Origin of the sequence: Caldanaerobacter subterraneus subsp. tengcongensis MB4 (assembly GCF_000007085.1) — a bacterium.
GTDB classification, from domain to species: Bacteria; Bacillota; Thermoanaerobacteria; order Thermoanaerobacterales; family Thermoanaerobacteraceae; genus Thermoanaerobacter; species Thermoanaerobacter subterraneus.
This window is the reverse complement of sequence record NC_003869.1, coordinates 664,214-721,884: the sequence shown is the minus strand read 5'-3', so window position 1 is coordinate 721,884 and position 57,671 is coordinate 664,214. Positions and strand designations below refer to the sequence as shown.

Below are 57,671 nucleotides of genomic sequence, written 5' to 3'. Positions count from 1 at the left end.
GTTGAAGGCTGGATTATGACATCAGGGCATTTTGCTTTAATCGCTTCAATCACTTCTCTGAATCTTTCTTTGTCCTGTGTAGGGGTACCATCATCATACCTTACGTGCAAGTGAATTATGCTAGCTCCTGCGTTATATGCAGATAAAGCCTCTCTCACCATCTCCTCAACAGTATAAGGCACATTAGGATTATGCTTCTTTGTGACCTCAGCTCCGCATATAGCCGCAGTAATTATCAATTTCTCCACCCTTCACTCACCTACCCTTCTTTTTTGTACCTCTGCTTTTCTTTTGGCACAACACAGGTGCCACTCGCCCTGCACACTACAATAGGTTCTTCCAGCACTTCTGCCGCAGAATCACTGATATCAGGCCTTGCTGCTATCACCTTTTTCGCCTCAAAGACCATCTTTCTCGACGTATTTCCAACCTCCACTATTTCTCCTGTGGCTTCTATAAAATCCCCCGCATACACTGGCGCCAAAAATTCTACACTGTCATAAGCTCTAAAAAGCCCCTCATCTCCATCGTGCCTTATCAAAAGCTCTGTCGCCACATCCCCAAAAAGCTGTAAAATTCTCGCTCCATCTACTAAATTTCCTCCATAGTGAGCATCATGAAGGCTCATCCTGACTCTTATTGTGGCTTTCAACATGTATCCCCTCCCTTCTCAAATTCCTTGAAAACCTCTTCTCAAACTTTTATGCAAAATCCATACCAAGCATTGAGTAAAAAGAAAAAAGGCCATTTTTCGGCCTTTTCCTATAAAAGATTCACAGCTCGTTCTGATAAAAACCCATCTTATGCTGAAAATTAAGCATTAGGCGCAAAATTAAATATTTATTTTTAACATTTTTATTTTGTATTGTAAAGTCTGTCTCGGAATACCCAAAATTTCTGCTGCTCTACTTATATTCCCATTTGTCTTTTTTAAAGTTTTAGTAATAAGCTCATATTCAACTTTTGCTAGAAAGCTTCTGAGATCCCCTTCTATCCCGATAGTATCTACTGCTATCTCTTTTTCTCCCTCTATAAAGGCATTTCTTAAAATGTGGTCAGGAAGGTCATGCAACTGAATTATTTCACCTTCGCAAAAATTAGCCGCATACTCTATAACTCCCTTTAATTCCCGCACATTTCCCGGCCAGGACAAACTCATCAGCGCTCTTTCCACCTCTTCGCTTATCCCTTTTATATCCTTCCCCAATTGCCAATTAAATTCCTTGATAAAGTGCTTAACTAAAAGAGGAATATCACTTTTTCTCTCCCTAAGAGGTGGCACATACAAGACAATGGTACTTAATCGATAAAAAAGGTCAGGTCTTAAAATTTTCTTCTCTAAAGCTTCATAAGGAGAAATGTTAGAAGCAGCAATAACTCTCACATCTACTTTTCGAACCTTACTATCTCCTATTCTCCTTATATACCCTTCCTGCAAAAAGCGTAAAAGCTTTGCCTGAAGGTCAAAACTTAAAGAAGTAATCTCATCCAAAAATAATGTCCCTCCGTCAGCCAGCTCTACCAGACCAGGGCGATTTTCTGCACCAGTAAAGCTTCCCTTTACTGTTCCAAAAAGTATTGACTCCATCAAATTTTCAGGAAGGGCTGCGCAATTTTGAGCAATAAAAGGTCCATTCTTCCTTGGACTAGCATTATGAATTGCCTGTACTAAAAGCTCTTTGCCCGTACCTGTCTCACCATATACAAACACTGGCGAATTGCTTTTTGCAATTTTTTGAGCCTTGCACTTTAGTTCTGTAATTACTTTGGATTCTCCAATAATATCATCAAAAGTATAATAAGCTTCCTCGTTTTCTTTTACAGCACTTTTCTTTCTGTTATTTCGCACTTCTTCTCGCAAATCAATCACTTTTGTCATAAGATTTTTTATTTCAGAGAGGTTTTTAGAAATATCAATAGCCCCGCATATTTCTCCATCGATTACAATGGGGAGAGTAATAGTAAAAAGGCTGACTTTTTGTCCATAGCAATTTGTAATTTCCTGCTCATGTCCGACAACAGGTTCCCCTGTCCTTAAAACTTTTAAAATTGTACTTTCTCTATTAGAAAGGGATGGAAACATAGCTAAAACGTGCTTTCCAATCGCTTCATCTATAGGAATTCCATCAATTTGAGAAGAAGCTTTATTATAATAAATTGTATAACCCTCTTTATCAGTGATTTGTACACCCCAATCAATGTTTTCTAATAATATCTCCAGCGCTTTTTGGTAAAATTCCTGAGGTAATCCTTTTAACCTCAAATCCATCTTACTCCCCCTTTGAGAGTAAAATTAAAAGCAAAAACACCGAAAATATTTTCGACATGTAAGTATTTCTTCATTTCTAACAAAAAAGCGCTATTTATGCAATGAAAATATTTTCACTGCATAAATAGCGCTTCATGGGAGGTCCCATGACAGTGGTAAACTTTGTGTTTACCACCAAGGATGAGCTCAAGAACAAGCTCACCCTTTCGGCAGCCAAACCTTCTTCAGCGAGTATTGGAGGTTCTTCTCCTTAACACCTCGCCAAATACATGCTTGGCAGCTCCTCTATTTATGCGCTATTAAAATATCTATTTTTGATGTAAAGCTTATCAAAGTGCAATTATATTATATCACATTTTGAAAGCGGGAGCAATAAGCCCTTAAATATAAAAAAAGAATGCCCGGAAGCATTCTCAATCCAAAAGTTCCCTATAAAGCTTCATAAGGCTTTCATTTATATTGTCTATCTCAAGCATTATGCCGGTTAAATCTTTTCCATCTTTCTTGTCTAGTATCTCCTGAAGTTTGTTAAACGCCTTTTCACTTCTCAATTTCATCTCTTCTAATTTATTGTTAAGCTCCAGTTTAAACTTTTCTTTATCCTCAACCTCTCCTTTTATAAGCTCTTCCTTATCAAAATCGTAAACATCGTACCTTGATGGAATCAAAGTCTCTATGCCAAATTGTGCTTCTATCTTATCAGCCAGTTCTTCCTGAGCTTCGTCTTCTCCGTGCACAATGAATATCTTCTTGGGCTTTTTCTCAAAATTAGAAATCCATTCCAGTATACCTCTTTGGTCGGCATGACCTGAAAAACTCTCAATATATTCAATTTCAGCCTTAACGTGTATATCCTCTCCAAGTATCTTCACATCTTTTTCTCCATCTAAAAGTTTCCTCCCTAAAGTGCCTTTTGCCTGATACCCAACAAAAAGGACTGTGCACTCCGGCCTCCATAAATTGTGCTTTAGGTGGTGCTTTATCCTACCTGCCTCACACATGCCGCTAGCTGAGATAATTATCATGGGCGTCTTAATCTCATTCAAAGCCTTAGACTCTTCCGCACTGTGGGTAAAGTGCAAATTGGGAAAATCTAAAGGCAATTCTCCTTTTTTGATGTATTCCCTCGCTTCATCATCCAAGCACTCTGGATGCTTTGCAAACACATCTGTTATTGAGGTGGCAAGAGGACTGTCTACATACACAGGGATGTTGTTCAAAAATTCTATCTCATCTTTGTACAAATCCCTTTCCCTGTGAAGCTCATATAATATCTCTTGAGTCCTTCCAACGGCAAAAGAAGGAATAATAACATTTCCCCCTCTTTTAATAGTGCGTGTTATAATCTCCATCAACCTTTTCGCCCTATCAGAGACCTCCTCATGAATCCTATTGCCGTATGTAGACTCACAGAGAACATAATCAGCCTCATTTATAGGAGTTACATCTCTCAAAAGAGGCACCTTTTTATTCCCTAGATCTCCTGAAAACACTATTTTAGTCTCTTTTCCCTTTTCATTTACCCACACCTCAATTATAGACGAGCCAAGTATATGCCCAGCATCATTAAATCTCACTTTTATATGAGGTGCAGGCTCTATCACTTCCCCGTAGTCAACACCATAAAATATGCTTATAGATTCTTCTGCCTCTTCAGCCGTATAAAGTGGATCCCTCAAAGGCTTTCCAGCCCTTTTCCTCTTTCTGTTCTTCCACTCGCTTTCCATTTCCTGGATGTGCCCGCTATCCGGCAGCATGTACCTGCACAGGTCAACTGTAGCATGAGTTGCGTAAATCCTCTTTCTGTAGCCCCTTTTGTAAAGCACAGGAATTCTGCCACTGTGGTCTATATGAGCATGGGTTAAAAGTACGAAATCGATATCTTTTATATCAAAAATAAATTCTTGATAGTTTAGCTCGTCTTCTACTTCTCCACCCTGAAACATGCCACAGTCCACTAAAAACCTGGCATTTTCCGTCTCCACAAGGTAGCATGAACCTGTAACTTCCTTAGCAGCTCCCAAAAAAGTTATTTTCACAGTAAATCCCCTTTCATTTTAGAAATTATAGTTATCTTCAAGCCATTTGCTTAGGTTATGAATAGTGTTTAAAGTATTAAAAACTATTCAAAATTTTATTAAACACTATTCTTTGTTAGGCTATATTCAGCCTAACTGGGTGTAACCCCACACCCTCTATCCCCTCTGCAAATGCTTCGGGGAATACTTTTCTTACGATATTATAAGCACTATTAACATCAGCATTTATTAAAATTCCTTTATTACTCCTAAACAAACCCCTTTTTATTCTCCTTTGTGGATTGTAGTTTGTTTTGTTAATTTCTTCCCCATCTAAAAAACTACAGCCACTGGTGTAACTTTCTTCTACAAGCACAAAGTTTATACCTTCTTCCTTGCATTTATACTCAAGCATGTTTATGAAATCACTAAAAGGAATGTTAACAAAATTTTGATTATTTACCTTTCCTAATTCTATTTCCTGCTTCCATCCAGAATTGTATCCTATTACAATTGTGTCTATGTCATGTTGTTTGCACCAGTTGACTATAAATCTACTTATTTTATGCATAAGGTCTTTTATTTTGTTATTCCTTTTTAGAGTTAGTTTTTCAATCCTATTGCTGGTACCTCTGTCTCCTACATAACTCATTAACTCTGCCTTTTTCTTGTTGTAATATTGATTTATTGACTTAATAACTTTGCCATTAATAACAATAGGCTTTATGCCTATGTTATTTACCAAAGTTACAAAGTTATTAAGCCCTAAATCTATGCCCGCTATTCTTTTTGAGGGCTTCTTTGTTTCAACTACTTCTTTTTCATAGACTATTTCAATAACATAAACACTTCCTTTTGGGATTATCCTGACTTCTTTTAATTTGCCTGTTATTCTTGTTTTTAGCTTTAAATTTGTTTTTGGGAAACTCAAATGCCCATCTTTAATTTTACACTGTTGATTTGTAAATATAGCAACGCTTCTTCCATTTTTCTTTTTGTATTTTGGTAAATTAGGTCTGCCATTAAACTTTTCTTTATCTTCGTCCCATTCTTTCATTGCTCTAAAAAATGACTTCCAGTTTCTATCGAGAAGTCTTAAGGTTTGTTGTGCTGTTTGTGCTGGTAAGTTTTTGTATGTTTCGTGTTCTTTTAACATCTTATTGAGTTTCCTGTACCTTATCCATTTTTTGTTGTTTATAAATTCCTGCCTTGTAATGTAGTTGGCGTAATTGTATAAGTTTTTTGCTGCAAAGCATATTTCATCACAATAAGGCCATAATTCATGATTCTTATTTATCTGTATCTGTTCTACTCTCTTGACTATTATCTTCAAACACCTCGTTTTCTAAAAACTTTCTTATTTTTTGAATTTTTCCTTTGCTGTAGAATTTCATACTGTAACAGTGCAGCAAACTTATAATTTCTTCAATTATTTCCTGAGAATCAAGCTTCTCATTACCAACTTCTGATACAACAACTATTTCAGTATTAAACTTTCTAAATAAATGTTTAAACAATTCAAATCCTGCTCTGCTTAACCTGTCTTTGTAAGCTATAATAACCATCTCTACTTTACCCGCAAGAACATCATCAAGCATTTTAAAAAATTCATTTCTTTTTTCAAAGCTAATTCCACTTGCTATGTCAGAAAATACTCCATGTATTTTATAGCCATTATTAAAACAAAACTGTTTTAATAATTCAATTTGATTTTCTAAATCCCTCTTTTGTTTTGGGGTTGAAACCCTTGCATAAATATATGTTTTTCTTTCAACGCCTTTCATAAAAATTTTGTATACGTCTTCTTCATTATAATCATAAAATCCATTTGGCATAACTGTTACTCTTATTTTTCCTTCTTTTACATATTTGGTTAGCGTTGGCCTTGATATTTTTAATAATTCCAGAACCTCTTTTGCTTTCATATTTGCATCACCATAAATATTATAGTATAACCCACAAAGCAAATATATTTTATTAAAAACTTTAATATGTTTAAAACCCTTTAATTATTTTTTGTCACTATATAAGATATATACATTACAAAATCTTCCAGTCGGTTTTTCAGTATGTCTACAATTACTCTTTCTTCAATTTTGAATCCCCCCCTCTAGCCCCCAATACCTTAGCATATCTTCTTTTATGTTTTCCTCATTCACTTCCTGCGCCACTCTTTTTAACAATATTAGATTTTTTTGCAACTCTTTTATTTTAGAATTTATTGTTTCTATTATACTCTTAGTCACTATTCTCACCCACATTTTCTTTAATCCATTCTTTAACAATGTCCATTTGCACTTTTCTAAAATATTCCATGTCCATATATTCTCTTAAAGTTTTCACCTCAAAATCAACTCTAACGTCTTCACTTTCTTCAAAGATGATCTTTCCATACTTTATAACCTGATGCCTTAATACTGAGTTTGCCTCATTTAATATCACTAAATCCACGTCGTCTCTTTTAAATATCTCCACTAGATCACCAATGAGTTCCAATTTTTCAAACAGGGTATAATCTCCACCTAAAAGCACTGCAATATCAAGGTCACTATTCTTTCTGTTAGTTCCTTTAGCATAAGATCCAAATACATAAACCAATTTTATGTCATATTTTTCCTGTAAATAGCTTAAATTACTTCTAAATATTTCTTCTACTTCTTTTAAATTACTCTGGACCACTACAGACACCTCTTTAAAAAAGCATACTTATCATCTTAATTTTATTACTACTTCTCTTCTATAATAGATTCCATTTCATTTACAAATTTTTCAACATCCCTTTTCAGACTATTTACAGTTTCCGGAAAAATCTCTAACAATCTTGCTATTCGCTCAGGTATAAGATTAAATCCATAAATATTTCTAAAAACATGTCTAAATCCCCTAAATTCATTAAGCAATAATTTAGTACCTGCACTTATAAAAGCTGGTCTTGTACCTTCTATCGGTACACACATTTGCTCAAGCAATTCTAAATGCCATTCAGCTCCAGATGGAATAAAACCATCTATATTTTTTGCAATAATTCTAAACATATTTTCAACAGCAGTATAAAAATCATGGAAAATAGAACCAACAGCTCTTAAAACAAAATCATCAGTTAGTTTTTTCTTCAAAGTTTTACTGTTAAACATCCCTCTGTCTTTTAAAATATCATACAATTTTTGTATATTATCAAGTTCTATTTTAAGTCTTGCTGAAATAACTTTTATTTTATTAACATCCATTACCCTATTTCTCTCCCCTCTTTCTCTATTTCTTTTAACAAAGCTTCCGTAGTGTCTCGTTGTGTAACTATACTCACTTTATAAGGCCTTGCAATATTCTCTATCTCAAGAAACATTGTCCAGTAGTTAAACCTATCATCATCCCAGCCATCTATAAAAATATCAATATCTGAAAACTCCCAAAAATCAAACTCCCTTGCCAGTGATCCGTACAAGACAACTTTACTCACGTTGTATTTTTCTTTTAAAAATTTAGCAATCTTATAAGCTTTATCTAATGCTTCCCTTTTTCGTACTTCTAGTATTTCTTTCTCTTTTTCACTTCTTATACGCCAATTTTCACGTATTTTCTTTTTCTCTTCATCAGTGATACTCATCTTCCTCACCACACAAAATTCTTTACATATATTATACCATTTCATAGCATTCATATTATTCATCCAGCAAAGCTTAGAAAAAACGCCATATTTAAAACCGTCATTAAAAATTTAAAAAATTATAAAGTTTTTAATAAAATCGCCGTAAAATAGCCAGAAACCTATTTCACCTCATTTTAAAACCTTAATCAGCCCCTTTCACAACTGCAAGAGGAATAAGCTTTGCAACAGGTATAGTAATGCCTCTCTCTTCAAAGACAGAAACTACTGTTTCTACATCTTTATACGCAAGAGGAGATTCATCTACAATGTCTTTATAAGAGCGGACATTGTACACCACATCTCCCATAGACCTTTCAAATTCCTCTTTGCTTATCTTCTTAGCCTGATTTCTAGAAAGCCTTCGTCCTGCTCCGTGATTTACAGAATAAAATGTCTCTGCTGCTTTTTCTGTTCCGACCACCACATAGGAACCTGTACCCATACTGCCAGGAATTAGAGCAGGATGTCCTGTATCTCTATAGGAAGGTGGGTTTTGCGGATGTCCTGCCGGTAAAGCCCTTGTAGCTCCTTTCCTGTGAACAAGCATCCTTTTCCCCCCATGTACTTCCCACTTAGCGATATTGTGAGCAACGTCATACACAAGTTTAAACCCCATCTCTTCTTCCGATTTTTTTAAAACATCCTCAAAAGCCCTTATCACATCAAACATGATTATCTGCCTGTTTGAAAAAGCAAAATTCACCGCAGCCGCCATCGCCTTATAGTAATTCTGCCCTTCCTTTGACTTTATAGGGGCTGCTGCAAGCCCTTTTTCCGGTACCTCAATCCCATACCTCTTAGCTGCTTCCCACAGAATCTTTGTATAATCCGTAGCAATCTGATGGCCAAACCCTCTGCTTCCCGTGTGAATCATCACAGCAAGCTGTCCTTTAAAAAGCCCAAATTTCTCTGCCAGATTCTCCTCTAAAATCTCCTCAACTTTCTGAATTTCTATAAAGTGATTGCCTCCTCCCAGGGTCCCCAGCTGTTCTTCTCCTCTTTCCTGAGCTTCTTCTGATACCGCCGAAATATCGGCTCCTTCAAGTTTCCCTCCCTCTTCAATATACTCCAAATCAGACTTTTTGCCAAAACCTGCTTTAATCACCGCTTCAACTCCATTGTGCACAACATCGTCAAAAATTACCCGGGTAATACCCTTATGCCTTCCTTTTTTGCCTATCCCGGTCGGAACGTAATGTTCAATCCTCTCTATCAACTTATACAGTATATCTTTTGTAAAATAGTCTGCCTCAAGGTCAGACCTTATAAGTCTCACACCACAATTTATATCATACCCTACTGCTCCGGCCGAAATCACCCCTTTTTCTTCTATAGCCATGACTCCCCCTATCGGAAGTCCAAAACCTTCGTGAATATCCGGCATGCCAATCACCGGTTCTACTACACCAGGGAGGCTTGCAGCATTAACAAGCTGCCTTAAGGATTGGTCATCTCTCAAAAGCTCTTTTAAACTATCATTTACATAGACGACAGCGTCAACCCTCATCTTCCCAAACTTGGGAATTCTCCATTTATTTACCCCATCCTTCACCAGGGTATAGCCTTGAATAATATCCACAGCCATATTTTCACCTCCCCACTTTCTGTGATTTCATTATACCACAATCTAGAATAGAAAGCATGAAAAAGGGCCCATTAGGGGCCCATTAAATTTTTTTACAAGCTTCTTTTCAAAAGGTCTAAATGCTCTAAACTTATGGGCACTTCGCTTATTAACTTCAAATTCACCTTGCCCTGTTCATCTACTTCTACATTGTGAAACAAAAATACTCCTCTGTCCAAGTCAAAAGTGAATGTGCCGAGCTTTTTTCTTTTTAGATAGGAATGCAATCTTTTCATTTTCCTGGTCATCTAAACTGTGACAAACTCTCCAGTTTAGACGGCTGGGGTATTTGTAGTCCGCCTTTCAGGCTGTCCCAGCCCCAACTGGCGGTATTTGGGAAGCCTGCGCCCCCGTCTCAAGAAACGGGAACTCACGCCAATACTTGGTCCCCCACTTGCCCTGAATTAACATCCTCTTCAGGACAGAAAAGTCTCTTCGCACCTTCTCAGGGGAGAGTGGTGTTACCACCGCTACCTTGAGAACTTGCCAGAAATCATAGGTACTAAAACTTGTTCCATCCAGAGGTCTTAGCACCCTTCCTGGCTCACTCTTAAGGCCTTGTAGAAATTCTATTGCTTTCTTTATTTCTTTTAATTCTTCTAATTTCTCTACAGTCAATGTGTTGAGAAGTTTTATATAATTGTCTGGTATTCTTTTTTCTAATCCAAGTCCTTTTTTCCATCCTGCCTGTACTTTTGCCTATTACGTACTTTCTTTCACCTACATTTATCCTCAAGAAAATACCATTTTCATTTATCTCTATTCTTGTGTTGAGATTTCCTTTCCTTTTTTCTTGCTATTTAATTTTTCATATGCTTTTCCGTTTATATGACGTTTCCTAAATTTCTCAAATAACTTTAAATCTAATACGATTTGTTTGTCTTTCTCTTTATCAAAAACAAGTTTAGCTTGGATTGTTAACATGTTTTTTGCCACCTCTTTGACCGTAAATTCTTGCCGTAAATGAGGTGACTATTGCTATTAAATCTTCTGCCAATTCTTTGTTTATCTCTTCTTTATTCTCTTCTCCACTTAAAACTATAAGTTCTACCCCCAAACTTTCCATGAAAAATTTAAGATATTCAAACCCAAATCTTGCTAGTCTATCAGGGTATTCTACTACAACTTTTTCAACTTCTCCTCTTTTAACCTTGTTCAAAAGTTTCAATAGTCCTCTCCTGTTTTCACTTACTCCGCTTGCTATTTCAGATATCACTTCATACTGCCAACCTTGAGAATTAGCGTATTCTTCAAGTCTTCTAATTTGATTCTTAAGATATTCTTCTTGCTTTTTTGTGGATACTTTCGCATATAAAACTACTTTCGGTTTCGGCTTTTCTTCTATCATACCTAATAACTTCTCTATGTCTTCTTTTTTGTATCTTTTTCTTCCTTTTGGTGTTCTAACTGGAGTTATTAACCCTTCCTTTTCCCAATTTATTAATGTTCTTCTACTGATATCATATATCTCTTTAACTTTTTGCATACTCAGCAGCATCTATTATCACTTAGTTAAAATTATATTTTTTTGCATCATTATTTTCAACTGTTTTTGTCTCCAATCACCGCAAATTCTTCCGGGCCATCAACTGCTTCTTCTAATTCTTCCCAATATTCTTCCATCTCTTTTTGTATGTCAGGACGTTTGAAATATACTGCCGCAAGGAGCTTCCCACCGTATTTCTCATTTAGACATGCTGCTATTATTAAATCTCCTCCAGTTCACAACAGTGGGCAAAACCTTTCCACGTTCCTTTTCGGGGTATATATACCACATTAAATCAGCAAGGCCATTTGCTGCCTCTTCTTCGTCTGCTGTTGTTTCTTCTACGTCAATAATTGCCTTACAGGCTTCCAGTTCCCTGATGAACATTGCTCAACAACTAATGTGTGGGCAATTTCATTGTCGTTTAGGTAAGGGAAAACAAGGTTAAAAGTACGCTGCTTCCTGATTTTGGGACGGCAGTAGTTAATTATGATTTTATCTTCCTTGTCTTTTATTTCAGCCATTTTTATTCTCCCTTCTATTTAAACCAAGTTTCTTCTATCTGTTCCTTTATTAATTTCCTTTAAATCTTTGTTTTTTATTTTTATTGGAAAAGTTGGCCATTCATTAACTTTCCATTCATTATTTTCTTTTTTTATCATTAATAACATATAAGGGCTACCCTCTAACCAACGTGTATAGCTTATGGGCAGCCCCTTTAATAAATACCGCTTTCTAAACCTTAAATTGCTCTACTTGTTTCTCAATACGTTTAGCAACTTCTAAAACTTGCTGTGCGTTTGCAGCTATCTCTTGTGTAGATGCAGCAAGTTCCTCGGCAGATGCCGATATCTCTTCAGCAGACGCTGATGTCTCCTCTGAAACTGCGCTTATGTTCTCAACACGTTCTAATACTATGTCTTTTGCTTTTCCGGTATTATCTACTTCTGTATATGTTGCTTTAATCATCGGTGCTATAGCTGCTACTGATTCTAATATGTTGTCAAAAGCCTTTATGGTATTCTCTACCTTTTCTAATTGATTATTCACTTGAGCAGTCACTTCTTCAGAAGTCTTTACAACCTCATCAGTTCCTGAGGTTATATCGTTTAATAAAGCGCTTATCTTATCAGAAGATACACGAGTTTGCTCTGCAAGTTTTCTTATTTCATCTGCTACAACTGCAAAACCTCGTCCTGCGTCTCCAGCTCTTGCTGCTTCAATAGCTGCATTTAATGCTAATAAATTCGTTTGCTCTGCTATTCCCTTTATAATCTCTAAAATCTCTCCTACCTGTCCTACTGAACCTTTAAGAATTCCAAGTTTTTCAACTACTACCTCAAATGCTTCACGCACTCCATTAATTGAAGAAATAAGGTCGTCTAACTCTTTCTTGCCGGTATTTGCCAATCGAGAGGTTTCTTCACTATTTTCCTTTACGTGACCAAGTTCATTGTATACTTTTTCTAAGCTTGTCGTTATATTACCTATAAGAGATACTATTTCTTGCAAATCTTGGGCTTGGTTAGATGCCCCAGAAGCCACCTCTTGAATGGCTTTTGCAACGTCATTGGAAGAAGCAGCTATTTCTTGTGAGACAGCACTCAAGGCTTCTGAGTTTTTAGTTAATGTCTCTACACTGATTTTCAGTTCTGAAAGCATCGGTCTAATATTGGCCTGCAGTTTATTGATAGCCTCTGCAAGCCTGCCTATTTCGTCATGGCGCCTAAGAAATTGCTCAGCAACATTTCCTGTAAAGTCACCATTTGCTACAGTTTCTAAATAACTGACGCCAAGTAAGATTGGATTAGCAATATTTCTTGCCAAGAATAAACCAATAATCACGGCTAAAACAGAAATTATTGCTAATATTACTAGCGTATAGACAATACTCTTGTTAAGTTTCGCTGCATACTCAGATTGCGGCATCGTCGCTATAGCTATCCACCCTGTTAGTTTTGATTGCTCAAAACCCGAAATTTTATCTTCACCACCAAATCTATATTTTAAGCTGCCGCTTTTGTTGTTAACAATTGTCTTACCAAAGTCGTATTTTTCCGCTATATTTGTAAGTATCATTTCTTTCGTGGGGTGAACAATTATTGTTCCATTTTCCGTAAGTAAGGCTGCATAACCTTTTTCCCCTACTTTTGTCCTCGTAATATTGCTTTGAATTTGGTCTAAGCTTACATCTGCCCCCACAACAGCTGTTTTGCCATCTGCAAGCTTAAAAGCCTTTGCAACTGTGATAATCATTTTACCAGTACCTGCATCTTGATATGGTTCAGTAATGACTATATTTCCAAATGATTCTTCAGCTTTTTTATACCATGGCCTCGTTGTTGGATCAAACCCTTGTGAAAGTTCTGTCTTAGGGTATTCAAGATATTCTTTGTCAGCATTGCCTATATAAACAAATAAAGTATTTGAATCTGATTCCTTAACATTTCGTAATACTTCCATAGTTTTTGCGGTATCTCTACTAATAACATCCGGGTTTTTACTAATTGAATCAACTTCTGCTGACACTTTTTCAATGAAAGAGTCAATATAAGCTACTTTTTCTTTTGCAATTTGCCTTGCTAAACTACTAACTTGATATTCAACTAAACTTTTGCTTTGGTATAATGAAAGGCCTGCAGTCAAAATTGCAGGTAAAATTGATAATAGTATAAAAATCACAATTAGTTTTTGCTTTAACATCATGTTTGTGGAAAATTTGGTTTTCATAATTAAAGTTCCCCCTTTTTTACGTTATTTTTTGTTTTCTTCAACAAAGTTGTTGAATAAACAGCATATAAAAATAACATTCTTGATTGAATTATTGCTGCTCTTGACATTGCTTTCATTAGCACGTTTCCTCTCTGCCTTCACCACTTACCTTCTCCCTGCAGAGGTCTATTTCTATGCACCGGTTATAATCCGGGTGGATGCTTTCCTCTTTCACCTGGACAATAGTTCCTTTAACTGTCAAATTAACCTTAGAGCCTCGTCGTGTAATTCCTGCTGAAAGCCCGTCTATCAGCCGGAAAAGCCGGTGCATGGGTAGAAGACCATCAGGAAAATCGGGTGGCAGCTCTTCCTCAGTATGGTGATGATATTTGATAAGTTGGACAACGTTTTTATCAAGATGATATACATTTTTTGCTATTAAAGCACTTCTAAAAGCATGATACTTACCAGGTTCAAAGGCTTCCTTAGGATCCACAACTTCTCCAACTTTCAGAGGAGGTTGCACTTTACCAAGGTCATGAAAAATGGTTGCATTGACCAGCGTCTCTTTGTTTATAACTCCTAGTTCCATTAGTCCTTGCTCCCACAATTCGGCCAGCAATCGCAACATGTTTACTACATGTAGGTAAGTTCCTTCCTTTATCACTCCGGTAATCTTTATTTTCCCAGTAGACAGATCATATTCATCCTGGTATTCAACTATGGATTTAAGCTTAACTATCACCTTAGGATCGATGAAAAGATTTGCCAAAGCCTTCTCAAGTTCTTCATGAATATAGTTGAGCCTCTCAAAGTGTAATTGTGCTTCTTCCCTCAACTCCCTCTCTTTATCTCTCTCCTTCAAAGCCTCCTGTAAAAGCCCAGATACTGACAGTATACCTGCATTACCTTCAGTTGTGGTGAAATAGGGAAGGCGGTATCCTCTTTTCTCGGCCCAACGACTTATATCAGATAGTTCCCCAAGCACATTCAGGTAATCTTCTTCATTAATGGGACATATGAGTTTCTCTATACTCTTTTCCTTAATTTTTACCACAGCGGAGTCTTCTATAATAGTCTTCAATATATCTAAGCAGTTAAGCCAACCTACCGGCTCCCCTTTGTCATTTATTACTTGAAGGACAAAACTTTGTTGGCTGGTCATAATTTTCACGGCTTCTTCAATACTTAACCCTACTTTTATGCTTGGCACTTTGTTATATCTTGGAACCGGCATCATCTTTTTTGCCTCCTTAGTTCATCACATCGAAACCTTATAAATACTGCTATCACTTCTTTTTATTAAAGTGAACATCCTCTTTAGCGATTTTCAACTTCTTTCCTTCGTACCTTCAGAACTCGTATTTAGAAGCATTTCTTTTCCGTTGACTTCAAAGAGAAAATGTAGTTTAATTATAATTATCATCTTATCGTCTGTTTTAGCAATTCCTTCTACGAAAGCAGTATCTATTGTAGTAACAGGTGGTGGAGGTTCAATCGAGTTTTCGTCAATGGGTATTACTTCATGTACTGCATCGACTATTAAACCCGCCTTCTGACCCAATATTTCCACTATGATTATTCTGCTGTCTTTGCTTTTTCCCCTTTTCCCAATTCCAAAACGCTTTTTAAGGTCTATTACTGGTATGATTTTTCCTCTTAAATTTATTATTCCTTCTATAAATTCGGGCGTTTCAGGTATTTTTGTGATAGACACATCTTTGACAACTTCATGTACATCGAAGATATCTAGTCCATAAAGTTCTTCTGCCAGGCTAAAAACTACTATTTTTTTAGGCATTACTTTCCTCCTTTTCTCATGGTGGTTTTGAAAAAAACATAAAAAGCGACAGCCCATACCCAAGGCTGCCGCAGAAAATCAATTTTTATTTTTACACATCCTTCGGCAGCCCGGCTACCATGTCCCAATCAGGGATTTAGGCCCGTGGCTTTGCGCCCCCGCCTTTCGACGGGTTTGCCCTTATCGAAGGTTAATATTTTGCTAAACTATGCTAAAACTCAATTATATTCTACAATTTTTGCTATTTTTCGTCAAGAATTTTATAGATATTGGTCCATGAATAGGTATAGACATATTTACCCCACTTGGAGAATAATTGCAAAAACATTGAAGAAGAAAACACCATAAAAAGAATAGAGGCTGCCTCCCTTCTGTTTGGTATAATTAAAATGTGTGAAATCCTTTTTAAATGTCTCAAAAAACAGCAGAAATATGAAAAAGCAGCTTGAGAGCAGGGCCAATGCCTCTTTTTCCTCTAATAAAGCTCTATATACACCCTCTTGCCGCATTTTTTCAGGATTTGGGCCAGTTCCTCTACTATCTTGAGCTTGTCGCTTGCGCCTTCCGGCAGGTATGCATTCCGGTGGGCAGGATTAACCGCCCGCCCCACCAGAAAGCGGATGTGAGTGGAGCGGTTGACAAGCAGGTCTGCCAGCATTGAAGCTCCGTCCTTCTTTTTCCTTATATCGTCTAAGAAGTGGGGAGAAAAGGAATACGTGTTTACAAAATTTCTCAGTATCTCGACACACCTGCTTAAAGTTATCAAACCTTCGGTTACGAGGTCTATTCCCTCTATACTACCGACGGGAGGTATCGCCGGGTCGGCATAGTCCATATTTGTGACTACTTTCCTTCCAGTTTCCCTAGAAACAATATTTGCAGTAGTACCTCCGCAGACCACTTTTTTGCCTTCGCTGTCGATAAGTTTTTTCACGACTTCTGCATCCTTTGACCTATCTTCAGGAGGGCCAACTAGTACCGTGATCAGCTCCGACTTTCTTAAACCTACTCCCACGACCGTGGTATCGTCCCCCGGATTACCGGAATAAAGGTGGCTACACGTTTTGATCAGCTGGTCCACCATTTCCGACACGAAATATCTCCTTCTGTCAAGCCTCTGCAGGTATTCGGCCACATTAGGCCACTGCCATCCCACGTTCAGGACACCCCCCACCCCTGCGTGAATGACTCCGTCGCTTACCAGGAATATTTTATCCCCCGGAAAGGCTTCAAACCGGTACTCCAGAATCTTCCTCTCTTCCACCCTCAGTTCCCTGTAAGGTAGCTTAAGAACCTTTCCGTCCCGGATGTAGATCACAGGTGGATTATCAAATTCAAAAAGCCTTCCCTCTCCGTCATCGTTAATCTCGAGAATGGAAAAAGTGGAATAAGCAAGCTGCCGGACGCGGCACACTGGGAGAGTATTAATCAGGGTCTTGACCACTTCTTCTATGGAAGCCCTGTTTTTTATCATGGTAGAAGCAATCCTTACGGTAAGAGTGGAAAGTATACTGGCCTTTACCCCGCTCCCCAGGCCATCGGCCATTACGGCAATTATGCCGTCTTCGGATTGCACAACCTCAACGCTGTCCCCGCACAGCTCTTCTCCTTTTTTGGTAAGGCTTTTGGTGAACACTTCAGCAAAGATCTTCACTTTTCTTCTTCCCTGCCTTTAACCAGTTCTATAAGCTTAAGGAGCAGCATCTTGCTCTCCGCCGTCGTCTCTCCCAGCAGTCCCGCTATTTCTTGGGCGACGCGCATCTGCCTGTTTATTACTTCCTGGGCCTTCTCCAGGGTCTCCTCCCTAACCCTTTCCAGTTCCATCCTCTGCTTTTCCTGTTCGGTAATATCCTGAATAATCGCCAGTACCATGTCCTCTTCCTCGATATAGCACATAGTCTGGAGGGTAGTTAAAGAATTCCGGGGATAGTTCACCTTTTTATCCTGCAGGTTAGTTTTATTGGCCAGTACCCAGGCAAAATCCCTGTCGTCGATGACAGTGAAAAGGGGCTTCCCCTGGACCTGTTCCTTTTCAACACCGAACATTTTTTCCGCCGCTCTATTTATTTCCTTTATATTCAAATTACTGTCTACCAAAATGATGCCGTTCGGGGTGTGGTCTATGATCAGGTTGGCCAAAGATTCGGCCCTGGACCTCATGTAGGGGATGCACATGTCCGGCTCCGCCATTCCATGGTAGACAGCCTCGGCTTTTTTGCGGCAGGAAGGATATCCGCATGCCCCGCAGTTCAGTTCCTTTTCTGGAGTCGTTTTGCCTATTGAAGCCAGTATTTCTCTTATCTCTGATTCGGTTGGCCTAGGCGCTTTAAAAGCCTTCGGCTCGAAAGACCTCCTGAGGTCAATACCCGCCGCAGAAGCCTTTATATTCTCATATCCCTGCTGCTGTTGATTATTTTCTATAAATGAAAGCAACCTTTCCCTTCTTTCATAAAGGGAACTGTCACACGGCATCGAGGGCCCATTGATACAGCCACCCCTACAGGCCATCATCTCAAATATGCGACCACTTACGTTTCCCATCTCCAGGGCATCTAAAAGCTCCATACAGTTTTCTATACCGTCCACGACTACGACCTCTCGAGACAAAAGGTCACCCTCCATTGAAGAAGTCTTTAAAAGCCCCCCTGGCAAGGGATAACTCCTGGCAATAAAAGGTTCTAATACATTTTCTCGCTCTCCAAAGTCTACTCCAGCTACCGCGGAGGCTTTCTCATCTATCCAATCGGCCAATTCTTGAAAAGTTAGTACTGCATCTACATCCCCTAAAACGCTTCTATCTAGGGCTTCAGCTTTTTTGGCAATGCAGGGACCTATAAAAACAACTTTAATGTCCAACCCATATCTTTGCTTCAATGACCTTGCATGAGCAACCATCGGGGAAACCACCGGAGCTAGATTCCTTATAAGTCCTGGATAATATTTCTCTACCAGATTTTTTACAACCGGGCAAGCCGTGGTTATGATGGGACCCTTATGCCCCTTTTTGATCAAATGCTGGTACTCCATAGATACCATTTCAGCTCCCACCGCTGTTTCCTCAGCTCCATAAAACCCTAGGGCCTTCAGTATGGAAAACATTTCCTGAGGAGAAGTTACGTCAAAGACAGCAGGGTAAGAAGGAGCTATGGAGGCTATAACCTTTTCGCCGGCATATATGAATTCTTTTACTGCATGTAGATCGTTCCGTACTTTCTTGGCATTCTGGGGGCATTCGATGACACACCTTCCACAGTATATACATAAGCTATCCACAACTTCCGCCTGACCGCCGACTACTTTTATAGCTTTGACAGGACAATGCCTAACGCACCGGTAGCAATTTCTGCAGTTTGCCTTAGATACACTGATTACATCCAAAATCAATCCTCCTCCCATTTACTATTCTTTATAGCTTCTAAATCCTCGCCACCTCCTGCGCGTCACAGAAGTGAAATATTTATCGGCAACCTTAATCATTACTCCTTTGACACACCCTTATATCCAATTATAGAATCTTTACTTTTGTGTTTTTTGCAATAATTAAATACATAAAGATGAAAACCCCACTTTTTGTATTGACTAAAAGTGGGGTTTTTTAAATTGTTGAACCTTTTGGCACTTTGTATCAGAATAGCCTTTGGGTATGGGTTAAGAGATTGGGTTAAGAGACTCTTCATAAATCTTGGCAATAACAGTTTCAGTAGCTTCCACTGGTGCAATAGAAAGCAATCCATTGAGAGAAGGTGTCGTTTTAGCAAGCTTTACCAGGGTTGGAACATCATCTTTTGTAAATCCAAAGTCTGAAAGTTTTTGAGTACATCCTACATTGAAGAGCCATTCTTCGACTTTTTTAGCTACATATTCTGCTTCAGCAGGCAGTCCTTTTAGTCCAGGCACGATAGGGCTGTATATGTCAGCTAACACCTCTGCAACAGCAGGATAAATAGTTTTTACCACTGCAGGCAGTAGAGCACCAAGCCCAAGACCGTGGGCAATCTCAGGTTTTACTGCACTTAGTGGGTGCTCCAGGGCATGAGTAAGGTGCAAGAGACCATTGTCAAAAGAAATACCAGCTATAGCAGAAGCATAAAGCAAATAATATCTAGCCACAAGGTTTTCAGGGTCATTTACAGCAACAGGGAGGTAACGAACTATCAACCTCACTGCCTCTTTCGCCAATAGAATACTGTAAGGTGATGTCACAAGAGTAGTGGCAGCTTCGGTAACGTGATTTAAAGCATCTATAGTAACAGCTATTGTCTGTTTTTTATCAAGCTTTATCATGAGAGCAGGATCATCTATGGCATACATAGGATAGAGGCACTCATAAGCTATCGCGGGCTTATAATTTTTTTCTGGAATTGTAGCTACTGCAAATCGGTCTACCTCCGTACCAGTACCATGAGTAAGATTTATAGCTATAATAGGAGCAGCTTTTTCGGGCGTGAATTTCAGTTCATAAAGTTCTCTTGCATTTTTATCAGTATATTCTAACAGTACAGCCACACTTTTTGCAGTATCTATAGGGCTTCCTCCACCAATGCCAATAACAGCCTTCGCCCCAGTTTCCCGGCCGAATTTGGCCGCTTCATCGATCATATCAACAGTAGGATTAGGTCCGACCTTGTCATAAAGTGAATATTTGAAACCGAATGTATTTAGAGCCGGTTCTATCACATCCCAAGCTCCACTAACTTTGTATGAATTCTTTCCGGTTACAAAAATGACATTATCGATACCCTTATTTTTAGAACTTCTAGAATGTCTTCTATCTTCTTTATACTACCTACTCCAAAATAAGTTGTATTCTTGCACCGAAGTTCAAAAATCCTGGTGGGATTTATTTTAGTTTCCCACATTTCAATTACCTCCTTGTAAAATTTATATCAATCTAATTATAGCATTTTGTTAAAAAATAATCAATGTTAAATTTTTGAGTTAAGGGGGAATTTCAATATGAAATTTGGAGTATTTTTCACTTGACAATTACATACTGAAAATTGTAGTATGATGTTTTCTAGATTTTGAACAATAGATACCCCCCTTTCTGCAGTTTTGTTTTTTGCAATTTCTATTTTATCACAAGAGTTTTCTCTAGTCGTTTGTTTACTTAAAAATCCTACGATAATTTTAAACTATGTTCGAATAAGTGATTGACAAATTTTTAACTATGTGTTACTATATAATTGCAAAAAATTTAACAATCAACGGGTAATGACTTACCCAGTATTTTAGGAGGTGTTTTAATAATGAAAGGTTTTGCAATGCTCAGTATCGGTAAAGTCGGTTGGATTGAAAAAGAAAAGCCTACTCCCGGCCCTTTTGACGCTATTGTAAGACCTCTAGCTGTGGCCCCTTGCACTTCGGACGTTCATACCGTTTTTGAAGGTGCTATTGGCGAAAGACATAACATGATACTCGGTCACGAAGCTGTAGGTGAAGTAGTTGAAGTAGGTAGTGAGGTAAAAGATTTTAAACCTGGTGATCGCGTTGTGGTACCAGCTATTACCCCTGATTGGCGAACCTCTGAAGTGCAAAGAGGATATCACCAACACTCTGGTGGAATGCTGGCAGGCTGGAAATTTTCGAATATAAAAGATGGTGTTTTTGGTGAATTTTTTCATGTGAACGATGCTGATATGAATTTAGCACATCTGCCTAAGGAAATTCCATTGGAAGCTGCAGTTATGATTCCCGATATGATGACTACTGGCTTTCACGGAGCCGAACTGGCAGATATAGAATTAGGTGCGACGGTAGCGGTTTTGGGTATTGGCCCAGTAGGTCTTATGGCAGTCGCTGGTGCCAAATTGCGGGGTGCTGGAAGGATTATCGCAGTAGGCAGTAGACCAGTTTGTGTAGATGCTGCAAAATACTATGGAGCTACTGATATTGTAAACTATAAAGATGGTCCTATCGACAGTCAGATTATGGATTTAACGGAAGGCAAAGGTGTTGATGCTGCCATCATCGCTGGAGGAAATGTTGACATCATGGCTACAGCAGTTAAGATTGTTAAACCTGGTGGCACCATCGCTAATGTAAATTACTTTGGCGAAGGAGATGTTTTGCCTGTTCCTCGTCTTGAATGGGGTTGCGGCATGGCTCATAAAACTATAAAAGGCGGGCTATGCCCCGGTGGACGTCTAAGAATGGAAAGACTGATTGACCTTGTTGTTTATAAGCGTGTCGATCCTTCTAAGCTCGTCACTCACGTTTTCCGGGGATTTGACAATATTGAAAAAGCCTTTATGTTGATGAAAGACAAACCAAAAGACCTAATCAAACCTGTTGTAATATTAGCATAAAAAGAGGGGGGACTTAGTCCCCCATTTTTATGCTAATAAAGCTAAATAGACTGGTTTTTTATACGACACATCGGCCAGTAAACTCTTGGTAAAAAAATAACAAAAAATAGTTATTTTCTTAACATTTTTACACCATTAACACTTGATAACATCATCGAAGTAAATAAACAACTATTAAATAAAAGAAGAAGGAGGATTATCATGTTCAAAATTTTAGAAAAAAGAGAATTGGCACCTTCCATCAAGTTGTTTGTAATAGAGGCACCACTAGTAGCCAAAAAAGCAAGGCCAGGCCAATTCGTTATGCTAAGGATAAAAGAAGGAGGAGAAAGAATTCCTCTTACCATTGCAGATTACAATTCAGAAAATGGCACTGTCACAATAGTATTCCAAGAAGTAGGTAAAACCACACGGGAATTAGGAACTCTAGAAGCTGGAGACTATATCCAGGACTTTGTTGGGCCTTTAGGTGTGCCGGTGGAGTTTCCTAATCACAAGAAAGTTTTAGGAATAGGCGGAGGCCTTGGTATTGCTCCACTTTATCCTAAACTCAAAATGCTTCATCAACAGGGGGTAGAAGTAGTTTCTATTATAGGTGCTAGGACAGCTGAATTGCTAATCTTGGAAGAAGAGATAAAAGCTGTTAGCGACAGGATGTATATCTGCACCGACGACGGCTCAAAAGGTCGCCATGGGTTTGTCACAGTAGTACTTAAAGAGCTTTTAGAACAAGGTGAAAAATTTGATGAGATTATTATCATAGGTCCCCCGATTTTGATGAAAATAGGAAGCGAAATTACCAAGCCTTATGGCATACCCACGATGGTGAGCCTTAATCCCATAATGGTAGATGGCACAGGCATGTGCGGTGGGTGCCGTGTCACCGTAGACGGAGAAATCAAATTTGCTTGCGTTGATGGTCCGGCTTTCGACGGCCATAAAGTAGATTTCGATGAACTAATAAAAAGATTGGCCACTTATAAAGAGGAAGAAAAAATTTCCCTCGAAAGATTTAATGAAGTTCATGAGTGCAAATTAATCAACAAAATAGAAGGAGTTGATAAAGATGCCGTTAAATAGAAGCAAAAAGAAAACACCCATGCCTACCCAAAAGCCTGAAGTCCGCAGGCGTAATTTTAACGAAGTAGCTTTGGGCTATTCGGAAGAGGAGGCAGTAAGTGAAGCCCAGAGGTGCCTTCAGTGTAAAAAACCAGGATGTGTTGAAGGGTGCCCCGTTCAGGTACAAATTCCCCAGTTTATAAAGCGTATTGCAGAAAGAGATTTTGAAGGAGCTATAAAGATTATAAAGGAAACCAACAGCTTGCCCGCCATATGTGGCAGAGTCTGTCCACAAGAAACGCAATGCGAGAAAAACTGTGTTTTGGGCAAAGTAGGTGAACCTGTGGCCATAGGTCGCCTAGAACGGTTTGCAGCAGACTGGGAAAGAGCCAAAGGCATCCGTCCCCCGGTAATTCCTAAAAAGCTTGGTAAAAAAGTGGCCATCATCGGTTCCGGGCCCGCCGGTCTCACCTGTGCAGGAGATTTGGCTAAACTCGGCTACGATGTAACGATCTTTGAAGCTCTTCACAAACCCGGCGGCGTACTGGTATACGGTATTCCTGAATTCAGGCTACCGAAAATTATAGTGGAACAAGAAGTAAAGTTTATACAACAGCTGGGCGTAGAAATTAAAACCAACATGGTTATGGGCAAAGTTTTAACGATAGACGACCTTTTTGAAATGGGGTATGAGGCTGTCTTTATCAGCACCGGAGCTGGCCTCCCGAAATTTATGGGCATACCTGGTGAAAACTACCTTGGCGTGTATTCAGCCAACGAGTTTCTAACCAGGATAAACCTGATGAAAGCCTATTCTTTTCCCAACACTGACACCCCCATAAAGGTAGGTAAAAAAGTAGCAGTAATAGGGGGTGGCAATGTAGCTATGGATGCAGCCAGGTCTGCCCTAAGAATGGGAGCTGACGAAGTTCATATTGTGTATCGCCGTTCTGAAGAAGAAATGCCCGCAAGAAAAGAAGAATTCGAGAACGCTAAAGAGGAAGGTATTATATTCGATTTCCTCACAAATCCAGTGAGAATAATAGGTAACGAAAATGGTTGGGTCAAAGGTATTGAGTGCATCCGCATGGAACTTGGAGAACCTGACGCTTCGGGTCGTCGTCGTCCAGTTCCTATAACGGGTTCTGAATTTATTATGGATGTTGATACGATAGTAATCGCCATAGGTACTGGCCCTAATCCCCTCCTCACAAAGACCACTGAAGGCTTAGAACTTACAAAACACGGTTATATTGCTGTCGATGAAGAGGGAAGAACTTCCAGAGAAGGGGTATGGGCTGGAGGCGATATTGTAACGGGTTCAGCTACTGTAATTTTGGCCATGGGTGCCGGAAAAAAAGCAGCTCGTTCCATCCATGAATACCTACAAAACAAAAAATGGCGGTAAACATCTTTCGATAAACTAAAGAGACGATAGCAAGTCGGTGCTGTGGAAGGACATACATCCAGCTATCGTCTCTTTTATTTATGAATTTATCGTTTTGCCTGCTCATTTATTTCCTGTTCAGCAACCGCTTTTAAAATTTTGTTGCTTCCATCTACTAAATAAAAGCTTTATACTGTTCCACCCTTTTTTCTAATAAGTTTTAAAAGCAGACAAACAACCAATTTAATCGTTTCGGCGCTATCTTTATCCTGGTTATCTAAACTGTACAAACTCTCCAGTTTAGACAGCTGGGGTATTTTGTAGTCCGCCTTTCAGGTTGTCCCAGCCCCAGCAGGCGGTATTTGGGAAACCTAGCCCCTGCCCCAAGAAGCAGGAACTAACGCATCTACAGGTCTCCCTACTTGCCCTGAATTAATAATTCTTTCAGGACAGAGAAGTCTCTTGGCACCTTCTCAGGGGAGAGTGGTGTTACCACCGCTACCTTGAGAACTTGCCAGAAATCATGGGCACTAAAACTTGTTCCATCCAGAGGTCTTAGCACCCTTCCTGGCTCACTCTCAAGGCTTTGTAAAATCTCTATTGCTTTCTTTATCTCTTTTAAATGCTTTTTCTTTAAATGTTTGTTTTTGACTGTCTTTTTTTATATGCTCTTTTAATTCTTCTAATTCCTCTACAGTCAATGTGTTGAGAAACTTTACATAATTGTCTGGTATTCTTTCTTCTAATCCAAGTCCTTTTTTCCATCCCGCCTGTACTTTTGCATATACGTACTTTCTTTCACCTACATTTATCCTTAAGAAAATACCATTTTTCATTTATCTCTATTCTTGTGTTGAGATTTCCTTTTTTGCTTTTATCTCCTCTTGAATAGAGATTTCTTCCTTCTTTTGCTATTTAATTTTCATATGCTTTTCCGGTTATATGGTGTTTCCTAAGTTTCTCAAATAACTTTAATTTGTCTTCCTCTTTATCAAAAACAAGTTTAGCTTGGATTGCCAGCATGTTTTTTGCCACCTCTTTGACCGTAAATTCTTGCCGCAAATGAGGTGACTATTGCTATTAAATCTTCTGCCAATTCTTTGTTCATCTCTTCTTTATTCTCTTCTCCACTTAAAACTATAAGTTCTACCCCCAAACTTTCCATGAAAAATTTAAGATATTCAAACCCAAATCTTGCTAGTCTATCAGGGTATTCTACTACAACTTTTTCAACTTCTCCTCTTTTTATCTTGTTCAAAAGCTTTAATAAGCCTCTTCTATTTTCATTTACTCCACTTGCTATTTCGGATATGACTTCATACTGCCATCCTTGGGAATTAGCGTATTCTTCCAGCCTTCTAATCTGATTCTTAAGATATTCTTCTTGTTTCTTTGTGGACACTCTTGCATACAAAACTACTTTAGGTTTTGGTTTTTCTTCTAGCATGCCTAATAACTTCTCTATATCTTCTTTTTTGTACCTTCTTCTTCCTTTTGGTGTTCTAATTGGGGTTATTAATCCTTCCTTTTCCCAGTTTATTAATGTAATTCTGCTTATATCATATAGCTCTTTAACCTTTTTTATAGTTAATAACATTTATCATCACCCAATTAAAATTATATCATTTTTTACTATTAATTTCAACTGTTTTAACCTCCAGATGGCAACAAAAGAATTTCTCCACTGGATAATATTACCTTTACATGCTCACCTTCTTCTACAACTTGTCTTTTTTTATGTACTCTAAAAGGGCAGCGCACATGCACTGCCCTTTTGCTATTACAACTCCAAGAGCACTTCCGGTTGAGAAAGAAGTTCTGCCAGTCGATTTAAGAATCTAGCAGCAGGGGCACCGTTTATTACCTGATGATCTACAGTAAGACTAAGAGTCATAAATTGCGCGGAGCGGATGTTTCCATTCTCAAGGACTGGTCGTTCCACTATTCTTCCAATACCGAGAATTGCAGATTGTTTTGGATATAGCACAGGGGTAAAGAAATCAACACCATAAGTACCCAGATTTGTAACTGTAAAGGTACCCCCTTGTAGCTCTTCTGGCTTTATAATACCTTGTAGAACTGCATCAGTAAGTCGGCGTCTTTCAACAGCCATTTCATTAAGATTGAGTCTATGAGCATTTTTGATTACAGGCACTAGAAGTTCATCGCCACGGGCAACAGCAAATCCCAAGTGAACTTCTGCAGGCACTACCATATCATCTCCATCAATAACGGCCTGCATTACAGGATTTTCTAAAATCGCCTGAACCACTGCTTTATGTATAAGATCCGTTATGTTAGCAGGTGAACCTTTTTGTTTAAGCTCCATGCGGACTTTGATTAACGCGCTTATATCTACTTCCCGCCCTAATGTATACTGTGCAGTTTCTCGAAGACTCTGTAACATCCTTGACCCGACTAAACGCTGGGTAGGAGTGAGTGGTACTCTTCTTGCTGTTAAATTTGTCTTTTCAGAACGCTGAGCAAAATTCTTAACATCTTCCTCAGTAATTCGACCGCCCGGACCAGTACCCGGCACTGCCTCTAGAGGAATTCCCAATTCGCGGGCGAGCTTACGGGCTGCAGGAGTGGCTCTTACATCGCCCGTGTTGCTACTATGGACTTGGGAATCCACTGGAGTACTCTGGGTTGTTCGCTCCGTTTCGCCGTGGAAGTGGGGTGTTTCCTCTGGTGCATGGACCGGAGGTACCGCAGATCCACTACCTCCAGCCACTTCTGTGGATTTTTCTTCGATCAAACAGAGCAGTTGTCCAACCTTGACTACATGACCTTGGGGACATAGGATTTTTGTCAGTATGCCGCTTACTGGAGCCTGGAGTTCAATAGCCGCTTTTTCAAATTGTACTTCCAACAGCAATTCACCTGCTTGTACTGGCTGTCCTTCATCCTTGAACCAATTCACCACAAACCCTTCTATTCCATTTGATACTACGTTAGGCATGCGAAATTCGTATGGCATAAGATATCAGTCCTCCTGCTTTGAAATCTCATTATTATGACCTGAGCAATTCCTTAACTGCATTCACAATTTTAGAACTTGAAGGTAATACAAACTGTTCCAAAGGACGAGAATATGGGATAGGCACGTCTGGAACCGCCAATCTTTTTACAGGCGCTTCCAAGTAGTCAAAAGCATGCTCAACTATAGTTGCAGCAACTTCTCCGCTCATACCATAGCTCAGGTAGTCTTCATCCACCACCAATACTCTGTGGGTCTTTTTTACAGTATTTATTATGGCTTCGCGGTCTAACGGCACCAATGTCCTGAGGTCCAGAACCTCAACGCTTATACCTTCTTTTTCCAGTTCTTTGGCCGCCTCTAATGCTTGATAGACACCCATAGCCACGCTGATTATTGAAACATCTTTTCCTTCCCGTTTTACCTCTGCTTTACCAAACGGGATCGTATAAGGCTCCTCAGGGACAGGGCCCGTGCTGTCCTTAATAAGGGTCATCCATCCCAGACCAAGTAACCCCTTGTGGAACATGTATATAACAGGGTTGTCATCCCGTATGGCTGAAATCATCAAACCTTTGGCGTCATAAGGAGTAGAAGGTACAACTACTTTAAGACCAGGCAGATGAGCAAAAGTCCCCCAAAGACACTGTGAATGCTGCCCCGCATCATTGTAACCACCGCCAACCGCCGTCATGAGTACCAAAGGTACTCGAATATTTCCTCCTGAAAAGTAAGTGTTTTTGGCAATGTGATTATAAATTTGATCCATAGCCACGCCAAAGAAATCTACAAACATTAATTCTACTATGGGACGCATACCTTCCATAGCAGCTCCTAAAGCAGCACCTATAAAACCTGCTTCGGAAATAGGTGTATCGATAACTCTTTCTGGTCCAAATTTTTCATACAACCCAGCTGTGGCACCAAATATGCCTCCATATACGCCTACGTCCTCACCCATGACAAAAACTCTCGGATCTCTTTCCATTTCCAAACTAATAGCTTCAGCAATTGCCTTTGCCATAGTAAGCTTTCGCGAAGTTATCGCAGACATAATTTTCTCCTCCTTTAAATATTATTCAACTAGACCGCAATTCACTATTCTACAAACACGTGAAGTAGGGCTTCTTCCGGCGCTGGATAGGGTGACTCCCGAGCAAACAAGAAAGCCTCCTCAACACGTTTTCGTGCCTCATCGTCTAATTGTTTAAGTTCATCTTCTGTGGCTATGTCATTTTCAATAAGGTATTTCCTGAACCGCTTAATTGGATCATTTTGCTTTAGACGCTGAACTTCGTCCTTAGGTCTATATACTTCTGGATCACCCTGGAAATGTCCAAAGAAACGATCTGTTTTAACTTCAATAATAGTTGGTCCTCCTCCCTGACGTGCTCTCTCTATTGCTTCGCCAGCAGCTTCGTAAACAGCTAAGACATCGTTCTCTCCCACGTATACTCCAGGTATACCATACGCAACTGCACGGTCAGCATTTTGACTGATAGCTGTAGACTTTTCTTTTGGTACAGAAATTGCCCAACTATTGTCCTCACATACAAACACCACCGGTAGCTTCCAAATTGCAGCTAAGTTAAGTCCCTCATGAAAAGTACCCTGATTTGCAGCACCGTCACCAAAAAAGGCCACAGCTACACGCTTTTCTTTGCGCATTTTGAAAGCTAGAGCTGCTCCTACTGCTTGTGGAATGCTAGCACCAACAATGCCGCTACAGCTGAAGTGTACATCAGGGTCAAAGAGGTGCATGTGACCACCTTTGCCGCGGCCTAAACCGGTAACTTTACCAAATATTTCTGCTGTCATGCGTTTGAGGTCTACTCCTTTTGCAATAGCAAAGTGGTGAGGCCGGTGAGTACCGACTACAGCATCCTCCTTTTTAAGGTGCATGCATACCCCTACAGCTACAGGCTCCTGTCCTGCAGCTAAATGCATCTCACCAGGGACTGGGCCTGAGGCAATGTTGAATACTGGGTATTTCCCTTCCTGATAGGCTTCAGCCATGGTTTCCTCATATAATCGAATTGTAACCATCTCAAGATACATACGCATAAGAGTTTCTTTAGGAATGTTCATACCTCTTCACTCCTATCTATTTATAATTTTTTCAATTTTTTGCAATATATTACCCTGCTTTATAATGTCAAAGAAGGTGAATATGTTTTAATTTTTTGTTTTTGTTACATCCCCCCTTTTAGATTTTGCATTTTGCATTAAATATATTCTTGCAAAAAATATGCCAGCACCCATTATTGAGTGCTGGCATATTTAACTCTTGATTTTTACGAGAAATTATGAAATCTTAATTTGCTTCTTTGTAACTTATGTCTCTTTTTGTAACGTTAGATTTTGGAACACTATAACGAGTCTTTAGTCCATATTTATAAAGCTTCCTATACAAGGTGTTCCGTGCTATGCCTAAGGCTTTAGCAACTTTAGTTATATTACCTCCATAATGTTCGAGAAGTCGACTAATCTCCTGCTTTTCCAGTTCAACAAGAGAGGTAGAAGAAAAGCTATTACTGTCCTCGCGTATAGTTTGAGAACCAGATAAGTAAGACGGCAAATGACTAGCAGAAATTGTATTATCCTCTGCTATATTCACTGCCCATTCTGCCACATTTCGTAATTCCCTAATGTTTCCTGGCCAGTCGTAATTGTTTAATAAAGACCAAACTGATGGATCAATATTGGTAATAGTTTTACCTAATTTTTGTGAAAATTTATTAACAAAATGTTGAAAAAGAAGAGGTATATCACTTTTGCGTTCTCGTAACGGGCATAAATGAATAGTGAGAACTCTCAGGCGAAAATACAAATCCTCTCGGAATTTTTTCTCTTTTACTAACTTCGTTAAATCCGAATTGGTCGCAGCAATAATTCGAACATCTAACGGTATCTCTTTATGCCCGCCTATTCGAACTACCTTTTTTTCTTCCAACACTCGTAAAAGGTAAACCTGTATATCCATAGGCATATCGCCTATTTCGTCTAAAAATAAAGTACCTCCTTGGGCTTGTTCAAATTTGCCTGGCTTGCCCTCTGGCCGTGCACCGGTAAAAGCCCCACCTACATAGCCGAAAAGCTCACTTCCAATTAATTCTCGCGGCAAAGCACCGCAATTTATCGCCACAAAAGGTCCTTTTCTACCGCTAGCCTCATGAATGGCTCTTGCAAAAAGGTCTTTCCCTGTCCCTGTCTCTCCTAAAATGAGAACTGGTGCATCGCTCTTTGCTGCAATTTGAGCTAATCGTATGCTTTCACGCAAACAGGGATGATTCCCTAATATTACTTCGAATCCTTTTAAGGCTGGAGGAGAGCTTATATAAAATTGACTACCTTCATGCATTTTTAGAGCTATTAGAGCCGCTACATTTTCATTGTAATAACCACTTATAGGTGAAACATCTGCGCTACACCGCAAGATACCTTTTCTACTTTGCACTAATATTTCCTTGTTTTTTACACTCTGCCGCGCTTTTATGAGGAATAGGATTTCCTGCGAATTGTCAAATATTTCATCAGCTTTTCGTCCTATTAAATCTTCTTTTTTCCATCCCAAAACTTTCTCAGATGCATAATTAACCTTGACTAATCTTCCTGTATTATCTATCACTAATAAGGGATCAGGGTTGCTTTCTAAGAAGTATTCTGAGAGTTGTCTGTAAGTTAAAGTTTCTTTAAAGGCTTTACTCTGCTTCAAATTGTTTTCAATCGCAATTGCAGAAGATACTATAGTAGCTAATGCCAGTTTATTTTCTCGGTACCAAGGTCCCGAAAGGTCAATAACTCCAATAAGTTTTCCTTCCGGACTAAAAATTGGAGAACTAGCACATGTCCAAGAGTGAAGTCCACGGCAAAAGTGCTCAGCCCCAGTTACATCAAGGGCTTGTCCTATAACCATTGCGGTTCCTATCCCGTTAGTGCCAACTTTATCTTCTCGCCAGCATGCACCGGGAATGAAATTGGTTTTCCGAGCTAGGTCTATAGTTTCCTTGTTATTCCCTAATGTTTCTAATATATAACCGTCCTCTCCTACTAAAACTGCGAGAAAACCATAGTCACTGGACAGCGATAAAAGCTTTTCCATAACCGGCCTAGCAGCTTGAATTAGTTCTTCTTGTCTTTCTCTGGCTTCTTTTAAAGCAGAACCCTCGATAATCTCTTGTCCTTGTTCCTGGTACGGATTGACGCCTGCAATTTTGCACCTTTCCCAAGATTTAAGTATTTCCGATCTAACGATTTGTTTTGAGATAGTCATGGTGTTTTGAAAGTCGTTCCATTGATGCCATACTTCTTCATAAACTCCATAAAAATTTTCTTTCATTCACCTCTCCCCCCGTACCACGTTATATCAAGATAAACCCCTAATTTAGGGAGTTATCAAACCTTACAATACTTGATACAAATAGATTTGAGAAAAAGAAGGCTTCCCCCTCTTTGGTGTCAAAGGTAAGGGTTACCGAAACCGAAAACCCACAAAGGAAGAAACTCCATTATTGTATTTCGACAGCCCCTACGCAATCTCCTTCTTCCTTCTCTATTAAATTTTTGCTTGAAAATTTTTCTTGTAGCTTTAAAGCACTTCAAAGCTGTATGTCACTTCGATGCAAATGGAAGCTATACTGTAAGCAGGATGCCCGACCAAGCATTCATATCAATCACCCAACAAAGCTCATAAGAAGCATCGCATTTAAAACCGTCACTATTATTCCTATAGTCCACAACAATACCTTATAAAGCAATGTATTTGCAAACTTACCCATGATCTTTTTTGAAGAAGTCAAATAAATGAGCAAAAAGATTGTAATTGGAAGCTGTACACTTAAAAACATCTGCGAATAAACTAGTCCTTGAAAGGGGCTTTTTACAAAGAATATTATTAGCACTGCAAAAATATATGTAATTCCTACGCCAACTTTTGTATGTGCATCGTGTATATCATATGGTTCTCCATATATCCCCGCAAAAATACTTCCGCCTGCCATTCCTGCTGTTATAGAGGAAGAAATTCCTGCAAAAAGAAGAGCCAAAGCAAAAACCACTGCTGACGCATTTCCCAAAAGAGGTTTTAACATCTGCTGTGCCTGATTAAGCTCCATTACGGTTACATTATTGGTAAAAAAAGCCGATGCCGCAACAATAATCATAGCACTGTTTATCCCCCAACCTATTATCATAGAAAAGATAGTGTCAAAATACTCATAATTAAGCTGTTTCACAATGACTTTCTCATCTTCTAAATTCCACTGCCTGCTTTGTATTATCTCCGAGTGCAAAAACAAATTGTGGGGCATAACAACAGCACCAAGCACACTCATAATTATAGGCATAGAACCTGCTGGAAATTCTGGTTTCACCCAGCTTGAAGCTACCTCTGCCCATTTCACATCAATTAGCGAAAGCTCAAATATAAAAGAAATGCCAATAAGAGATACAAAACTTATAATCCACTTTTCCAACTTTTTATAGGAATTTGTATAAAGCATCCATGACACAAAAACAACAGTAATCAAACTTCCTATCTTTATCGGTATCTTAAAAAGCATTTGAAGAGCTATCGCGGCACCTAAAATTTCTGCCATCGCCGTCAAAATCGCCGCAAAGACAGCTGAAATAAGAACTAACCTCGAAGTAAAAGGCTTTAAAAACTTAGTTGCAGCTTCAGACATGCAATAACCTGTAACTATACCCAGATGTGCAGCATTGTGCTGGAGTATAATGAGCATGATAGTAGATAAAGTCACCATCCATAAAAGCTTATAACCGTAAGACGAACCTGCAGCAACATTAGAAGCCCAATTTCCCGGGTCAATAAAACCCACAGTAACCAGTAGCCCAGGACCTATGTATTTAATAAAATCTAAAGCCATAAGTTTAGGGCGATGTTCACCTTTAAATAAATTTTTGACTTTTGTAATCATTTGTTCACCTCATTTTAAAATTTTAATCTGCACCTTTTACAACTGCAAGAGGCACAAATCGGGCATTCGTGAAAGCTTCGTCCTGATCCGTGATTCACAGAATAAGTAATAAAAAATAGCGCACAAACGCGCTATCTCATGGCAATTTGTTTCCCGCAGACCTATATAAAGCATACCATTCCTCTCTTGTAAGTTCAATATCTGCTGCCTTACAGATATCTTTTAATCGAGCTGGGTTCGTTGTACCAACAATAGCCTGTATTTTTGCAGGATGTCTTAAAATCCACGCAATAGGTATAGCAATACTGGGTACTCCTTTTTGTATAGCTATCTCATCAATTTTTTCATTCAATTCCTTAAATTTCTCATTCCCCAAGAAAGTCCCCTCAAAAAATCCATACTGGAAAGGAGACCATGCTTGTATAGTAATTCCTTTCAACCTGCAATACTCCAGGACACTTCCATCTCTATTTATCGCTTGATCTACCTTCATATTCACATTAAAACCAAAATCAATCATACCAGTATGAGCAATACTAAACTGCAACTGATTTACAATAAGTCTTTGATTTAAATATTTACTCAAAAGCTCAATCTGCATAGGGTTGAAATTGCTCACACCAAAATTTCTAACCTTTCCACTGCTATGTAATATCGAAAATGCTTCTGCAATCTCTTCGGGTTCCATTAAAGTATCAGGTCTATGCAATAGCAAAATATCTATGTAGTCTGTATCTAGCCTTTTTAAACTTCCCTCTACAGACTTTAATATGTCTTCCTTTGAAAAATCGTAATAGCCATTTCTTATTCCGCATTTTGTCTGTATAATAATTTTTTCCCTTAAGCCCTTTTTCTTTTTTAAAACTTTCCCAAATACCTCTTCCGACTTTCCTGGTTACCCAAACTGTACAAAAATGTACAGTTTAGATAGCTGGGGTATTTGTAGTCCGCCCTTCAGACTTTCCCCAGCCCCAGCAGGCGGTTTTTGGGAAAGTCATAGCCCCTGCCCCAAGAAGCAGGAACTCACGCCCTTAAGGGTCTCTCCACTTACCCTGAATTAGTAATCCTTTCAGGGTAGAGAAGTCTCTCGGTACCTTCTCAGGAGAGAGTGGAGTTACCACCGCTACCTTGAGAACTCGCCAGAAATCATGGGCACTAAAACTTGTTCCATCCAGAGGTTTTAGCACTCTTTCTGGCTCACTCCCAAGGCTTTGTAGAAATTCTATTGCTTTCTTTATCTCTTTTAAGTGTTTCTTCTTTAACTTTTTGTTTCTGACTGTTTTCTTTACGTACTCTTTTAATTCTTCTAATTCTTCTACAGTCAATGCGTTGAGAAACTTCATATAATTATCTGGTATCTTTTCTTGCAGTCCCAACCCTCTTCTTGCTATTACATAGGCTGCTGCTATATCTTTTGTTATCATATACTGCGGTGAATATTTTAACATGCCTATTATTGACGTGTAAGAAGGGTCTACCTCTATTACTTCTATCCCTTCTCTCTTTGCTAGTGTTTTTATTTTTGAAAGAAGTGATTTATAGCTAAAGTTATGTCTTATTCTCCTTGATTTTCTCCCTGAAAAGTCTCCTTTTTTGCCTTTTTCTTTTATGTCCAATTTTTCAATTACTATTGCTTTTCCTTTCTCTTTTGCTATCTTTACTATTTCATGAGCATAGTGCCATCTGAAATATTCTTTTTTGTCTTTACTGCCACTTACAAGCTCTGGCATTGGTATATTCCCATAGCTTATTAGATTCCCTTTTTCATCTACTTCTGTCCATGATATGTTGTCTGGATATGCATTTATGTCTATTCCTATGACTCCTTTTTCTTTTGTTATTTTTATTTCTGGATATTTTTCTTCAATAGCAAAATAGGCGTATATATTGCCATTTTTGAGTTTTAATTCTACAGAGTAGGGTATGTTTGATTCTGCAATCTCCTGCAGAAGTTCTTCTCTTCTCTTATTCTTTTTATAGCCTGCTTCTATTCTGGCATATACATATTTTCTTTCCCCTACATTTATCCTTAAGAAAGTGCCATTTTTTCTTACTTCTATTCTTGTGTTGAGATTTCCTTTTTTGCTTTTATCTCCTCTTGAATAGAGATTTCCTTTTCTCTTCTCCTGCCACCTAATTTTTAATTTTTCATATGCTTTACCATTTAAATGATGTTTTTGAAGTTTTCTAAACAGTTTTTTCCCGCCAAAAATGACTTTTCTTGGACTTTTACCTAGTTCTTTCGCAGATTCCAGTGTACTCCTTGCTTTCATTATTGCATCATCTACATACCTTGAGTTTAAATTGAATACCTGGGGTAACTTCCTTTTTAAATCTGCTCTTTTTTCTCCTTCTAAAAGTCTGTTATATGCAAATCTCATACAAGAAGACCATCTTCTCATTAAGTCTAATACTGTTTGTTTGTCTTCTTGATTTAGAGAAATGAGTTTAGCCTGTATTACTATCATGTTTTTTGCCACCCCTTTGTCCGTAAATTCTTGCTGCAAAAGATGTTACTATTGCTATTAAGTCTTCTGCCAGTTCTTTATTTGCGTCTTCTTCGTTTTCTTTCCCGTTTAAAACTATAAGCTCCACCCCAAAGCTTTCCATGAAAAATTTGAGATATTCAAAGCCAAATCTCGCTAGTCTATCAGGATATTCTATTACAACTTTTTCAACTTCTCCTCTTTTTATCTTGTTCAAAAGCTTTAATAAGCCTCTCCTGTTTTCATTTACCCCACTTGCTATTTCGGATATGACTTCATACTGCCATCCTTGGGAATTAGCGTATTCTTCAAGCCTTCTAATTTGATTCTTAAGATATTCTTCTTGTTTCTTTGTGGACACTCTTGCATACAAAACTACTTTAGGTTTTGGTTTTTCTTCCAGCATGCCTAATAACTTCTCTATATCTTCTTTTTTGTATCTTCTTCTTCCTTTTGGTGTTCTAACTGGGGTTATTAATCCTTCCTTTTCCCAGTTTATTAATGTAATTCTGCTTATATCATACAGCTCTTTAACCTTCTTTATAGTTAATAACATTCATCATCACCTAGTTAAAATTATATCATTTTTTACTACTAATTTCAACTGTTTTGACCTCCTCCGTATATATCAGCGTGGTCAAAAAAGTTTATGCCCTCTCCCAAAGCAGTATCAATAAGCTCTTCTACCTGCTTTGTAGGTTTATCGCTTATTCTCATGCACCCCAAAGCTATGGAAGAAGCTTTTATCTCATTGCCAATATTTATATACTTCACCTTTTACACCTTCTCCTTTCAATTTCAATCAATGATTTTCTCCCCATTTTCCAGATTAATCACATAAGCTCTGTCTTTCTCAATTTCAACAAACCCAATGGAATTTATTTTATCCTCCCTCTTGCTGAGAGAAGTGGAACCGGGATTTATCAGAGTACATTTGCCTATCTTTTTCACAACAGGGATGTGAGTATGGCCTACAATAAAGTAGTCTAAACTGTATCTTAAAATGAGCTTTTCTATTTCCTCATCAGTCAGTAGATGCCCGTGATTTACCATAATCTTTTTCCCTTCAATTACGGTAAAAACATAAGGTGTAATAGGCACATTAATAACCATCTGGTCTACATAGGCATCACAGTTTCCCTCCGCTATGAGGATAGAAATCTCGCAGGAATTTATCGCCTCTGCCAGCTTTTTAGGGTCGTACCCTTCCGGGAGGGGATTTCTAGGACCATGATACAGCACATCCCCAGCGTGCAGTATAATATCACATTCTTTCAAAAACCTAAACGCCTTCTCCCAGGACTTATAATCCCCGTGAGTATCACTTACAAGTCCTATTTTCACAAATACCACCTTCTTCAAACTTTGTATTTATCAAGCTCCTTCTTAAAGTTTGTAACAAGTGTCTCCATCTGCTTTATCTGCTCTATAAATTCCCTTATTCTGTTTGAATACTCTGTAACATTGGCACTCATTTCCTCAGAAGAAGCCGAATTCTCTTCTGAAATAGCAGCCAGATTTTCCAGGTGTCCGAAGACCTCTGAAAGCTTCTCTGCCTCTTCATAAAGCCTGTTTGCAGATTCGACTATCACGCTTGATATCCCTGCAACCTCTTCTGTAGCCATTGTATTTTTTTCTACCACCTTCTCCAGAGTGGAAATGCTCTTTTTAAGCCTTTCAAACTGGGCACTTATCTTCTCTGCTAGATTCTCCACCTGACCTGTAAAATTGACTAAGCTTTCTGTTATGGTCTTTACCGCATTTTTCGAATTTTCAGCTAAATTCCTCACCTCTTCTGCTACCACGGCAAACCCTCTTCCTGCTTCTCCTGCCCTCGCCGCCTCAATAGCCGCATTTAGCGCCAGCAAATTAGTCTGATCTGAAATTTCCTCTACAGTAGTGACTATTGCCATGATATCTTTAGCGCTATCTGAAAGCACCTTGCCCATCTCATATATACTAGAAAAATCCACTTCTACCTGTGATAATTCCTTGGCAACATCTGTTACATCGGTATTTGCCCTTTTTATATTTTCTATAGAATTTTCCAGTTTTTCATTGCTCTCCTTGCTAGTTCCTGCAATCTCATTTATCTTTTTTATATTTTCGTCCAGTATTCCGACAGCCCTTTCTATCTCTTCTGCCTGATGAACTGTAGAAGAAGCTACATCATTCACCACAGAAGATATATCTTCAGACACCTTCTTCATGTTCTCTGCAATCTCATTAAACCTGTGAACAAAATTGTGCATGTCGTCTGTGCCGCCTTTTAAAAACAGCATGTCCTTCTTAATAGTATCTTTTACGCTGTTTAACTCCTCTGCAATAGCTTCAAAAACGTCACCGCTTTCTAGTTTAAACTCCTCTTCTAAATTTCTGCTTCCCATGATTTTTACAAATTCATGAAGATTCTTAGCAGGCATATTCAAAATATAAGAAAATATGTACGTAAAAGCTCCTATTATAAATGCGCCAGAAAAGCTTTTTAGAAGGTCCCATGAAGATACAAATCCTACCACCAAAAAGCCTATGATAAAGCTCCATAAAGCAAGTTTAAAAGAGTTGCTCCTTATAAAGCCAAAGCCCAGTATCTTTCCCCAGACATTTTTCTTATACTCAAAAACGGGGTTTTTAAATTTTATCCTGACTTTTAGCCTTGAAAAGCCATCTTTTTCGCCTCTTTCGACCTCTTCCACTGAAATTTCTTCCTTGAAAAATTTAGAACTACCCTCTATAAGCCCTAAAAAGTAATCGTACATCTTTCTTTTAGAAACGTACTCCATTTCAATGGCATCTTTTGCAACAGGCTTTGCAATAAGCCTTGGAGGAGTGGCTCCTTTTATCATCTTGGTAAGCTGTAGGTGTACCTCATCCATCATCATTAAAAAATTCACTAGCCTTCTCCCTGCAAAATAGGAGGGAAACCATTCGCTGAAAGTTTTTATGTTCTGCCTTCCTACCTCTCTCCATATTTCGTTGACATTTTTACCAGTTTTTTCACTCACCTTAGCAAAAATTCTCCTAACCTCATCGTCATCAATATCCTCCAGAGGTGTAATTACCCTATCTGGTTCCCAACCCACACTTTTTAAAGATTCATCAACCACATCATTCCCGTAAAGGTCCCTCAGGGTCTTTATCCATGTCCCGACGATTGTCCCCTTCATTTTCTCACTCCCCAGTAAATAGTAGTATTATCCTTAATTATTTTCGGCAAAAAATAATTTTATTTTACTGCTTAACTTGAACAATTTTTCTCTTTTCAAAAGTTTCACCTTCTATTTTTTCAAGTTCTTCAATAACCTTCTTTACCGATTCTTCATCTGCCTTTTCAATATTTACAACAGAATAAAAACCTTCCTCCATCTGAGGAACCTTTAAAATCATTACCTTCTTTCTCATTTCCTCCTCAGGTACTACCCACTCTTTTTCTCTCATGGCATTTTGTTTAAACACTGTCTCCAGAGGAGGATTGATAAAAACAGCTAACACAGGCTTTTTAAACCACCCAGCCCACCTTACCCATTTATATCTGCTTCTTCTCGTAAGATTTGTCGCATCTAAAACTACTGTCTTCCCCAGCTTTAAATTGCCTATAACAGCAGAATGCACTATAGACCACACCTGCTTTTCTACCTTCGGCTCAAACACAACTCCAAAAAAGTATTTGCGAACCTCATCAGAACTTACTACAACTATATCAGGACGTTTTTTCTTGAGCTCTGCCGCAAAAGTTGACTTGCCTGCACCTGGAAGCCCTACAAGAAGGACAAGAGCCCCCATTCCTCTCCCCTCATTCTTTTTTATTTAACTCTATTTTAACAAGTTTGAACCGTAAAACAAAATTTTTTCTATGCCATTGCTTTTACAATCACCTTTATGGCCGTCTCTATAGCTTTTACCATATCACTTAAAGACATATAAGGAGTATTAGGCTTTTCTAGAACTTGTTCTGGTAAATAAGGTATATGAATAAACCCTGCTTTAATGTTCAATTTGTTTTTATGGATGTAATTTAGAATTCCGTACATTAGATGATTGCACACATAGGTACCTGCAGAATTAGAAACAGATGCTGGTAGGTTTTCTTTTTTTATCGCTTCTACTATTTCCTTTATTGGAATAGTAGCAAAATACGCTGGAGGTCCTTCAGGGTCAATCGGGATGTCAATTGGCTGCTGCCCCATATTATCAGGAATTCTAGCATCATCAATATTGATAGCTACCCTCTCGACACTTATATCATATCGTCCACCAGCCTGCCCAATGCTTAAAACCGCATCAGGATTAACTTCCTTTATCTTTTCTATTGCTTTTTCCACAGAAACATAAAAAGCAGTGGGAACTTGAAGTTTTATTATTTCCGCTCCTTCTATATTATCTTTCAAATTCTTTAACACCTCATAAGAAGGATTGACACTCTCCCCTCCAAAAGGGTCAAAAGCCGTAACAAGAATTTTCATAGTTTCTACCTCCTCATTTTCATCTATTATTCTCTCCATATTCTTTCTCTCTTCTTCTGGCATCCTTGCCATTAATATCTTTTTAAACCATGCTTTAAATAACAAAATCTCATCTTCATCCAATTTCTTTAACGTGTTTGACAATTCTCTAAGTCTTGTCATCATTTCTTCGAATTCTACCTTCTGTTCTAATAAAAATACAGACGCTATTAAATTCTCCAGCCTCAATAACTCCTCCTTTCGTATACCTATTTACATCTATCAGTATATATTTAAAATCTACTGCATATTCTCCAAAAGTTTCATAAGAATTTAGGATTTCTTTATAGCTTGTCTTTGCTGTCCATTTACGACTCCCATTGTACAGTACTATCGGCACTATAACTGGTAATTCAAAATCTTTCCTTCTTGATTCTTTTTTTGGCACGTCTTTTAATATGCTCCTCCATATCTCTACCATGTATAAAAGTAATATATAGAGTTAGTAATAACATTTCATAATAAAAAGGAATCATAAGCAAATTTAATATTTTTATTTACATCCTCAATATCAAAATCCCTATACCCTTGATATTTGCCCCAAATTAACATATCCTCATATTCTGGATTATTTTTATCAGAAATTATCTCCAAAAATTTATCATAGCCATATTCACCGCCTACATCTTCAGGCGGGGCGTTTCCTTCTCCATCAACACAAATAGCATAATTCTTATCATAATCCTCTATCACTCTTTCTACTTCAATATAATGTCGCCAATCATCTCCAAAATCATAGACATATTGCAGCCTTTTGTATTTTGGAATATACTCTGATAGTCTTATCCCCTTTTCTAATTTCCTCTCTATACCATCTTTCCTTGGATAATCAAAGGCTTCCTCATCGCTAACCAAATTTACAACTGGTTTGTATCCTGCTTTATTATAAGCAGGATGATTAATAAAATAGTTGATATCAATATGCAAAATATCCCATCTCTCATCCCCATAAACAAAAAATTCGTGAAGATGATAATCCAGCCAGCCAAAAGCAGCCTGAAGTACCTTGTGAAACTGTGTAAATGTACTATTTAAAGGGACAATGAGCCTACGCCAAATATTATGATTTTCCATTTCAAGTGTTACTTTTAACTCTACTGCCCTGCATTTAAAAATGGGTCTACCTGCAAAAGCTTCTAAATCTTTAAACATTTCTTTACTTGGAGATATATATCCTTCTTCCTGTTTGCCCACCCAATAACGGCTTGTCTTTTTGCTTACAAAAGTTTGATAAATTGTATTGTCCAAAAGTAAATCTTCATATAAGTACACCACATTACAAGCCGTATTCATTTTCCCTACATAACTACTATTTTTTGTTTTCCCATATAAAACTTCTCCCGATTGTCTTATGTACTCTTCCACAATTTCTTCATCAATACATTCATCCACTAACGTCAGTCGAATAGCATTTAAAATAATTTCATCAAACCTTTTAAAATCCTTCGCTTTAAGTCCATATAAAACAACCACATATCTGTTTTTATCATTTACAAGAACTACAGTCTTTCTTCGATTTAATGTAATTAAATTCGCATGCCAGGAAAATAGCAAATTTTTTTCTTCATATGCCACAGGTTTTCTCTCTATCACATCCAACAACTTTTTTGTACATTGTATTAACATAGCCTATCACACCAATCTACATAAAAATTCTATTTATCTCAATTTTCTCAGACAAGTCCCTGTGTCCCCTTACCCTCATAACCATATCATAAAAAACTTTAATGCAATCTCATCCATCCTCTACTTTTCTTTGTTTTTAAAAATTATATAAGAATATACAATGGGTACTATAACAGCAGTAATTAGCAGCACAAACATAAAAACAGTAACCCATGTACCTCTGAAAAAGGAAGCAAATAAGCCAATAATACCTGCAATGAGCCATAGTTTTTCAGCTAGCTGATGTGTATTATTCCATACCTCTTCATCTGCTAACGTCCAGGGAGTTCTTATACCTACAAAATAATTATGGCGAAGTTTACCCATAACACTCCCAAAACCAATCAACATAAAAGGAATAATAAGATTGCCCATTCTATTTACATCAATTCTATAACCTAATACAGAATATGCAGAAGCAAAATATACTGCTGACAAAATAATTACTACAACTGCTCTTATCATTCTATAAGCTCCAGCAAATTTGTCATAATTGGCTCTTTTAGGATCAATAATAGGTACACATAACATTACAAAATATATTATTGTAATGATAGAAGGCAAAATAAATATATCATGTTTTGGGCCAAAACTGTCTACTTGACCCGAAATGTTCCAATGTATTGGAATTTTAGCCGGTAAACGTCCAAAAATGGCAAATGTAAAAATCCATATTAATATGATAATGCCAATTAACCACAAATCCTTTTTTATTTCGTATTTGACATTGTAGTTTTCATCCATACTACATTAAACACTCCCCTCATGTTGTATGACAACCCTATTCCTCTGTAAATAAATCTATTGCAAAGTTCTCAATAGTTTTTTTGCTTGGTACAGAAGACTTTCCTCCCTGCCTCATTAACTATTCAATTAATTAATTTAATCTAATTTTTGTCAATTCATTTTAGTTAGGTATTATATTGAATCAAGTATTTTTTCTACGAGCATTCTAAATACTTTCTTGTCGTCTTCACGTATTTTTACAAATGGGTCATATTCAGAAAATGGATTGTCATACATCATTCCAATACTTAATATATCAGCAAACACCTCTCTTTGTTGTTCTGGTTCTAATAAATCAATCTTTGGCATACAAAGCTCTTTTAAAAAAAGTATTATTTCTTCAGGCACAACTTTAACATTTTCGGTATATCTAGCATGAAGTGCATGTCCTAATTCATGAAAAAATACAGCTTCCGGTGCGGGTGTATCTTCTAAATTAGATTTCATATTGTAAAGGAAAAAGTGTTGAATAATTTCCTTACCATAGGGCATCACCAAGCATTCACTATTATATTTTCTATGACTATAATTTAGCAAAATAAACATGGGCTTTCTATCAGCAAACACTTTTTTTGAAAAACTAAATTTTTCATCCAAATAATGCATTATTTCTTCAATCTTTTCTTTAGTTATTCTTTTACCGACTGGTTTTTTAAAGTCTGATAATATCTGATTTCCATATGTCTTTATAGATTTCAATGTTTTAACAGGAGTATCTTGTTTTGGTATTGTCAATGCAACATATTTCCTAACTGCATCTATACCTTCATATATAAGATATTGCGAGTCGTTTTTGTTAATTATACTATCAAATACATAATCCAAAAGCCCAAAATATTGCAATTGTTGATAGAAAAATTTTACAATTTTCGCCCTATTTTTTTCCTTCAGAGCCGACTCTGCAAAATCAATTAGTAGTTCTCCCCAAGTTAATAAATCGTCACAATTAATTACAGCATTAATCTTATCATAAATATTCATATGTCATCTATTCCTTTCAAAATCTGCAAGATTTTTAACCCTTGAATAATTTCACTATTTTGGTTAGTCAATGTTATGGCCTTTTCCAAATAAAGCAAAAAGTAACAACAGCAATAACTCTCACTTATCGGAGGGAGATAAAAATTCTAGGGAGTGGGTCTATCCTCATGATACATGAACTCAGAGTAAAAGGCAAGAGTATTCGTGCAATTTCACAAGAAACAGGGCATTCTCGAAACACAATAAGAAAGTATCTCAGAGCAGAGGGAACCCCCTGAAGGAAACCCATCCTAAGATCAGTTCAAACCTTAACTCTACCAATTGACAGATTTACAGACTAAAGAGGGAAAACTTAAAGCCTTTGCCTCTTTATACTTATAAGCAGCAAAGGATTTGAAGAATAGGGTGAACTAATGGGGGATCCAGTTCTTGCAACTGCACTATTGGACAGATTGCTGCACCATGCTCATATAATCAACATAAGAGGTAACAGCTATCGTTTAAAGGATAGGTTAAAGATTGGTCTTTATTACGGTAGTCCAAACGGTAAGGCTTAAATTAAAAAAACGCAGGGTAGGTCAATTTAAAACCGTTGAAAATGGGTCAATTCTAATCCGCTATTGACAGATTTGACAATTCTTTAATAATAAACATTTAACTACTTAGCTTCATCTAACATCTTTACTATTTTTCAAGCTTTAAGAATAATAAAAAAACCACACATTTTTGTCTTTTTTATCCTGCCTTATTTCGCTTATTGTATAATTTTGGTTTTTATACTCCTCTGCAACTTTTTGAGCATCTTCCTTTGTACCCAAAATCCTTACATACATTTTACCATTTGAAGTTTTACCTGTTGTAACTTGGTATCTTTCTCTATTTTTTTCTTTTTCTTTACTATGCTTCTTCTTCCATTCATCATGATCTAACGGTTTAGCATTTTTTACAGCTTCAATAATCAAATTAATATCCTCTTCAGATATATTTTCTCCTTTTATTTTTCTAATTTCTCCAGCAGCTTCCATTCCTCCAATAACAACGGGCATGCTGCAATCTTTGGCTTTTACCCATTTAGCCCGTTTAAATATTACAATTGGATGTATATGATCTTTAATTCTTTCATGTAAATCAGGCAAATTTTCTTCTAACCATTTTTTAAACAATTTAACATGCCTCTCATTTTGTTTGGTAGGGCTTTGAACTTCAACCCACTTATTACCTTGTTTCATACGCCATTTATCTTTTGTCCCTAAAAAAGCCCCGTCCCATGACTTTGTCTCTAATACAAAAATTCCGTTCGTATTTAACACAAGATGGTCAATTTGTATAAACTCGTCAGGCTCTACTTCTAAAACAAGGTCATTTATAACAACTGCACTACTTGGAAGCCACAAATGTAATGCCCATCCTACTGAATTTTCACCACTACTTCCCTGTTCTTTTTCAGAAATACGCCTCCATGTATAAGCAACATCTGCAATAGGTTCTAAAAGCCAACCAAGGAAACCTTCACTAATCTTTTCTAAATGCTTTTGTTTTTCTCTTTCTTCTTTTTCTTTGATTTTTTGATAAAAAAGTTTTTTTATTTCTTTATCCTGTTCGATAAAACGGGCACACATTTTTCTCCCCCATTTTTTAACATTTATCTCGTACAGATGAATCCTCTATTTCTGTTTTTTCATATAACACGGAATTAGAAATTACAGGCGAAATACAATAACAGCAATAGATATGTAAAAAATATAACATCTCTCCTTTATACCAGGTGTTTCACTATATTCCTCAGTTCTTCTATTTTACTCGAATGAATTTTACCATTTAGATAATGCCACATTACATTAAGGGGCTTTTTCTCTTTCCTATTAGGTGGGGGTTCTTTTATCCCAAGAAAATTTTCTATGTTTTTATCAAAAAAGTATATTCTTTTTGTATATTTATTTCTTTTCTTTTCAATGAATTCATTAATAATTTCATGAATGCTTTGATTCTGATCTTTATCAGCTAAAACCGAATGATAAATACCTAATTCCCCAAAAAGGTTCATATATCTGTGGATATTAAATTTCCCCATAGCATCCAGCACGTAGATTTTTTTTGCTTTCAAATCATGCCATTCATTTTTAATCAGATAATCAATAAGAACTTTTTCTGTAGCACCTTCACAAATTAACACAACTTCAGCAAAAAATGCCGAACATCTTTCAGCATCAAGCCACAATAAATACCTGATTGCTTCTTCTTCCATGCGAGTTTCATCCTCTGTATCGCCCAGTATTTCCTTGATTTTTCTTTTTGTATTTTCATCAACTAAAGGATCCTTTAATTTTTCTTTGAAGACATTTACTAATTCATTATTCCGTTCAATTAAAATCTGCTGAGATTTTTTAGATATTTGGAAACTTTCAGTCACGCCTTCTTCTCTTTTTGTCAACTTTAATAATGAAGGTATCTTTTCTATATTTTTGCTTACAAAAACAGGAGAATGAGTAGAAATAATAACTTGTTGTGTTTCTTCAGAAGCCAAAGATTCTAAACTAAAGTTAAGAAACTCCTGCTGACTAGGATGTAAAAATGCTTCGGGTTCCTCGAATAATATTAAAGTAAGATCCGGTGAAAAATCCTTTTTTTCAGAAACACTTTTCTCTTTGTATTGTGCAGAAAGACTAATTAAGACATAAATGAGATGCCTTTGTAATCCTTGACCATACAAACTAACATCCATTTCTTGTTCTAAAATTTTATCAATAAGATTATGGGTAACTAAATTTTTTATTATGTCTTCTGCCCCTACAGGGTTTATAACTAAGTTAAATTCTACTCCCCATCCTTCAAGATTTTTATTAATTTCTTTTCTAAAATTTTCTAGAGAAACACCGTCTTTAGACGCCTCTTCTTTAAATTTCTTATTAAAATCTTCAAACGCTTTTTTTAAATCCTCAAAAGAATTACTTGTTTCAATAACTTTTTTTACTACAAAAGATAACATGTTCCTTAAAGGAGAAGGACCTGTAAGTTTCAAAGTTTCTTCCGTTTTAGTTACTGCTGGAATATAGATAACAGAACCAAGTTTAGCCTGGGAAATATTTTTCGCCCCATAGAACAGATTTTCTGAAAGCTTCCCATTTTCATAAGCATATATGTTACTTTGATTGGTTTTAACTTTTTTATTATCTGCTGATTTAAGATATTTTCTTACTTTAAGAATATTACCTGGATTTTTATATTCATCTTTTAGATTTTTAAATTCCTCATCTGTTAGCACATATTCTATCTCAATCCAACTCTCTTCATCGTCAGTATGAAACTTTGGGAAATCAGTTGCTTCATTAAATTTAATTCCATCTTCATAAAAAATTCGCAAAGCTGTTAAAATATTCGTCTTCCCAGAATTATTTGCACCGATAAGAACGTCATAATCATAAAGATCAACTCTCAGATCTTTTATAGATCTAAAATTATGAATTTCCATAGATTTTATTTTCATTTAGATTCTCCTCTCTGTGAAAATTATAAATTATCCGGATATAGTAATTTTAAATGTCATTAGTAAGCTTTCTTCTTAAAAGTTTTAAAATAGTGTTAAATTAAAGAAAAATTCCCACTTTTTTGTACAATGTCTTCGCATTTCATATCTTTCCCTCTCTTTAATTCCTATTTTACCATTTCATCCTTCAAAATCCAACGCAAAATATTATAAAAATTCCGTCATTTTTCGACAAAAATAAAAATAGGCTAAAATACTCTATTATGTTACAGGTACGTTTCCCATGCCTAAAATAAAACTACAATAAACCTTATCCTTTTTTCCCTACTGCAACCTCATCCTCTACATATCTCACCCTATAATACTCAATCGTCTCTCTTAACCCATCTTCCAAACTATACTCCGGTTTCCATCCAAGCACATCCAAAGCTTTTTTATTATCAAGGTAACTATGCATTATATCTCCTTTTCTAGGTTCTGTATAAATAGGCTTCAAAGAAGTATTCATGATTTTATTCATTATCTCAACAAGCTCATTTATACTTGTAGGCTTATTCGTGCTTATATTTACAACCTCATTATCTCCCCTCTTCAATGCCAAAAGATTGGCTTTAGCCACATCTTTTACATAAACAAAATCCCGCGTTTGATTTCCATCTCCAAAAATAATAGGTCTTTCTCCTTTAAGCATTTTATCTATAAAAATAGATATTACTCCGCCTTCTCCTTTTGGGTCTTGTCTTATACCGTACACATTTGCATAACGTAAAATTGTATATTTTAATCCATACAATTGCTTGTATACCTCAAAATAATGCTCTGGTGTGTGCTTTGATATGCCATAGTAAGACTCACGGTAATATGTCAATACCTTAAAATTGGAAAATAAAATTATCAAAGCAAAAAAAGACAATAATACCCTTAGCCAATTAATATGGTAAAAATTGGCTTCAAAAGTAGCAATTAATAGGTTTTAAAAGACAAAATTAACTCTTCACCGCCCCTTTGTAGATTTGGCCTTTGCTCAGCAGTGCAAAGACCAGCCTAACAAGTTTGCGGGCAGTCAATACCAGCGCTCTCTTATGCTGGTGCTTTTGAACCTCCTGATACTTGGTCTGATAATAGGCCTTGTATTCCTCGTTGTGCACCCGCAACGAGTTTGCGGCCATGACCAAGTAATAGCGGAGGTATTTGTTCCCGCTCTTTGTCAAACGACGCTCTTCAGCGTCAAAGTCGCCCGACTGATAACGGGTACAGGTGAGGCCAGCATACTGAGCAAGAGAAGCTTCGTTTTTAAAACGCTTAATATCGCCTATTTCAGCGATTATTCCTGCAGCCGACACATCGCCTAAACCCTTAACTGTAGTAAGTGTTTGAGGGATAGCTTTAAGCTCTCTGGAAATAACCTTATCAAGGCTTTTAATCTGCCTTTTGAGATGCTCAATGTTTTGAAGAGTTAAAGAAAGAGCTATCTCACAGGCCTGTTCCATTTTAGAGTTTAGGCGGTAAGCACGGTTTGCGGCTTGCTTTAGAGCAGTAGCGATTTCTTCAGGATTAGTGAATCTGTTTTTTCCGTGAGACTGAATAAACTCTGCAAGTTCTTCTATGGATATCTGAGCTATTTCATCAGGGGTAAATTCTTTCAGGACTTCAATGGACGCTCTGCCAAAGACGTTGGTAAAGGGATTATCCTGTTTGTAATTAGAGAATTTCAAAAAGAGCAAATTCAAAGCTCGATTTTTCTCATCAACAAGGAGTTCGACAAGATGTAATCTAAGCCTTGTAAGCTGACGCAAAGGTGCAGTAACAGAAACTTCATGGCTGTATGGAGTAAGATGTCCAAAGCGAAGCCTCTCAGCAATTATATAGGCATCTAAGTCATCAGTTTTAGGGAGTCTTGAGCCGAAAGCTTTTTTAAACCCGGATACAAGAGAAGGATTAATTTCATACACCTGGACCGAATAAGGCTTTAACTGAGGTGCATCCAAAAGGAAATCTCTAAGTGGAATACTGAAAATAGAAGTAGCTTCTAATCCAAGATTAAGTTGCGAGACATTGGATTTAGTTGCTAGTGAAACTAAAGTATCCACCAGCGCATTTGCGCCCTCAGCATTATTGGAGAAAGACCTAGCAGGAGAAAGTTGATTACCATTTTCATCGATGCATACGAGATCCAGCTTAGAGGCACTGACATCGATGCCTGCAAAGATAACCTCTGAGCCACCAGATATCCCTCCTTTGGTTGGCCAGGATTAGGGGCGTGCCCTGCGGGTGCGGTACCTAACAGCCTCGCGGGCGATAAGAGCTTGACAGGGCAACCGGGGGTACACCCCTAGCCTGCTGAATCTAGGGGCCGGAATGCCTGCTGGCTCAGCTCACGAGTGAGAAACTAGTACTGCACCGCAGGGGTCTCACTCTTACTTGAGTAGGCTGTATTTGAAAAGCTACAGGGGGGTGTTAAGAGTGACCCCAGACCAACCTAAATTAATTTTCGCAAAGGCACGCTCAATTATCAAGAAGTAAAAAAACTTCTTGATAATTTCCAAATCATATTATACGAGATATGGGGTTTATTCTATGTCCTTCATCAATAGGAAGATACTCAGGGTTTCCGTACACTGCTGCCGATGAAGCATATACAATCTTTTTAACACCACTTTTTCTGCAGCATTCCAGTAAATTTACTGTCCCCAGTACATTTACTTTCGCATCAAATACAGGATTATCAATTGATTTCTGTAGATCTATTTGAGCTGCCTGATGTATCACATAATCAGGTTTTTCTTTTTCAAATATTTCACATAAGTCGTCATCTGTGATGTCTTTTTTATAAAAAATGGCCTTTTTATTTATAAATTCTTCTTTTCCCGTTGAAAGATTATCCACTATTACAACTTCATATCCATTTTCAATAAACAAATCTGCTATATGTGAACCTATAAAGCCTGCACCACCTGTGACTAAAACTTTCATTATCCGTATCTCCTCACTTATTAAAATTCAAAAACTATTCTATTTCAGTAGCGGCAACTTCTTCCATTAAGGACCGCTGATAATCAGGATTATACTCTGGCACAAGGGACTTTATAAACTCTCTTATTTCATCTTCATCCATATCATCTATCTTATCTTTATATTTTTCCAATGTTAAAATTAAATCCCCATAATCGACAGAAACGGGCTTTTCAATAAAAATTTTCTCATGCTTCGTCGACACGTATTTATCATCACTTATTAATAATTCCTCAAATAATTTCTCTCCTGGTCTTAAACCAATAATCTTAATAGGTATATCTACATCAGGCTCAAAACCCGATAACCGAATTAACGTTCTTGCTAAATCTATAATTTTAACCGGTTCACCCATATCAAGTACAAATATTTCGCCGCCCTTTGCCATAGCCCCTGCTTGTATAACCAACTGAACAGCTTCTGGTATTGTCATAAAGTATCTTTTAATTTCTTCATGAGTCACCGTAACAGGTCCACCTTCTGCAATCTGCTTTTTAAAAAGAGGTATAACGCTTCCATTGCTTCCCAACACATTTCCAAATCGCACTGCAACAAACTCAGTTTTACTTTTTTTATCGTATTCTTGAATTATCATCTCACATATGCGCTTAGAAGCTCCCATCACACTCGTAGGATTGACAGCCTTATCTGTCGAAATCATTACAAAGCGATTGACATTATATAAGTCAGAAACTTTTACAAGATTCAATGTACCATATACATTGTTTTTAATAGCTTCATGAGGACTTACCTCCATTAGTGGAACATGTTTATGAGCAGCTGCGTGAAAAACAATATCAGGAGTATACTCACTAAAAATTTTATTTATCTTCTTTTCTTCTCTAATATTTGCGACTAAGCAAATTACATCAAGTTCAGGGTATTTTCTTTTTAATTCCTGTTCTACTTCATACATATTGTTTTCGTATATGTCTAGTATAATAAGGCGAGAGGGTGAAAATCGGGCTATTTGTCTGCAAAGTTCAGACCCAATGGACCCTCCTCCACCTGTAACCATAACTTTTTTACCTTTTATGTAGCTACTTATTTCCTCTAAATCAATTTTGACAGGTTCTCTACCTAACAAATCATTTATATCAACATCCCTTATGCTACTTATTGATATTGTTCCATCAACTAACTCATAAATAGCTGGCAATGTCTTAACTTTTATGCGCATTTCACTACATTTATCAATAACTTTTTTCAAAACAGTTCTAGGCGCAGAAGGGATAGCAAAAATAACTTCATCAATTTCCTTCTCCGTAATAACTTCCTGAATATCATCAATTTTCCCCACAACAGGCACATCATCAATACTTCTGTGTAATTTAGACACATCATCATCTACTATTGCTACAGGCTTAAGGCCTGTTTCTGGATGATTTTTTATCTCCCTTACAAGTATACGCCCAGCATCTCCAGCACCTACTATTAACACTTTTTTGTATTTTATATTCTTTACTTTAACTTTACTGCTATTTTCCATATAACTTCTATAAGCAATACGACTTCCACCTATTAGCAATGCACTCAAAAACCAGTATAAAGGATAAATAGAACGTGGCAAATGTATTTGTAAAAATAGTAAAACAAAAGCAGCCATAGCGCTGCCAATGGTAGTAAAAATAATTAAATCCATAATATCATGTAAACTTGCATATCTCCAGATTTTATTGTATTGTTTGAAAAAGATAAATGTTACGACAGTCACTGTAACTACTATGTAAAAGGTTTTTTTGTATAAGAGAAAATATTGGTGGGGAATATTATAGTCAAAGCGCAAATAAAAAGCTAGAAAATATGCTATATTCAATAGGATAATGTCAATAAGCAATAATAAAATTTTTCTCTTGTTTTTCCACATATAAATCTCTCCCATTTACCTACTATATATCTTTATTGCCTCTTTTAACTTATCGACTACATAATCAATTTGTTCATCTGTTATTTTATTGAAAAAAGGTAAAGCTATTGTAGATCTTGCCACTTTCTCTGTTATAGGAAAATCTCCTTCTTTATGGCCAGTTAATTCCTTTATGTAAGATTGTAAATGTACTGGCGTAAAATAAGGTCTACAACCTATACCATTGTCAATTAAATACTGCATAACCTTATCTCTGTCTATGTTTTCATCTACTCTTATCACATAGACGAACCAACTCATTTTATTTACTTCAGGAGCAATGTATGGTATTTTAACTCCCTTGACATCTTTCAATCGTTCATTATATTTTTCAGCTATTTCTAAACGCCTTTTAATTATCTCTTCTATCCTTTCTAACTGCACTATTCCAAGAGCAGCATGTAACTCACTCAAACGATAATTAAACCCCAACCTCTCATGTTCTAGCCACAATCCTGTAATGGGCCTTCCCTGACTTCTCATGCTTCTACACAATTGTGCGATTTCTTCATCATCTGTGACAATTACCCCTCCTTCAGCAGTTGTAATCTGTTTATTAGGATAAAAAGCAAAAGCACCTGCATCACACAATGTTCCCGCTTTAATACCTTTGTATTCTGAACCTAACGCCTCGCAAGAATCTTCAATAACTTTAAGTCCATATTTTTTAGCTATCTCATTTACCTTCTCCATGTCCATTGGTTGTCCAAAAACATCTACTGTTAAAATTGCTTTGGTTTTTTCTGTTATTTTTTCTTCTATTTTGTTAATATCCATGTTCAGTGTGTCTGGATCTATATCCACAAAAACAGGCTTTGCCCTTTCAAATAAAAAACAGTTTACAGATGCTATAAAAGTAAAAGGTGTAGTTATAACTTCATCTCCATCTTTTATACCCAATGCCCTTACTATTAAATGCAAGGCGCTTGTCCCACTATTCACTGCAATCGCATATTTTTTCCCTACGTAATCAGCTATCTTTCTTTCAAATTCTTCTATCTTGGGTCCAATGCTTAAAATATCCGACCTTAAAACTTCTACAACTGCGTCGATTTCTTTTTGGGTAATATCTGGTCTTGATAAAGGAACCTTCATTTATTTAGCCTCCTCATGAAATTTTATTGGTTTTGCTGGAACTCCTACTGCTGTACAATAAGGTGGTATATCATCAACAACTACCGCTCCTGCACCTATAATTACACCTTTTCCAATTTGTTTGTTTTGTATTATCGTAGCACCTGAACCTATTAAACAACCTTCATTTATTACTACATTTCCTGCAACATTTACATCCCAAAGTAGAGTAACAAAATCATCAATAAAAGTTTCATGTCCAATGCCACATTTGGGACTTATTATAACATGGTCCCCTATTTTTATATTCGTGGTTAATATGCAACCTGGATATATTATTACCCCCTTACCAAGATGATTTGTTTTTGAGATATAGACAGATGGATGAATTATGTTTACAAATTCTATATGGTCATAACGTTCTAGTTTTGTAACAATTCTTTTTCTAGATTTATAATCTGCAATTGCACATACAGCATAAATCTTCCTCTTAAGATTTAATAAATACTCAATTCCTCCTAGCACTTTTACCCCGTTTATAGTTCTATCATGCAAATCTTTATTATCGTCAATAAAGCCAACAATATTCCAAATAGGATTTATATTATTTATTTCTTCTACAATCCACGCAACCTCTTTACCTACCCCACCTGCTCCAATAATAAATAAATCTTTTAACATAAGTCATTACCCTTTCATCTCTTAATCTTTACTTCCCGTAAATTTTGGCATTGTAGCATAACCTTCAGCAGAAAGACCTTCCCTTTTTATTACTTTTATAAGTGTTAAGAATAATATTTTAAAATCCAGCCATAAACTCCAATTATCTACATACCATACATCAAGTTTAAATTTCTCTTCCCAAGAAAGACTATTGCGTCCATTTACTTGTGCCCAACCAGTTATACCTGGCTTTACATCATGACGTCTCATTTGTTCTTCTGTATAATAATTCAAATATTCCATAAGTAAGGGTCTTGGCCCCACTAAGCTCATATCTCCTTTTAAAACATTAAATAATTCCGGTAACTCGTCAAGACTTGTACTTCTAAGGAATTTACCCATTTTAGTCAGGCGTTTTTCATCTGGTAAAAGATTACCATATTCATCTTTTTCATTAGTCATTGTCCTAAATTTATATATTGTAAAAGGCTTTCCTTTAAACCCCGCTCTTGTCTGTTTATATATAACAGGCGGTCCCATAGCAACAAAAACAATTAGCGATATGATGACTAAAAAAGGAGACAAAATAATTAACAAAAAAAGTGATACAAAAATGTCAATTAATCTTTTTATAATTAATTTCAAGAAAAATTCCCCCCTTTTTCTAAAAATCGCGAAAGGAATCGCCAAGCAATTCCAATAGACATCAAAATTCTTGAGGAACAATCACTTTCGTCCGAAAGGCCGGGGTGAGAACCCTTGGTGGCGAGAATTTTAAAAAGAGCACGCACTAACTCTGCCTCCTCCTTAGTTAAAAACCCTATTGTTTCTAAAAATTGGCGCCGCGCTCCTCCAGGAACTAACTCTTCTTTAGGAAAATTCGGCATAGCCTCTGCTATGTTATCGAATATCGCCTGAAGAAAAGAACGAATAGACGCATTAGCTGCCGCCCACCGCTCTTCAGCATAATTTTCTCGAGCATCTTGGAGATGTTGTAAAGGGACGAACCAACCTAAATCAAGTAATTTTTGTTCAAGTCTATCTCGTATGTGGATAGTTTCTGTGGGTGCAGGCAAAGCCTTAATTATCTTTCCATTTTCAATTTGATACCCATCTAGTGCTAAACACTCTTCTAATTTTCTTATTTTCTCCATTACCAGACTCGAAACCGGTGCTCTCTCTTCTATTTGCTTAATTGTTTTAACCGTTTCTATAACAATATCATCCCAAATCTTGTCTTTGTTTTCAGTGTTATTAAGTTGATTAAGATAAGCAATAACTTCTTGAATTCGTTTTAACTTCCCTGTACCTTGGGGTAAACGACGATAAATATCAAGTAGTCCAAACCTAGAAAGAAAATTTTGCAACTCTCCGTCTGAAAAAAGTTCAGATAAAATCTCTCCACAAATAGCCATTGTCCTATCAGAAAACTTTCTTGCCATAAAACTTTCCTCCTTCCTTAACGGAAGTGGTGGTAAAACTATCTCAGCAATCATTTAAAATTCTATTCTTATCTTTCCAAGCAATATATTGAATGAGAATACTCGGGAAATACATACGATCTGCATATTTATCATGCAAATAAGATTTAATCCGTTTATGGATAAATTTATCTATCTCATCAAGACTTAGATTAAGCCAATTCCCTTCAATTTCCTTTGCCTTTTCTGTAACTAATACTTTAGCTATAGTCCAAGAAGATTCTTTTACATACTTTTGTTTTAGCAAATTTTCATGAATACGATGAACATCTTTATGAGAAAAAATTCCAAAACGATAAAGTGCAGTTTTAACTCTCTCAGGAGAAAAAGATTTTTCTATTTTATTCTTCTTCAATTCTCTTCCCGATTTTACTTCTATAATCAAAGCTAAATTATCTCTATCAATATCAAATCCCCATGTGGAAAATTTTTCTTTATCCCAGTCTTTATTTTGTCCTCCAACTTTTTCGTAAACATAAGGAAACCTAATTGCCAATAAATCACAATCTGCTGTACCTCTTTGCTCTCCTTGTCCAATGTTATGCAATACATAGTTTTGTAATAAGAAAAATCCATTTAAGCGAAAATACCAATACGTCAATTCTTCAGCAAAATTATTCATTTACTTCACCTCAAAAAATCTTACTAGTTACAAATACAGACTATATATCTCATCCATTTCGTTTAAAACTTTTTCAATAGCATAATCTTGTATAATTTTTCTACCCTCTTCTCCCATTTTGGCTTTCAAGCTTTCATCTTCGACTAACTTTTTAATTGTCTTAGTTGCCTCTATATCATTAACAGTAAACTAGCCATTAACATTTTAAGTAAAAGTCATAACTCTAACTCTTTGATTAATTTTTCGGTTAATTTTTTTATATCGTAATGTTGCTCTACATATTTTCTCCCATTTAAACCCATTTGGTTTCTCTCTTTTTCTGATAAATTTTTTATTTTTAATATCCCCTCCGCAAGTAATTTGGGATTTTCTGGAGGAACAATTATACCAGCATTTGCTTCTTCTATTATCTCCTTTGAAGCACTTACGTTGGAAATTATAGGTCTACCACTTGCAAGGTAATCAAATATCTTGTTTGGACTTATCCCATATTTAAATACATCCATATGTTTTAGAGAATGTAACAACAAATCAGCTTTTCTCAACACTGTTGGTATAAATTTCTTTGAAATAGGTGATAAAAAAACAATATTAGTTAATTTCTTTTTGTTTGCCATTTCAATTAAACTCTCTTTCCCTACCCCATCTCCTATTAAAATAAACTGGATATCTTCATAATCTCTCAATAATTCCGCTGTTTCTATCACAACTTCAAGACCATTAGCAGGTCCATGAGCTCCTGCATATACCACTTTAAATTTGTCTTTATATTTTTTGAATACTTCAAAAACCTCAAGGTTTTCATCAATTGAGATATCCGTTTCAAACCTCTCTATATTTACACCGTTCGGTATCCATACTATTTTTTGTTCCGGCATCCCTCTTTTGGCTATATAGCTTTTTGCATCAGGTAATAATACTATAATTTTTTCTGCTCTTTCATACATAAATTTCTCCCATATATATAACAACTTAGCAAGGATCGAATTTTCTTTAATTGCTCCCATATCTATTGCTGTCTGAGGCCATAAATCTCTGACTTCAAAAATAAACCTCGCTTTATATTTCCTAGACAACCACCATCCTGCAAGAGGAGCAAAAAAATGCATAGAAGATCCTATTATGATATCAGGCTTTTCAAATTTTTTAGCGACTTTAATAACTCTAAAAGCATAAGAAATCATATTTACTACTCTTCGCCAATCATTTTTTGTATACGGAAAAGTGTTAAGCCATACAAATCTTACTCCATCAAAAACTTCTTCTCTAACCGATTCTTTCGCAGAAACTTTTAGGTGTTTTTTTGTAACATGGTCAAATCCCGAAGCGAATATTGTTACAGTAAATCCCTTTTTAACCAATTCTTTGCCAAAATCATAATGTCGTGTTCCACCTGCCATGTCAGGACTAATTGCGTAATGATTTAATATCCAAATATTTTTACCACTCAAAGATTATCACCTTACCTCATTATGTTAAATCTTACCTTACAACAGATATTTTCTTAACACCTTAACTATTTTTTCTGCCGCCTTCCCATCTCCATAAGGCTCTGCATCTAAACCATGTGGAGCATTCAAAACTTTTCTTATACTTTCTTCAATAAATTTTTCACAATCTGGAGGTACAAGATAATTCCATCCCAAATCCACAAGTTCTACCCATTCTGTTTCTTCTCTTAATGTAACACATAGTACCTTATAAAAAAATGCTTCTTTTTGCACTCCTCCAGAATCAGTAATTATGAGCTTTGCATTTTTTTCTAATTTAACCATATCAAGAT

General features: G+C 37.0%; 50 protein-coding genes, 10 pseudogenes and 2 riboswitches (2 of these 62 running past the window's edge). Of the genes and pseudogenes, 5 read left to right on the top strand and 55 right to left on the bottom strand.

Annotated elements, in window-relative coordinates; all coding sequences use genetic code 11:
• The 22 genes and pseudogenes from TTE_RS03445 to TTE_RS03345 form a co-directional block, all read right to left on the bottom strand.
• A protein-coding gene (locus TTE_RS03445; protein WP_011025122.1) for a 3-keto-5-aminohexanoate cleavage protein crosses the window boundary here: on the bottom strand, positions 1-248 show its 5' end (the start). 580 nt of this gene lie to the left of the window's left edge; the window shows 248 of its 828 coding nt (coding positions 1-248); the start codon lies at positions 246-248; the stop codon falls past the left edge of the window.
• Positions 249-259: 11 nt separating this feature from the next.
• A complete protein-coding gene (locus tag TTE_RS03440) occupies positions 260-652 on the bottom strand; it encodes a hotdog domain-containing protein (RefSeq protein ID WP_031314244.1) in 393 nt (130 codons plus the stop codon).
• 180 nt (positions 653-832) lie between these two features.
• Positions 833-2,269 carry a sigma-54 interaction domain-containing protein gene (locus TTE_RS03435; RefSeq protein WP_011025120.1) on the bottom strand — a complete coding sequence of 479 codons (1,437 nt, stop codon included), beginning with the start codon at positions 2,267-2,269 and terminating at the stop codon, positions 833-835.
• Between the two features lie 117 nt (positions 2,270-2,386).
• Positions 2,387-2,565, bottom strand: a riboswitch (Lysine riboswitch).
• 117 nt (positions 2,566-2,682) lie between these two features.
• A complete protein-coding gene (locus tag TTE_RS03430) occupies positions 2,683-4,308 on the bottom strand; it encodes an MBL fold metallo-hydrolase RNA specificity domain-containing protein (protein ID WP_011025119.1) in 1,626 nt (541 codons plus the stop codon).
• A 115-nt stretch (positions 4,309-4,423) separates the two neighbouring features.
• Positions 4,424-5,620 (bottom strand): RNA-guided endonuclease InsQ/TnpB family protein, encoded by a 1,197-nt coding sequence (locus tag TTE_RS03425; protein WP_011025118.1) that lies wholly within the window; start codon positions 5,618-5,620, stop codon positions 4,424-4,426.
• Positions 5,577-6,212 (bottom strand): IS607 family transposase, encoded by a 636-nt coding sequence (locus TTE_RS03420; RefSeq protein ID WP_041587113.1) that lies wholly within the window; start codon positions 6,210-6,212, stop codon positions 5,577-5,579. Before TTE_RS03420 ends, TTE_RS03425 begins: the two co-directional genes overlap by 44 nt.
• A gap of 313 nt (positions 6,213-6,525) precedes the next feature.
• On the bottom strand, positions 6,526-6,966 hold the full coding sequence (gene mntA / locus TTE_RS03415; RefSeq protein WP_011025115.1) for a type VII toxin-antitoxin system MntA family adenylyltransferase antitoxin: 441 nt from the start codon (positions 6,964-6,966) through the stop codon (positions 6,526-6,528).
• 47 nt (positions 6,967-7,013) lie between these two features.
• A complete protein-coding gene (locus tag TTE_RS03410; protein ID WP_011025114.1) occupies positions 7,014-7,514 on the bottom strand; it encodes a hypothetical protein in 501 nt (166 codons plus the stop codon).
• Positions 7,514-7,891: a nucleotidyltransferase family protein gene (locus tag TTE_RS03405; protein ID WP_041587288.1), complete on the bottom strand. Its 378-nt coding sequence runs from the start codon at positions 7,889-7,891 to the stop codon at positions 7,514-7,516. The genes TTE_RS03410 and TTE_RS03405 overlap by 1 nt, the downstream gene beginning before the upstream one ends.
• Positions 7,892-8,075: 184 nt before the next feature.
• Positions 8,076-9,518: an RtcB family protein gene (locus tag TTE_RS03400; protein WP_011025112.1), complete on the bottom strand. Its 1,443-nt coding sequence runs from the start codon at positions 9,516-9,518 to the stop codon at positions 8,076-8,078.
• 92 nt (positions 9,519-9,610) lie between these two features.
• Positions 9,611-9,793: a hypothetical protein gene (locus TTE_RS03395; protein WP_011025111.1), complete on the bottom strand. Its 183-nt coding sequence runs from the start codon at positions 9,791-9,793 to the stop codon at positions 9,611-9,613.
• Positions 9,794-9,944: 151 nt separating this feature from the next.
• A pseudogene (locus TTE_RS03390) lies at positions 9,945-10,235 on the bottom strand (IS200/IS605 family accessory protein TnpB-related protein); the annotation flags it as partial.
• Positions 10,236-10,316: 81 nt separating this feature from the next.
• Positions 10,317-10,481: a hypothetical protein gene (locus TTE_RS14000; protein ID WP_011025109.1), complete on the bottom strand. Its 165-nt coding sequence runs from the start codon at positions 10,479-10,481 to the stop codon at positions 10,317-10,319.
• Complete coding sequence (locus tag TTE_RS03380) at positions 10,462-11,055, bottom strand: IS607 family transposase (RefSeq protein WP_011025108.1); 594 nt, start codon at positions 11,053-11,055, stop codon at positions 10,462-10,464. Before TTE_RS03380 ends, TTE_RS14000 begins: the two co-directional genes overlap by 20 nt.
• Before the next feature lie 186 nt (positions 11,056-11,241).
• Positions 11,242-11,430 carry a hypothetical protein gene (locus TTE_RS13295; protein ID WP_011025107.1) on the bottom strand — a complete coding sequence of 63 codons (189 nt, stop codon included), beginning with the start codon at positions 11,428-11,430 and terminating at the stop codon, positions 11,242-11,244.
• 155 nt (positions 11,431-11,585) lie between these two features.
• Complete coding sequence (locus tag TTE_RS14460; RefSeq protein ID WP_259082171.1) at positions 11,586-11,714, bottom strand: hypothetical protein; 129 nt, start codon at positions 11,712-11,714, stop codon at positions 11,586-11,588.
• A 64-nt stretch (positions 11,715-11,778) separates the two neighbouring features.
• Positions 11,779-13,773, bottom strand: a complete 1,995-nt coding sequence (locus TTE_RS03370) for a methyl-accepting chemotaxis protein (protein ID WP_011025105.1) — start codon at positions 13,771-13,773, stop codon at positions 11,779-11,781.
• A gap of 118 nt (positions 13,774-13,891) precedes the next feature.
• Complete coding sequence (locus TTE_RS03365) at positions 13,892-14,995, bottom strand: HD domain-containing protein (RefSeq protein WP_011025104.1); 1,104 nt, start codon at positions 14,993-14,995, stop codon at positions 13,892-13,894.
• 90 nt (positions 14,996-15,085) lie between these two features.
• Complete coding sequence (locus TTE_RS03360) at positions 15,086-15,556, bottom strand: chemotaxis protein CheW (RefSeq protein WP_011025103.1); 471 nt, start codon at positions 15,554-15,556, stop codon at positions 15,086-15,088.
• Between the two features lie 101 nt (positions 15,557-15,657).
• Positions 15,658-15,745, bottom strand: a riboswitch (cyclic di-GMP riboswitch).
• Between the two features lie 286 nt (positions 15,746-16,031).
• Complete coding sequence (locus tag TTE_RS03355) at positions 16,032-17,210, bottom strand: PP2C family protein-serine/threonine phosphatase (protein WP_011025101.1); 1,179 nt, start codon at positions 17,208-17,210, stop codon at positions 16,032-16,034.
• Positions 17,207-18,934 carry a [Fe-Fe] hydrogenase large subunit C-terminal domain-containing protein gene (locus TTE_RS03350; protein WP_041587286.1) on the bottom strand — a complete coding sequence of 576 codons (1,728 nt, stop codon included), beginning with the start codon at positions 18,932-18,934 and terminating at the stop codon, positions 17,207-17,209. Before TTE_RS03350 ends, TTE_RS03355 begins: the two co-directional genes overlap by 4 nt.
• A 270-nt stretch (positions 18,935-19,204) precedes the next feature.
• Positions 19,205-20,415, bottom strand: a pseudogene (locus TTE_RS03345) (iron-containing alcohol dehydrogenase).
• Positions 20,416-20,805: 390 nt separating this feature from the next.
• Here TTE_RS03345 and TTE_RS03340 point away from each other — a divergent pair.
• The 3 genes from TTE_RS03340 to gltA all read left to right on the top strand — a co-directional run bounded on the left by TTE_RS03340 (position 20,806) and on the right by gltA (position 24,331).
• Positions 20,806-21,864: an NADP-dependent isopropanol dehydrogenase gene (locus TTE_RS03340; protein ID WP_011025098.1), complete on the top strand. Its 1,059-nt coding sequence runs from the start codon at positions 20,806-20,808 to the stop codon at positions 21,862-21,864.
• A 201-nt stretch (positions 21,865-22,065) separates the two neighbouring features.
• The gene (locus tag TTE_RS03335) at positions 22,066-22,944 is read left to right on the top strand and encodes a sulfide/dihydroorotate dehydrogenase-like FAD/NAD-binding protein (protein ID WP_011025097.1); all 879 of its coding nucleotides are present in this window, start codon (positions 22,066-22,068) and stop codon (positions 22,942-22,944) included.
• On the top strand, positions 22,931-24,331 hold the full coding sequence (gene gltA, locus TTE_RS03330; protein WP_011025096.1) for an NADPH-dependent glutamate synthase: 1,401 nt from the start codon (positions 22,931-22,933) through the stop codon (positions 24,329-24,331). Before TTE_RS03335 ends, gltA begins: the two co-directional genes overlap by 14 nt.
• A gap of 397 nt (positions 24,332-24,728) precedes the next feature.
• Here the strand turns inward: gltA and TTE_RS14160 are convergent.
• The 20 genes and pseudogenes from TTE_RS14160 to TTE_RS03240 all read right to left on the bottom strand — a co-directional run.
• Positions 24,729-25,357, bottom strand: a pseudogene (locus TTE_RS14160) (hypothetical protein); the annotation flags it as partial.
• The gene (locus tag TTE_RS03320) at positions 25,314-25,907 is read right to left on the bottom strand and encodes an IS607 family transposase (RefSeq protein ID WP_011025094.1); all 594 of its coding nucleotides are present in this window, start codon (positions 25,905-25,907) and stop codon (positions 25,314-25,316) included. The gene TTE_RS03320 and the pseudogene TTE_RS14160, both read right to left, overlap by 44 nt.
• A 183-nt stretch (positions 25,908-26,090) precedes the next feature.
• The gene (locus TTE_RS03315; protein WP_226990186.1) at positions 26,091-26,945 is read right to left on the bottom strand and encodes a dihydrolipoamide acetyltransferase family protein; all 855 of its coding nucleotides are present in this window, start codon (positions 26,943-26,945) and stop codon (positions 26,091-26,093) included.
• A 129-nt stretch (positions 26,946-27,074) separates the two neighbouring features.
• Positions 27,075-27,272 (bottom strand): annotated as a pseudogene (locus TTE_RS14155) (lipoyl domain-containing protein); the annotation flags it as partial.
• A 52-nt stretch (positions 27,273-27,324) separates the two neighbouring features.
• Positions 27,325-28,344 (bottom strand): alpha-ketoacid dehydrogenase subunit beta, encoded by a 1,020-nt coding sequence (locus TTE_RS03310; protein WP_011025092.1) that lies wholly within the window; start codon positions 28,342-28,344, stop codon positions 27,325-27,327.
• A 44-nt stretch (positions 28,345-28,388) separates the two neighbouring features.
• On the bottom strand, positions 28,389-29,378 hold the full coding sequence (locus TTE_RS03305) for a thiamine pyrophosphate-dependent dehydrogenase E1 component subunit alpha (protein WP_009610936.1): 990 nt from the start codon (positions 29,376-29,378) through the stop codon (positions 28,389-28,391).
• A gap of 226 nt (positions 29,379-29,604) precedes the next feature.
• Positions 29,605-31,629 (bottom strand): sigma-54-dependent Fis family transcriptional regulator, encoded by a 2,025-nt coding sequence (locus TTE_RS03300; RefSeq protein ID WP_011025091.1) that lies wholly within the window; start codon positions 31,627-31,629, stop codon positions 29,605-29,607.
• A gap of 334 nt (positions 31,630-31,963) precedes the next feature.
• Complete coding sequence (locus tag TTE_RS03295; protein ID WP_011025090.1) at positions 31,964-33,226, bottom strand: Nramp family divalent metal transporter; 1,263 nt, start codon at positions 33,224-33,226, stop codon at positions 31,964-31,966.
• A gap of 136 nt (positions 33,227-33,362) precedes the next feature.
• Positions 33,363-34,118: pseudogene (locus TTE_RS03290) on the bottom strand (aldo/keto reductase family oxidoreductase); the annotation flags it as partial.
• Positions 34,119-34,257: 139 nt separating this feature from the next.
• Positions 34,258-35,694, bottom strand: a complete 1,437-nt coding sequence (locus TTE_RS03285) for an IS200/IS605 family accessory protein TnpB-related protein (RefSeq protein ID WP_011025089.1) — start codon at positions 35,692-35,694, stop codon at positions 34,258-34,260.
• On the bottom strand, positions 35,675-36,268 hold the full coding sequence (locus tag TTE_RS03280) for an IS607 family transposase (RefSeq protein WP_011025088.1): 594 nt from the start codon (positions 36,266-36,268) through the stop codon (positions 35,675-35,677). Before TTE_RS03280 ends, TTE_RS03285 begins: the two co-directional genes overlap by 20 nt.
• Before the next feature lie 56 nt (positions 36,269-36,324).
• Positions 36,325-36,486, bottom strand: a pseudogene (locus TTE_RS13720) (aldo/keto reductase family oxidoreductase); the annotation flags it as partial.
• 24 nt (positions 36,487-36,510) lie between these two features.
• Positions 36,511-37,056, bottom strand: a complete 546-nt coding sequence (yfcE, locus tag TTE_RS03275) for a phosphodiesterase (protein ID WP_011025087.1) — start codon at positions 37,054-37,056, stop codon at positions 36,511-36,513.
• Positions 37,057-37,070: 14 nt separating this feature from the next.
• Positions 37,071-38,879 carry a heme NO-binding domain-containing protein gene (locus TTE_RS03270; protein WP_011025086.1) on the bottom strand — a complete coding sequence of 603 codons (1,809 nt, stop codon included), beginning with the start codon at positions 38,877-38,879 and terminating at the stop codon, positions 37,071-37,073.
• Between the two features lie 64 nt (positions 38,880-38,943).
• Complete coding sequence (locus TTE_RS03265; RefSeq protein ID WP_011025085.1) at positions 38,944-39,495, bottom strand: ATP-binding protein; 552 nt, start codon at positions 39,493-39,495, stop codon at positions 38,944-38,946.
• 68 nt (positions 39,496-39,563) lie between these two features.
• Complete coding sequence (gene pcp / locus TTE_RS03260; RefSeq protein WP_011025084.1) at positions 39,564-40,175, bottom strand: pyroglutamyl-peptidase I; 612 nt, start codon at positions 40,173-40,175, stop codon at positions 39,564-39,566.
• Between the two features lie 148 nt (positions 40,176-40,323).
• Positions 40,324-40,635: an Rpn family recombination-promoting nuclease/putative transposase gene (locus TTE_RS13425; RefSeq protein ID WP_011025083.1), complete on the bottom strand. Its 312-nt coding sequence runs from the start codon at positions 40,633-40,635 to the stop codon at positions 40,324-40,326.
• A gap of 35 nt (positions 40,636-40,670) precedes the next feature.
• Entirely contained in the window at positions 40,671-41,840 is a 1,170-nt protein-coding gene (locus TTE_RS03250; RefSeq protein ID WP_011025082.1) for a plasmid pRiA4b ORF-3 family protein, read from the bottom strand.
• Positions 41,841-41,960: 120 nt separating this feature from the next.
• A complete protein-coding gene (locus TTE_RS03245; protein ID WP_011025081.1) occupies positions 41,961-42,623 on the bottom strand; it encodes an SdpI family protein in 663 nt (220 codons plus the stop codon).
• Positions 42,624-42,797: 174 nt separating this feature from the next.
• Positions 42,798-43,646 (bottom strand): hypothetical protein, encoded by an 849-nt coding sequence (locus tag TTE_RS03240; RefSeq protein WP_011025080.1) that lies wholly within the window; start codon positions 43,644-43,646, stop codon positions 42,798-42,800.
• A 143-nt stretch (positions 43,647-43,789) separates the two neighbouring features.
• Here TTE_RS03240 and TTE_RS13715 point away from each other — a divergent pair.
• Positions 43,790-43,921, top strand: a pseudogene (locus TTE_RS13715) (IS21 family transposase); the annotation flags it as partial.
• Positions 43,922-44,017: 96 nt separating this feature from the next.
• Positions 44,018-44,203 (top strand): annotated as a pseudogene (locus TTE_RS13420) (ATP-binding protein); the annotation flags it as partial.
• A gap of 141 nt (positions 44,204-44,344) precedes the next feature.
• Here TTE_RS13420 and TTE_RS03235 read toward each other — a convergent pair.
• The 13 genes and pseudogenes from TTE_RS03235 to wecB all read right to left on the bottom strand — a co-directional run.
• On the bottom strand, positions 44,345-45,265 hold the full coding sequence (locus tag TTE_RS03235) for a nuclease-related domain-containing protein (RefSeq protein ID WP_011025079.1): 921 nt from the start codon (positions 45,263-45,265) through the stop codon (positions 44,345-44,347).
• A gap of 137 nt (positions 45,266-45,402) precedes the next feature.
• Positions 45,403-47,130: an ATP-dependent nuclease gene (locus TTE_RS03230; protein WP_011025078.1), complete on the bottom strand. Its 1,728-nt coding sequence runs from the start codon at positions 47,128-47,130 to the stop codon at positions 45,403-45,405.
• Positions 47,131-47,440: 310 nt separating this feature from the next.
• Positions 47,441-47,980: pseudogene (locus TTE_RS03225) on the bottom strand (NAD-dependent epimerase/dehydratase family protein); the annotation flags it as partial.
• Between the two features lie 136 nt (positions 47,981-48,116).
• On the bottom strand, positions 48,117-49,361 hold the full coding sequence (locus TTE_RS03220; RefSeq protein WP_050724070.1) for an IS110 family transposase: 1,245 nt from the start codon (positions 49,359-49,361) through the stop codon (positions 48,117-48,119).
• A 328-nt stretch (positions 49,362-49,689) separates the two neighbouring features.
• A pseudogene (locus TTE_RS03215) lies at positions 49,690-50,103 on the bottom strand (NAD-dependent epimerase/dehydratase family protein); the annotation flags it as partial.
• 34 nt (positions 50,104-50,137) lie between these two features.
• Positions 50,138-52,009 carry a polysaccharide biosynthesis protein gene (locus TTE_RS03210; protein ID WP_011025076.1) on the bottom strand — a complete coding sequence of 624 codons (1,872 nt, stop codon included), beginning with the start codon at positions 52,007-52,009 and terminating at the stop codon, positions 50,138-50,140.
• 15 nt (positions 52,010-52,024) lie between these two features.
• A complete protein-coding gene (locus TTE_RS03205) occupies positions 52,025-53,143 on the bottom strand; it encodes a DegT/DnrJ/EryC1/StrS family aminotransferase (RefSeq protein WP_011025075.1) in 1,119 nt (372 codons plus the stop codon).
• Entirely contained in the window at positions 53,144-53,803 is a 660-nt protein-coding gene (locus tag TTE_RS03200) for an acetyltransferase (RefSeq protein WP_011025074.1), read from the bottom strand. It lies immediately after the preceding gene.
• Between the two features lie 21 nt (positions 53,804-53,824).
• On the bottom strand, positions 53,825-54,430 hold the full coding sequence (locus tag TTE_RS03195) for a sugar transferase (protein WP_011025073.1): 606 nt from the start codon (positions 54,428-54,430) through the stop codon (positions 53,825-53,827).
• A complete protein-coding gene (locus tag TTE_RS03190; RefSeq protein ID WP_011025072.1) occupies positions 54,427-55,227 on the bottom strand; it encodes a hypothetical protein in 801 nt (266 codons plus the stop codon). The genes TTE_RS03195 and TTE_RS03190 overlap by 4 nt, the downstream gene beginning before the upstream one ends.
• A gap of 43 nt (positions 55,228-55,270) precedes the next feature.
• Positions 55,271-55,888 carry a hypothetical protein gene (locus tag TTE_RS03185; protein ID WP_011025071.1) on the bottom strand — a complete coding sequence of 206 codons (618 nt, stop codon included), beginning with the start codon at positions 55,886-55,888 and terminating at the stop codon, positions 55,271-55,273.
• Between the two features lie 215 nt (positions 55,889-56,103).
• The gene (locus tag TTE_RS03180) at positions 56,104-57,339 is read right to left on the bottom strand and encodes a glycosyltransferase family 4 protein (RefSeq protein ID WP_011025070.1); all 1,236 of its coding nucleotides are present in this window, start codon (positions 57,337-57,339) and stop codon (positions 56,104-56,106) included.
• Between the two features lie 36 nt (positions 57,340-57,375).
• Positions 57,376-57,671, bottom strand: partial view of a non-hydrolyzing UDP-N-acetylglucosamine 2-epimerase gene (gene wecB, locus TTE_RS03175; protein WP_011025069.1) — the end only. It continues 796 nt past the right edge of the window; only the last 296 of its 1,092 coding nucleotides appear in the window; its start codon lies off the right edge, out of view — the gene reads right to left on this strand; it ends in the stop codon at positions 57,376-57,378.

Coding starts and splice junctions, on each gene's coding strand:
- TTE_RS03300 (WP_011025091.1), bottom strand. CDS start 31,629: ATGAAAGAAAATTTTTATGGAGTTTATGAAGAAGTATGGCATCAATGG.
- TTE_RS03295 (WP_011025090.1), bottom strand. CDS start 33,226: ATGATTACAAAAGTCAAAAATTTATTTAAAGGTGAACATCGCCCTAAA.
- TTE_RS03190 (WP_011025072.1), bottom strand. CDS start 55,227: ATGGCAAGAAAGTTTTCTGATAGGACAATGGCTATTTGTGGAGAGATT.
- TTE_RS13295 (WP_011025107.1), bottom strand. CDS start 11,430: ATGTTCATCAGGGAACTGGAAGCCTGTAAGGCAATTATTGACGTAGAA.
- TTE_RS03185 (WP_011025071.1), bottom strand. CDS start 55,888: ATGAATAATTTTGCTGAAGAATTGACGTATTGGTATTTTCGCTTAAAT.
- TTE_RS03335 (WP_011025097.1), top strand. CDS start 22,066: ATGTTCAAAATTTTAGAAAAAAGAGAATTGGCACCTTCCATCAAGTTG.
- TTE_RS14460 (WP_259082171.1), bottom strand. CDS start 11,714: ATGTTATTAATGATAAAAAAAGAAAATAATGAATGGAAAGTTAATGAA.
- TTE_RS03305 (WP_009610936.1), bottom strand. CDS start 29,378: ATGAACATTCCTAAAGAAACTCTTATGCGTATGTATCTTGAGATGGTT.
- TTE_RS14000 (WP_011025109.1), bottom strand. CDS start 10,481: ATGTTAACAATCCAAGCTAAACTTGTTTTTGATAAAGAGAAAGACAAA.
- TTE_RS03310 (WP_011025092.1), bottom strand. CDS start 28,344: ATGTCTGCGATAACTTCGCGAAAGCTTACTATGGCAAAGGCAATTGCT.
- TTE_RS03380 (WP_011025108.1), bottom strand. CDS start 11,055: ATGCTGCTGAGTATGCAAAAAGTTAAAGAGATATATGATATCAGTAGA.
- TTE_RS03405 (WP_041587288.1), bottom strand. CDS start 7,891: ATGAGTATCACTGATGAAGAGAAAAAGAAAATACGTGAAAATTGGCGT.
- TTE_RS03240 (WP_011025080.1), bottom strand. CDS start 43,646: ATGAATATTTATGATAAGATTAATGCTGTAATTAATTGTGACGATTTA.
- TTE_RS03200 (WP_011025074.1), bottom strand. CDS start 53,803: ATGTTAAAAGATTTATTTATTATTGGAGCAGGTGGGGTAGGTAAAGAG.
- TTE_RS13425 (WP_011025083.1), bottom strand. CDS start 40,635: ATGGTAGAGATATGGAGGAGCATATTAAAAGACGTGCCAAAAAAAGAA.
- pcp (WP_011025084.1), bottom strand. CDS start 40,175: ATGAAAATTCTTGTTACGGCTTTTGACCCTTTTGGAGGGGAGAGTGTC.
- TTE_RS03250 (WP_011025082.1), bottom strand. CDS start 41,840: ATGTTAATACAATGTACAAAAAAGTTGTTGGATGTGATAGAGAGAAAA.
- TTE_RS03235 (WP_011025079.1), bottom strand. CDS start 45,265: ATGTGTGCCCGTTTTATCGAACAGGATAAAGAAATAAAAAAACTTTTT.
- TTE_RS03265 (WP_011025085.1), bottom strand. CDS start 39,495: ATGGGGGCTCTTGTCCTTCTTGTAGGGCTTCCAGGTGCAGGCAAGTCA.
- TTE_RS03395 (WP_011025111.1), bottom strand. CDS start 9,793: ATGAAAAGATTGCATTCCTATCTAAAAAGAAAAAAGCTCGGCACATTC.
- TTE_RS03360 (WP_011025103.1), bottom strand. CDS start 15,556: ATGCCTAAAAAAATAGTAGTTTTTAGCCTGGCAGAAGAACTTTATGGA.
- TTE_RS03285 (WP_011025089.1), bottom strand. CDS start 35,694: ATGATAGTAATACAGGCTAAACTCATTTCTCTAAATCAAGAAGACAAA.
- TTE_RS03365 (WP_011025104.1), bottom strand. CDS start 14,995: ATGATGCCGGTTCCAAGATATAACAAAGTGCCAAGCATAAAAGTAGGG.
- TTE_RS03410 (WP_011025114.1), bottom strand. CDS start 7,514: ATGGATGTTAATAAAATAAAAGTTATTTCAGCAAGACTTAAAATAGAA.
- TTE_RS03320 (WP_011025094.1), bottom strand. CDS start 25,907: ATGTTATTAACTATAAAAAAGGTTAAAGAGCTATATGATATAAGCAGA.
- TTE_RS03340 (WP_011025098.1), top strand. CDS start 20,806: ATGAAAGGTTTTGCAATGCTCAGTATCGGTAAAGTCGGTTGGATTGAA.
- TTE_RS03270 (WP_011025086.1), bottom strand. CDS start 38,879: ATGAAGGGGACAATCGTCGGGACATGGATAAAGACCCTGAGGGACCTT.
- TTE_RS03205 (WP_011025075.1), bottom strand. CDS start 53,143: ATGAAGGTTCCTTTATCAAGACCAGATATTACCCAAAAAGAAATCGAC.
- TTE_RS03245 (WP_011025081.1), bottom strand. CDS start 42,623: ATGGATGAAAACTACAATGTCAAATACGAAATAAAAAAGGATTTGTGG.
- TTE_RS03370 (WP_011025105.1), bottom strand. CDS start 13,773: ATGAAAACCAAATTTTCCACAAACATGATGTTAAAGCAAAAACTAATT.
- gltA (WP_011025096.1), top strand. CDS start 22,931: ATGCCGTTAAATAGAAGCAAAAAGAAAACACCCATGCCTACCCAAAAG.
- TTE_RS03280 (WP_011025088.1), bottom strand. CDS start 36,268: ATGTTATTAACTATAAAGAAGGTTAAAGAGCTGTATGATATAAGCAGA.
- TTE_RS03435 (WP_011025120.1), bottom strand. CDS start 2,269: ATGGATTTGAGGTTAAAAGGATTACCTCAGGAATTTTACCAAAAAGCG.
- TTE_RS03210 (WP_011025076.1), bottom strand. CDS start 52,009: ATGTGGAAAAACAAGAGAAAAATTTTATTATTGCTTATTGACATTATC.
- TTE_RS03420 (WP_041587113.1), bottom strand. CDS start 6,212: ATGAAAGCAAAAGAGGTTCTGGAATTATTAAAAATATCAAGGCCAACG.
- TTE_RS03400 (WP_011025112.1), bottom strand. CDS start 9,518: ATGGCTGTGGATATTATTCAAGGCTATACCCTGGTGAAGGATGGGGTA.
- TTE_RS03230 (WP_011025078.1), bottom strand. CDS start 47,130: ATGAAAATAAAATCTATGGAAATTCATAATTTTAGATCTATAAAAGAT.